Annotated in this window: 47 protein-coding genes and 1 other RNA gene (2 of these 48 cut by a window edge); 25 read left to right on the top strand and 23 right to left on the bottom strand. The window is 41.0% G+C overall.

The genetic code is table 11. The features are described from left to right. The 3 genes from DS2_RS02305 to DS2_RS02295 form a co-directional block, all read right to left on the bottom strand. Positions 1 to 124, bottom strand: the 5' end (the start) of a protein-coding gene (locus DS2_RS02305) for an ABC transporter ATP-binding protein (protein ID WP_035012996.1). It extends 728 nt beyond the left edge of the window; only the first 124 of its 852 coding nucleotides appear in the window; its start codon is at positions 122 to 124; its stop codon lies beyond the left edge, outside the window. 80 nt (positions 125 to 204) lie between these two features. Further along, complete coding sequence (locus tag DS2_RS02300; protein ID WP_235188527.1) at positions 205 to 1116, bottom strand: ABC transporter permease; 912 nt, start codon at positions 1114 to 1116, stop codon at positions 205 to 207. 159 nt (positions 1117 to 1275) lie between these two features. Then, positions 1276 to 2664, bottom strand: a complete 1389-nt coding sequence (locus DS2_RS02295) for a CmpA/NrtA family ABC transporter substrate-binding protein (protein WP_035012994.1) — start codon at positions 2662 to 2664, stop codon at positions 1276 to 1278. A 400-nt stretch (positions 2665 to 3064) separates the two neighbouring features. Here DS2_RS02295 and DS2_RS02290 point away from each other — a divergent pair, with 400 nt between their 5' ends. The 10 genes from DS2_RS02290 to DS2_RS02245 all read left to right on the top strand — a co-directional run bounded on the left by DS2_RS02290 (position 3065) and on the right by DS2_RS02245 (position 18010). After that, the gene (locus DS2_RS02290; protein ID WP_035012993.1) at positions 3065 to 5266 is read left to right on the top strand and encodes a YHYH protein; all 2202 of its coding nucleotides are present in this window, start codon (positions 3065 to 3067) and stop codon (positions 5264 to 5266) included. A gap of 497 nt (positions 5267 to 5763) precedes the next feature. Next, positions 5764 to 7176 carry a sigma-54-dependent transcriptional regulator gene (locus DS2_RS02285; protein WP_035012992.1) on the top strand — a complete coding sequence of 471 codons (1413 nt, stop codon included), beginning with the start codon at positions 5764 to 5766 and terminating at the stop codon, positions 7174 to 7176. Beyond that, positions 7173 to 8510: a sensor histidine kinase gene (locus tag DS2_RS02280; protein WP_035012991.1), complete on the top strand. Its 1338-nt coding sequence runs from the start codon at positions 7173 to 7175 to the stop codon at positions 8508 to 8510. Before DS2_RS02285 ends, DS2_RS02280 begins: the two co-directional genes overlap by 4 nt. 198 nt (positions 8511 to 8708) lie before the next feature. Further along, positions 8709 to 9962 (top strand): efflux RND transporter periplasmic adaptor subunit, encoded by a 1254-nt coding sequence (locus DS2_RS02275; RefSeq protein ID WP_035012990.1) that lies wholly within the window; start codon positions 8709 to 8711, stop codon positions 9960 to 9962. Positions 9963 to 9974: 12 nt separating this feature from the next. After that, positions 9975 to 10676, top strand: coding sequence for an ABC transporter ATP-binding protein (locus DS2_RS02270; RefSeq protein WP_035012989.1), 702 nt, complete (start codon positions 9975 to 9977; stop codon positions 10674 to 10676). A gap of 20 nt (positions 10677 to 10696) precedes the next feature. Next, entirely contained in the window at positions 10697 to 13216 is a 2520-nt protein-coding gene (locus tag DS2_RS02265; protein ID WP_035012988.1) for an ABC transporter permease, read from the top strand. A gap of 41 nt (positions 13217 to 13257) precedes the next feature. Continuing rightward, positions 13258 to 14739: a TolC family protein gene (locus DS2_RS02260; protein WP_035012987.1), complete on the top strand. Its 1482-nt coding sequence runs from the start codon at positions 13258 to 13260 to the stop codon at positions 14737 to 14739. A 196-nt stretch (positions 14740 to 14935) separates the two neighbouring features. Further along, entirely contained in the window at positions 14936 to 15973 is a 1038-nt protein-coding gene (gene galE / locus DS2_RS02255) for a UDP-glucose 4-epimerase GalE (RefSeq protein ID WP_035012986.1), read from the top strand. 29 nt (positions 15974 to 16002) lie between these two features. Continuing rightward, a complete protein-coding gene (locus tag DS2_RS02250) occupies positions 16003 to 17010 on the top strand; it encodes an NAD-dependent epimerase (RefSeq protein WP_035012984.1) in 1008 nt (335 codons plus the stop codon). Between the two features lie 151 nt (positions 17011 to 17161). Beyond that, positions 17162 to 18010: a DUF481 domain-containing protein gene (locus DS2_RS02245; protein ID WP_035012983.1), complete on the top strand. Its 849-nt coding sequence runs from the start codon at positions 17162 to 17164 to the stop codon at positions 18008 to 18010. A 66-nt stretch (positions 18011 to 18076) separates the two neighbouring features. On the opposite strand, the gene DS2_RS02240 is transcribed toward DS2_RS02245, so the two are convergent. From DS2_RS02240 to DS2_RS02220, 5 genes are read right to left on the bottom strand one after another with little or no spacing between them, the layout of a single operon-like run. Further along, complete coding sequence (locus DS2_RS02240; protein ID WP_035012982.1) at positions 18077 to 18661, bottom strand: cytochrome c3 family protein; 585 nt, start codon at positions 18659 to 18661, stop codon at positions 18077 to 18079. Between the two features lie 11 nt (positions 18662 to 18672). Further along, entirely contained in the window at positions 18673 to 19122 is a 450-nt protein-coding gene (locus DS2_RS02235; protein ID WP_035013048.1) for a nitrate reductase cytochrome c-type subunit, read from the bottom strand. A gap of 22 nt (positions 19123 to 19144) precedes the next feature. Then, on the bottom strand, positions 19145 to 21640 hold the full coding sequence (napA, locus tag DS2_RS02230) for a nitrate reductase catalytic subunit NapA (protein ID WP_035012981.1): 2496 nt from the start codon (positions 21638 to 21640) through the stop codon (positions 19145 to 19147). 10 nt (positions 21641 to 21650) lie between these two features. Then, complete coding sequence (locus DS2_RS02225; RefSeq protein WP_035012980.1) at positions 21651 to 21926, bottom strand: chaperone NapD; 276 nt, start codon at positions 21924 to 21926, stop codon at positions 21651 to 21653. A 9-nt stretch (positions 21927 to 21935) separates the two neighbouring features. Further along, a complete protein-coding gene (locus tag DS2_RS02220; protein WP_268745610.1) occupies positions 21936 to 22088 on the bottom strand; it encodes a periplasmic nitrate reductase, NapE protein in 153 nt (50 codons plus the stop codon). A gap of 343 nt (positions 22089 to 22431) precedes the next feature. Here DS2_RS02220 and DS2_RS02215 point away from each other — a divergent pair, with 343 nt between their 5' ends. Continuing rightward, positions 22432 to 23037 (top strand): ANTAR domain-containing response regulator, encoded by a 606-nt coding sequence (locus DS2_RS02215; RefSeq protein WP_035012978.1) that lies wholly within the window; start codon positions 22432 to 22434, stop codon positions 23035 to 23037. Between the two features lie 109 nt (positions 23038 to 23146). Next, positions 23147 to 25303, top strand: coding sequence for a di-heme-cytochrome C peroxidase (locus DS2_RS02210; protein ID WP_035012977.1), 2157 nt, complete (start codon positions 23147 to 23149; stop codon positions 25301 to 25303). A gap of 315 nt (positions 25304 to 25618) precedes the next feature. On the opposite strand, the gene aroA is transcribed toward DS2_RS02210, so the two are convergent. Continuing rightward, the gene (gene aroA / locus DS2_RS02205) at positions 25619 to 26905 is read right to left on the bottom strand and encodes a 3-phosphoshikimate 1-carboxyvinyltransferase (protein WP_035012976.1); all 1287 of its coding nucleotides are present in this window, start codon (positions 26903 to 26905) and stop codon (positions 25619 to 25621) included. A gap of 203 nt (positions 26906 to 27108) precedes the next feature. On the opposite strand from aroA, the gene ffs reads away from it, so the two are divergent. Both ffs and DS2_RS02200 read left to right on the top strand, forming a co-directional pair. Next, positions 27109 to 27205, top strand: an RNA gene (gene ffs, locus DS2_RS20145) — signal recognition particle sRNA small type. 113 nt (positions 27206 to 27318) lie between these two features. Then, positions 27319 to 28671: an alginate export family protein gene (locus tag DS2_RS02200; RefSeq protein WP_051479535.1), complete on the top strand. Its 1353-nt coding sequence runs from the start codon at positions 27319 to 27321 to the stop codon at positions 28669 to 28671. Between the two features lie 332 nt (positions 28672 to 29003). Here the strand turns inward: DS2_RS02200 and DS2_RS02195 are convergent, their stop codons facing one another. The 3 genes from DS2_RS02195 to lldD all read right to left on the bottom strand — a co-directional run bounded on the left by DS2_RS02195 (position 29004) and on the right by lldD (position 33462). Next, positions 29004 to 29777 carry an IclR family transcriptional regulator gene (locus DS2_RS02195; RefSeq protein WP_035012975.1) on the bottom strand — a complete coding sequence of 258 codons (774 nt, stop codon included), beginning with the start codon at positions 29775 to 29777 and terminating at the stop codon, positions 29004 to 29006. A gap of 125 nt (positions 29778 to 29902) precedes the next feature. Continuing rightward, positions 29903 to 32032, bottom strand: a complete 2130-nt coding sequence (locus DS2_RS02190; protein WP_051479534.1) for an EAL domain-containing protein — start codon at positions 32030 to 32032, stop codon at positions 29903 to 29905. Positions 32033 to 32331: 299 nt separating this feature from the next. Further along, the gene (gene lldD / locus DS2_RS02185; protein WP_035012974.1) at positions 32332 to 33462 is read right to left on the bottom strand and encodes an FMN-dependent L-lactate dehydrogenase LldD; all 1131 of its coding nucleotides are present in this window, start codon (positions 33460 to 33462) and stop codon (positions 32332 to 32334) included. Between the two features lie 107 nt (positions 33463 to 33569). On the opposite strand from lldD, the gene DS2_RS02180 reads away from it, so the two are divergent. Continuing rightward, positions 33570 to 34490 (top strand): LysR family transcriptional regulator, encoded by a 921-nt coding sequence (locus DS2_RS02180; protein WP_035012973.1) that lies wholly within the window; start codon positions 33570 to 33572, stop codon positions 34488 to 34490. Here the strand turns inward: DS2_RS02180 and DS2_RS02175 are convergent. The 4 genes from DS2_RS02175 to DS2_RS02165 form a co-directional block, all read right to left on the bottom strand. Beyond that, positions 34487 to 35191, bottom strand: a complete 705-nt coding sequence (locus DS2_RS02175; RefSeq protein WP_035012972.1) for an SDR family NAD(P)-dependent oxidoreductase — start codon at positions 35189 to 35191, stop codon at positions 34487 to 34489. The genes DS2_RS02180 and DS2_RS02175 overlap by 4 nt on opposite strands. A gap of 24 nt (positions 35192 to 35215) precedes the next feature. Beyond that, a complete protein-coding gene (locus DS2_RS02170; protein WP_051479533.1) occupies positions 35216 to 36802 on the bottom strand; it encodes a cryptochrome/photolyase family protein in 1587 nt (528 codons plus the stop codon). Continuing rightward, positions 36799 to 36948, bottom strand: coding sequence for a DUF2256 domain-containing protein (locus DS2_RS20140; RefSeq protein WP_081754154.1), 150 nt, complete (start codon positions 36946 to 36948; stop codon positions 36799 to 36801). Before DS2_RS20140 ends, DS2_RS02170 begins: the two co-directional genes overlap by 4 nt. Positions 36949 to 37090: 142 nt before the next feature. Then, entirely contained in the window at positions 37091 to 37408 is a 318-nt protein-coding gene (locus DS2_RS02165; protein ID WP_326979538.1) for a Dabb family protein, read from the bottom strand. Between the two features lie 268 nt (positions 37409 to 37676). Between DS2_RS02165 and DS2_RS02160 the strand changes: the two genes are divergently transcribed. Further along, entirely contained in the window at positions 37677 to 38357 is a 681-nt protein-coding gene (locus tag DS2_RS02160; protein ID WP_035012971.1) for a cation transporter, read from the top strand. Here DS2_RS02160 and astD read toward each other — a convergent pair. Both astD and astA read right to left on the bottom strand, forming a co-directional pair. Then, positions 38354 to 39844, bottom strand: a complete 1491-nt coding sequence (astD, locus tag DS2_RS02155) for a succinylglutamate-semialdehyde dehydrogenase (protein WP_035012970.1) — start codon at positions 39842 to 39844, stop codon at positions 38354 to 38356. The genes DS2_RS02160 and astD overlap by 4 nt on opposite strands. 38 nt (positions 39845 to 39882) lie before the next feature. Next, a complete protein-coding gene (gene astA / locus DS2_RS02150; RefSeq protein ID WP_035012969.1) occupies positions 39883 to 40929 on the bottom strand; it encodes an arginine N-succinyltransferase in 1047 nt (348 codons plus the stop codon). A gap of 346 nt (positions 40930 to 41275) precedes the next feature. Here astA and rsgA point away from each other — a divergent pair, with 346 nt between their 5' ends. After that, on the top strand, positions 41276 to 42319 hold the full coding sequence (rsgA, locus tag DS2_RS02145; RefSeq protein ID WP_035012968.1) for a ribosome small subunit-dependent GTPase A: 1044 nt from the start codon (positions 41276 to 41278) through the stop codon (positions 42317 to 42319). A 42-nt stretch (positions 42320 to 42361) separates the two neighbouring features. On the opposite strand, the gene DS2_RS02140 is transcribed toward rsgA, so the two are convergent. Beyond that, a complete protein-coding gene (locus DS2_RS02140) occupies positions 42362 to 42652 on the bottom strand; it encodes a DUF2845 domain-containing protein (protein ID WP_035012967.1) in 291 nt (96 codons plus the stop codon). Between the two features lie 258 nt (positions 42653 to 42910). On the opposite strand from DS2_RS02140, the gene nrdD reads away from it, so the two are divergent. After that, positions 42911 to 44761 carry an anaerobic ribonucleoside-triphosphate reductase gene (nrdD, locus tag DS2_RS02135; RefSeq protein ID WP_035012966.1) on the top strand — a complete coding sequence of 617 codons (1851 nt, stop codon included), beginning with the start codon at positions 42911 to 42913 and terminating at the stop codon, positions 44759 to 44761. Here nrdD and DS2_RS02130 read toward each other — a convergent pair. Further along, complete coding sequence (locus DS2_RS02130; protein ID WP_235188524.1) at positions 44712 to 45413, bottom strand: VIT1/CCC1 transporter family protein; 702 nt, start codon at positions 45411 to 45413, stop codon at positions 44712 to 44714. The genes nrdD and DS2_RS02130 overlap by 50 nt on opposite strands. Positions 45414 to 45543: 130 nt before the next feature. Beyond that, positions 45544 to 46182 carry a pyridoxamine 5'-phosphate oxidase gene (gene pdxH / locus DS2_RS02125; RefSeq protein ID WP_035012965.1) on the bottom strand — a complete coding sequence of 213 codons (639 nt, stop codon included), beginning with the start codon at positions 46180 to 46182 and terminating at the stop codon, positions 45544 to 45546. Between the two features lie 71 nt (positions 46183 to 46253). Between pdxH and nrdG the strand changes: the two genes are divergently transcribed. Next, positions 46254 to 46808 carry an anaerobic ribonucleoside-triphosphate reductase activating protein gene (nrdG, locus tag DS2_RS02120; protein ID WP_235188523.1) on the top strand — a complete coding sequence of 185 codons (555 nt, stop codon included), beginning with the start codon at positions 46254 to 46256 and terminating at the stop codon, positions 46806 to 46808. Positions 46809 to 47038: 230 nt separating this feature from the next. Here nrdG and DS2_RS02115 read toward each other — a convergent pair whose 3' ends face one another. Together DS2_RS02115 and DS2_RS02110 are read right to left on the bottom strand one after the other, a co-directional pair. After that, positions 47039 to 48259 carry an aspartate aminotransferase family protein gene (locus DS2_RS02115; protein WP_035012963.1) on the bottom strand — a complete coding sequence of 407 codons (1221 nt, stop codon included), beginning with the start codon at positions 48257 to 48259 and terminating at the stop codon, positions 47039 to 47041. A gap of 300 nt (positions 48260 to 48559) precedes the next feature. Continuing rightward, positions 48560 to 49615 carry an SMP-30/gluconolactonase/LRE family protein gene (locus tag DS2_RS02110; RefSeq protein WP_200870109.1) on the bottom strand — a complete coding sequence of 352 codons (1056 nt, stop codon included), beginning with the start codon at positions 49613 to 49615 and terminating at the stop codon, positions 48560 to 48562. Positions 49616 to 49800: 185 nt separating this feature from the next. On the opposite strand from DS2_RS02110, the gene mfd reads away from it, so the two are divergent. The 6 genes in view from mfd to DS2_RS02080 are tightly spaced (at most 24 nt apart) and all read left to right on the top strand, a layout consistent with a single transcriptional unit that may run on beyond the window. Beyond that, positions 49801 to 53274, top strand: coding sequence for a transcription-repair coupling factor (gene mfd / locus DS2_RS02105; RefSeq protein ID WP_035012962.1), 3474 nt, complete (start codon positions 49801 to 49803; stop codon positions 53272 to 53274). Positions 53275 to 53282: 8 nt separating this feature from the next. Then, the gene (locus DS2_RS02100) at positions 53283 to 54731 is read left to right on the top strand and encodes a CsiV family protein (RefSeq protein WP_081754152.1); all 1449 of its coding nucleotides are present in this window, start codon (positions 53283 to 53285) and stop codon (positions 54729 to 54731) included. Between the two features lie 24 nt (positions 54732 to 54755). Continuing rightward, the gene (locus DS2_RS02095; RefSeq protein ID WP_081754151.1) at positions 54756 to 55868 is read left to right on the top strand and encodes an AI-2E family transporter; all 1113 of its coding nucleotides are present in this window, start codon (positions 54756 to 54758) and stop codon (positions 55866 to 55868) included. Continuing rightward, positions 55865 to 56872, top strand: coding sequence for an amidoligase family protein (locus DS2_RS02090; RefSeq protein WP_035012958.1), 1008 nt, complete (start codon positions 55865 to 55867; stop codon positions 56870 to 56872). Before DS2_RS02095 ends, DS2_RS02090 begins: the two co-directional genes overlap by 4 nt. Beyond that, on the top strand, positions 56824 to 57510 hold the full coding sequence (locus DS2_RS02085; protein ID WP_035012957.1) for a gamma-glutamyl-gamma-aminobutyrate hydrolase family protein: 687 nt from the start codon (positions 56824 to 56826) through the stop codon (positions 57508 to 57510). Before DS2_RS02090 ends, DS2_RS02085 begins: the two co-directional genes overlap by 49 nt. A 15-nt stretch (positions 57511 to 57525) precedes the next feature. Beyond that, positions 57526 to 57671, top strand: partial view of a YqaA family protein gene (locus tag DS2_RS02080; protein WP_035012955.1) — the beginning only. 292 nt of this gene lie beyond the right edge of the window; 146 of the gene's 438 nt are visible here — the first part of the coding sequence; it begins with the start codon at positions 57526 to 57528; its stop codon lies off the right edge, out of view.

Genomic DNA, 57671 nt, shown 5'->3' with positions numbered 1-57671 from the left:
AAACGAATTCACCTTTGGCTATTTTAAGGTCAACTTCTTGTAGCGCACAAAATGGTCCTTTTGGTGTAGGAAATTCTATACCAACTTTTGTTAGTTCTAAGTGTTTTGCATCTAGGTTATTCATTGTTCTTGCTCCAAAATCTGTTTCTTTAAAATTCAATATTTGTGTTGTTAGTGTTTATCTGAGAACCGCGTTTCTAATGTTTATCTAAGAACTGCGTTCTTATCCCAACTAACAAACTTTTGAACCATCAACATAATGCGGTCGAGCAAGAAGCCAATGACACCAATCACTAATACCGCAACCATAATTCGAGCTAACGAATCAGAGCTACCATTTTGGAATTCATCCCAAACAAACTTGCCTAAACCTGGATTTTGCGCCAGCATTTCTGCTGCAATCAATACCATCCAGCCTATACCAAGTGATAAACGTAAACCCGTGAAGATCATAGGAATAGATGAAGGTAAAACAATTTTAAACACATGGTCTAACTTGTTTAAGCGTAATACTCGGCTAACGTTAACTAAATCAGAGCTGATGTTTGATACACCAACAGCTGTGTTAATCAGAGTTGGCCATAAACAACATAAAGTAACTGTAAACGCTGAAGTTAAAAACGATTTTGAAAACATTGGGTCGTCAGTTACATAAACTGCACTCACCACCATAGTTACAAGCGGCAACCATGCTAATGGTGATACAGGTTTAAAAATCTGGATTAACGGGTTTATTGCTGCATAAGCTTTTTCACTTAAACCACACAAGATACCAATTGGTACAGCTATTAAAGATGCTATTAAGAAACCAATCATAACCGTATATAAACTGGTCCATATTTGGTCGAAGAAAGTTGGTTTGCCTGTATAAGGGCGAATTTTTGCCTCGTAACTAGGATCCACTTTCATACGCGCTTCGTTTCTTTTTTGTTGGCGCTCGTAGAATTTTTCAGCTTTTTCACGTTCAGTAAAGTGCTCGCTGACTAGTGTGGTAGTCTGTTCATACACTTGTGCAGGGCCAGGGAATTGACCCAATGAGGTATCAATATTTTTTGCTGTGGCACTCCACAATAGTAAAAATACAATCAAACCGATAAAAGGCAACAACATCGCCATGACGATTTGTTTGCTTTTTTCATTGCCAAAACTGCTAATGGTCTTTTTTAGCTCTAGCACGCTTACTTTATTCATGGTTGCTTCTTTCATAATGTCTCCTACTAACTACGCTGTTTGTTTGGCGGCGACAGCTCTGCCACCGCCTGTTCTAGAGAGCGATTAAAGTTTAGTGTCGCCTTTCAAACCAATTTTGAATTTCTCAAGGTATGCATTTGGTTTAGTACCGTCGTACACAACTTTGTCGATAAATTCTTTTTGTGGTGGTTTAAAGCCAGTTTCAGTTTTGAAGTTAGGGAAGTCTTTCGCATCAGCTTTGCCTTCTTTAATCAATGCTTGAGCTGCAATTGAATAAATGTCAGGACGGTATACTTTCTTCGCAATATCCAAGTACCAGCTATCAGGCTTAGCTTCTTCGATTTGACCCCAACGACGCATTTGCGTTAAGTACCAAACAGCATCTGAGTAGTAAGGATAAGTTGCGTTGTAACGGAAGAATACGTTGAAATCAGGTACATCACGTTTGTCACCTTTTTCGTATTCAAAAGTACCTGTCATAGAGTTAGCTATAACGTCGTAATCCGCACCAACATATTGGCTCTTAGATAAAATTTTCACAGCTTCAGGGCGGTTAGCATTGTTGTTTGCATCTAACCACATTGCTGCACGAATCATAGCTTTAACTACACGTACATGGGTGTTAGGGTATTTCTCAGCCCAGGTTTTTGATACGCCAAATACTTTTTCAGGGTTGTCTTTCCAAATCTCGTAGTCAGTGATAACTGGTACACCAATACCTTTAAATACGGCTTGTTGGTTCCATGGCTCACCTACACAGTACCCATAAATTGTACCGGCTTCTAATGTCGCTGGCATTTGTGGTGGTGGGGTTACACTTAATAGTGCTTCAGCTTGAATGTTGCCGCTCGTGTCACCTTTATGTGGTGCATAATAACCTGGGTGGATACCACCCGCAGCTAACCAGTAACGTAACTCGTAGTTATGAGTAGACACTGGGAATACCATACCCATGTTGAATGGCTTACCTTCTGCGCGGTACTTGTCAACAACGGGTTTTAAGTAGTCAGCTTTAATTGGATGAACTGGTTTGCCATTCTCGTGTGGAATGTTTTTCTTCATCTGTTTCCAGATATCATTTGATACCGTAATACCGTTACCATTTAAGTCCATGCTAAAGGCCGTAATGATATCTGCTTTAGTACCAAAGCCTATAGTTGCACCTAAAGGCTGGCCTGCCAACATATGTGCACCGTCTAACTGCCCGTCAATTACGCGGTCTAATAAAACTTTCCAGTTTGCTTGAGCTTCTAAAGTTACATACAAACCTTCGTCTTCGAAGTAACCCTTCTCATAAGCAATAGCTAAAGGCGCCATATCGGTTAATTTAATAAAACCAAATTTTAATTCTTCTTTCTCTGGCCAACCGACATCAGCAGCATTTGTTTGTGCAGTGAATAAAGTTGCAGCAATCGACACCGATGCCGCTAAAGTTTTGATACTTGCTTTAATAACAGACGTATTAAATTTCATGTATATCTCCAAAATTTCCCAAAAAAAACCCACTCCTGCTTAGCCTTTAAAAAAGCTTTGCGGGAGTGGGCTTCATCGCCTAATCAAATTGTTTGCCAGCTAACCTGCACTTCTTTGTGATTGGTTTGCTGTGCGTTGTCTTAGTAAATACAATTGCTGTGCCAGAATTAAATAAACCTTAAATAACAAAGACTTAATAAAAACAGGTATTTAAAAGATTAACTTACACGCTCACCTATCCCCAAAATAGTGCGCAAATACATGCTATTTTTACCAAATTAAACAAAATAGTTCGTTTGCCTTGCAACCCTTTTGCGAATGTATTCGTTATAGATTAATTAATGCACTAGAGTCTAACGGCCCACCAGAGAATAAACACAGCAAACCTAAGAGGCGATATATGAAGAATAATTGGCTATTAATTACAGCTCTAACGGCTGCACTGCAACTCACAGCATGTGGTGGACAAGATACCAAAGTAAATATAGATGCTGGCACAAGCGACGAGCAGCCCAAAGATGAAGAAACTGTCAACGAAACGCAACAGAACATTTTACTGATAATTTCAGACGATCAAGGTTTGGATGCCTCTGCACAATATAGCTATTCAACAGATTTACCCAATACCCCAACACTCAACTCACTAGCAAATAAGGGCTTAACCTTTGATAATGCTTGGGTGACACCAGCTTGTACCACTACTCGTGCAGCTATTATCACGGGCAAACATGGGCATAAATCAGGTGTCACCTACGTACCCGCGCCTCTTTCTAGTGCACACACTAGCATTCAAAAATACTTAGCAAACTCTGAGGCATCTAAAAACTATGTCTCAGGTGTTTTTGGCAAGTGGCATATCGGTGGTGGCAATCCTGATGCTAACCACCCAAATGATATGGGGGTAAATTATTACGCTGGTAATTTATCTAACCCTGGTGATTACTATAACTGGACACTCACCATAAACGGTGTACAGTCACAATCAACTGAATACCATACAAGTAAAATTACCGATTTAGCCATAGACTGGATATCAGGGCAAACGAACCCTTGGTTTGCTTGGGTTGCATATTCAGCACCGCACTCACCTTTTCATTTGCCACCCGCGAATTTACATAGCCGTACAGATTTAACCGGCAATCAAGATGATATCAACAATAATAAACGCGATTATTTTCTTGCCGCAATTGAAGCTATGGACAGTGAAATTGGTCGTTTAATAAATTCTATGGATGAACAAACCAAAGCCAATACCACCATTATATTTGTTGGTGACAATGGTTCACCAAAAGCGGTAATTGACCAAGACTATTTTAGAGTAAGCCATGCCAAAGGCACCTTATATCAAGGTGGTATTGCAGTGCCGCTAATCGTTTCTGGTGCAGCGGTCACGCGCCAAGGTGAACGAGAAGATGCATTAATAGAAGGCGTAGATTTGTTTGCCACCATATCAGAACTTGCAGGCAATACAGCTACACAAATAAATGACAGTACAAGTTTTGCGGCTTTATTAAGCCATAATGATGCAGTGCAAGATGCCTATGCTTTTTCAGAATTTGAATCTGACAACGTTACTGGTTGGACTGTGCGAAATCAAACGCACAAATTGGTGCAATTTGAAGATAGCAGTCAACAGCTCTACAGTCTTACAGATAACTTTAATGAAACGAACAACCTCATTGATAACCCGAGTGCCGATGACCAAGCAGCATTAGCTCAGTTGCAAAATTACGCCAATGAGTTGTTAGGTGATGATGGCTCTGTGATTGATATCACGGATGCAATTTTAACTAGAAAAACCGCTAACTGCGCTGACTATGTAGCAGGGTACACGTCAAATGTCACTGACATTAATAACAATAAAAACTTTGTTGGTGATTTAACCATAACAGTGTCGGGCGATAGCTGTATTTTTGCCACCAATGCAATTCCAAACCACGATTTCAACGATGGCGGTACTAGTTTTCCAAATGACGTATCAGAACAAAACGATCAATTCAGCGTGACTGCATCACCAGCTTTCGCAACTCAAACCACAGCATTAAGTTTACGGATTGATAACGCTATTTTGTTAAACGGCGTTAAAGTCGACCTACTCGCTGCCGGTTGTTATGGCATAGGTAATGGCAAAGTTGGCTGTAATGATGACAATCAACCTTGGCGCTATGACCCTATGCATCCAGCCAACGGTTTTAGAGTAGATAGCCACAATGCGCATGCCCAACCTGATGGCACTTATCACTACCATGGTTCGCCATTTGCTTTGTTTGATGATAAAGGAGATGTCGCCTCACCTGTTATTGGGTTTGCCGCCGACGGTTTTCCGATATTTGGTTCTTATTTTGACGACAATGGGATAATTCGCAAAGCTTTATCGAGTTATCAATTAAAACAAGGTAGCCGTCCAAGTGGTGATGGTAACCCTGGTGGCAATTATGACGGTGCGTTTAGAGATGATTATGAGTTTGTACAAGGTAGTGGTGATTTAGATGAGTGTAATGGTATGACAGTTAATGGCGTATACGGCTATTACATTACCGACAATTACCCATATGTGCTCGCCTGTTTTAAAGGCACACCTGATCAGAGTTTTAATAAGTAGCAAAAGTCGCTGCTAGTTTAGTGCATCATGTCCAAGATAGTATATGGAGAATTGCTCGCAAAAACGCTGCAAGTACATCCTTGTAGCGCTCGCACAAAACGTCCCTGTTTTGTGAAGTTTTGTTCGCAACCCATCCATACACTATCTTTCAGCGCTTGATCGCTATGGACATTGGCAGCCATTCACAATATTAGCAGCAGTTCCTTTCCTATAAGCACTAGAGCGATAACTAGGAGCAAAATTTCTTTTTCAGGGGCGAATCAGAACCGAAGCACCGCTTCGCAGTCTGATGAGGTGGAGCCAAGGAGGGCGACAGGGCCTGCCCTTCAAGGATGAATAGTCGGCTCAAGGTTTGTTTGAACCTAGAATGGCGGTTATGCGATAGTTATGCTCTAGTGCTTTGACCATATTGCACGTAACGTCAACGAGTTGCGCTTAAAACACCTCTGCTTTATGCTTAGCGCCCACAAAGGATAAACACCAGCGTACTCAAGCAAATGGCCAATAAAAAATTAAACATCTTAGTTGCTGACGACCAAACGGACATTCTGCGTTCTGCCGAAATTTTGTTTAAATCTGAAGGGTTTAACGTGGTCTGTTGCACAAAGCCAACACAAGTTTTAGCGCAAATAGCTGATCACGACTTTGACCTATTGCTAGTTGATTTAAACTATCAATCAGACACAACCTCTGGAAAAGAAGGCTTAACATTAATCAAAAACATCCGCCAACAAAATGCGCATGTGCCAATTATCGTAATGACAGCTTGGGCATCTGTTGATATAGCAGTAAACGCAATGAAATTGGGTGCAAACGACTTTATTACTAAACCTTGGGACGTAGAGCGTTTATTAAGTATTATCGCTACTCAAGTTGAGCTGGCTCAAACAAAGTTAAAGCAACAAAAATTAGAAAGTGAAAACCGAATTTTACGTAGTGAGCATAATTCAGAACTCGTATGCCAATCTGCCGCCATGCAGCAAATTATTGAGACCTTCAAACGCATTGCACACTCAGATACCAATGTATTGATTACTGGAGAAAACGGCACAGGAAAAACACAGCTGGCGCATATGTGCCATCAACTATCGAGTCGGCATAATCAACCATTTATCTCAATTAACATGGGCGCGTTGGCTGAATCTGTATTCGAAAGCGAAATGTTCGGCCACCAAAAAGGTGCATTTACTGGAGCTGATAACCAACGCATTGGCCGTTTTGAATTAGCTGATGGTGGCACTTTATTTTTAGACGAGATAGCCAACATTAACGAAAAGCAACAAGCAGCTTTATTACGGTTATTGGAAACTGGAGAGTTCGAGCGTGTAGGATCTTCAAAAACACTTAAAGCAGACGTGCGCGTAATTTGTGCAACCAATGCAAATTTACAACAAAAAGTCGATGAAGGTACTTTTAGACAAGATTTATTCTATCGTATAAACACAGTGCCCATCGTAGTACCGCCACTGATAGCTCGACGTGAAGATATTGTTAAACTTGCCGAACACTTTATTCAAAAGTACTCAAACAAATATCAGCGTAAAGATATATCCTTAACACAAAGTAGCAAACAAGCGTTACTAATGTACTCATGGCCAGGGAATGTCCGCGAGCTGCAACACTGTATTGAGCGCGCAATTTTGTTAAGTTCAGAAAAACAAATACAACCAGAAAACTTAGGCTTAACAGCCGACACATATAGTGCTTTAACTACAGCAACAACATCCCCCCAAACAAACACAAATATAGTCAATTATGAGGGCAAAACCTTAGCTGAAATTGAATATCAGATGTTAGATCAAGCTTTGATAAAATATGTGCGTAAGCCTGACGAAGCAGCAAAATCTTTGGGGATTAGCCGCAGCGCCTTTTACCGTAAACTAGCAAAATACGGCTTTGATCTAACATGAATAACAAAACAACCAATCTAAATTTGTGGCAACTAGCAGGGTTTAAGCGTAGTTGGTTATTGGCACTATTTAGCTCACTGCCCGCTTTTATCGCACTAGGTACTTTATTATACGCCGGTAATTACGATATGTTGGAAAGCACAACCATATTCGCGCTGGTATTCTTTCCTTGGTTATTAATTATTACCGCTTACTATTTCAGTGCATTACGTCCGTGGCAGTCGGTGGCAAGTATCTTGATGTCGTTTCGGGAACAAGATTATAGCTTGCGTGCAAAAGTGACGGATAAAGATGATGTAATCAACATAGTGCTGAACGAACTTAATTTTATTTCTGAACAATTAAATACAAACCGCCTCAATGCTGCACAAGCAGAGAAATTATTGGCCAGAGTATTGTCAGAAGTAGATGTAGCTGTACTTGCTTTTGATCAACATGATCAACTGGTTGTTTGCAACCGCTACGCGGCAAATCTTTACAATAAATCGATAAAACAACTGATAGGCTGTGACCAAAACACACTACAACTTAACTTCGCAAAATTAACCGCGCATGCCAGCAGCCAAGAAATTGCCTTTCCACGCAAAAAAAGTCGCTGGTTAGTTAAACACTCAAGCTACCGTCAACAAGGTTTACCTTATCAATTAATATTACTCGCTGACATTGGCAACAACCTAAGAGAGGAAGAACTTGAAGCATGGCGAAAATTAATTCGAATTCTATCCCACGAAATCAATAATGCGTTAACGCCGCTGAAAACCACAGTTGGCAGTATGAATCGCACATTAGCTAAACCAGAGCTTTATGATGGATGGCAAAATGACTTTTCAGAAGGATTAGACATTATCGACAACCGCATCAACAATTTAAATAGGCTGGTTAACAGTTATACTCAACTGGCGAAACAACCAGAACCAATTAAACAAGCAGTTGATATTCAAGCATTGCTCCAACGAATTTGTGCAATTTACCAAACGCAGGGCGTAGAGCTTATCAGCCCAACAAACATACAACTGAACATTGATGAATGCCAAATTGAGCAAGTGCTGGTAAATTTAATTAAAAATGCCATAGAAGCGAACGTCAGCAACCAACCAATTGTTGTTTCGGCCAATGAAGAGCTAAATAAACTCAGCATACAAGTTGATGATCATGGTATTGGTATTGAAAACCCTAACAACATCTTTGTCCCCTACTTCACCACCAAATCATCAGGCAACGGCATAGGTTTAGTATTGTCTAGGCAAATAGTCGAAGCTCATGGTGGTAGCCTAACGCTAGAAAATCATCAAAATACAAGTGGCTGTCGAGCTAAGATAACATTACCGATCTAGAGCGAAAATGGGATGCAAAATCCCATTTTCGCAACTATTCAAGTCCCAATATCGACACCATCCACGCCACAGCAAAACTCAAATTCCATCACTAATAAAAATAAACAAACAAAATCAACCACATAAATTACACTTGAAAAACTGGCATGATGCTTTCAATGCAAGTCTCAAATTTTCAATATTAATTCAAATGCAAACATGGATATAGCAAGGCCAGATCTAGCCAAAAAACACAAAAATAAAACACTAATCGTGGCAATTGCTGGTTTAGTTGCACTGTTAAGCATTGTTAGTTTTCTCTTGTTTTATAGACCAGGTCCATATCAGGTTGATAAAGATCTCGTTTTTATTGGCGAAGTAAAGCAAGGAGAAATGTTGCAACAAATTGGTGGCGTTGGCGTGCTTGAAGCTGCTGAGATTCGCTGGGTATCCGCAGCCACGTCAGGCAGAGTTGAGCGAGTCTTTGTACTAGCTGGCGCGCCTGTGGAACCTGACACAATAATAGTAGAGTTAAGCAATCCCGAACTTATGCAGCAAAAGCAAAATGCACAATTGCAGGTTGAAACCGACCAAGCCAATTTTACTGTTCGCAAAGCTCGTTTAGAGAGCAGTTTGTTACAGAATCAATCAGATCTTACTCGGCTTGAATCAGATTACCAACAAGCTAAATTAAATGCTGAAATTGACAAACAACTACTTGAGCAAGGGTTAGAATCCATTCAAACCAGTCAACGCTCTAGCCTACGCGCCAAACAATTAGCCACTCAACTTGAACTTGAAAAACAACGTTTTGAATTTGCTAAAACCTCAACCCAAGCCGAGATAACAGCGGAGCAAACTCGATTGGCGCAATCAAAAGCTCGGTTAAAATTATTAACATCCCAAGTTGAAGGCTTAGCTGTAAAAGCGGGATACTCAGGATTATTGCAAAAACAAAATTTAAAAGAAGGGGAACGGGTTACCCTTGGGCAAAGTTTAGCGCAAGTGGTTAACCCGAATAGCTTAAAAGCCAGAATACTCATTTCTGAACATCAAGCACAATTATTATCCATTGGCTTGCACGCTCAAATAGATACCTCAAACGGCACAACTTATGGGCAGGTAGCGCGAATTGACCCAAATGTTGAAGCTGGCAATGTCATTGTTGACGTAACCATAACCCATGACTTACCAGCTGGTGCTCGCCCAAATTCAACCATAGAAGCAAGCATTGAAATCAGCCGAATTGACAACACCACTTATGTCAGCCGCCCCATTTTTTCGGAAGCCAACACTCAAGTAGAGGTATTTAAACTGGCAGCCGACAGCAATATTGCCGAGCGAGTAAAAGTATCTTACGGGCGCACTTCAATCGATAAAATTGAAATTATTGAAGGCCTGACAGCTGGTGACCGAATTATCCTGTCGGATACCTCCGAATGGGCCAAACATCAAAAAATAGTCATTAATTAAGGACACATTACAATGAAACAAGACGTTATCCGCATGAAAGGTATCAAAAAAGTTTACCTAACTAACGAATTAGAAACTCACGCGTTGACCAATATTAATTTAACCATTCAACAAGGTGAGTTTGTTTCTATTGCAGGCCCGTCAGGCTGCGGAAAATCAACCTTATTGTCGATTATGGGACTATTAGATAACCCAACGGACGGTGAATACTGGTTAGCTGAACAAGATGTATCGAAATTAACTCAACAACAACAAACATCAATCCGCAATAAAGCAGTCGGTTTTATTTTCCAAAGTTTTAATCTAATTGCAGATATGAATGTTTTTGAAAACGTCGAGTTACCGCTGGTGTACAGCGGCATGGCAAAAAACGAGCGCAAACAACGTGTACTTGAAGTACTTGAGCAAGTACAAATGTCGCATCGCATTAAACATTTACCCAATCAACTGTCTGGCGGACAACAACAGCGCGTTGCTATAGCGCGCGCACTTGCAGGCAAACCCCAAATATTGTTAGCAGATGAACCAACTGGCAATTTGGACTCACACAACGGTGAAAAAGCCATGGAATTACTCGCCGAATTACACGCGCAAGGCACCACTATTTGCATGGTGACACACGATGATAGATACAACAGTTACGCGACCCGCATTATTAACTTATTTGACGGCAGCATAGTAGAAGAAAAAGCAAAATTAGCCGACATTGCATAAGCAAACAAGGATGACAACAAATGAATATTTTCGCTAACTTAAAATTTGCACTGCGCTTATTTTACCGCGACATAGGCTCCAGCACTTTAGGTATAGTGGTGCTGGCGATTGGCTTAGCAATGGCCATAACCATGTATACCCTAGCCAAAAACTATTTATGGAATAGTCCTGAATTAAGAGAAGGACAACCCATTGTTTCTTTTAGTTGGGCACCGAGTAGAGAAGGTAGAAGAGGTTCTAGCATATTCAATTATGCTGATTTTGAGGTGTTAGAAAAAAACAGCCAAAGCTTTGAATATTTAACTACTTATAAATTTGTTAAACAGGCTTTTTTTGTTGACGGAGATAATGCAGAGGTATCTAGCGTTTTAGGTGCTTGGGTGCACGATAATTTTTTTGAATTATTCAATGTAAAACCAATATTAGGCAGGTTACCCACACCAGATGATGCATTAGCAAGCACTCCAGCAACCATAGTAATTAATGAAGAATTGTGGCACGACAAGTTTAATTCAGACCCACAGGTTATTGGTAAAACCGTACTGCTAAACGGTAAACAAGCTATTGTAATAGGTGTATTACCTGCCGCATTTAAGTTTCCAGGGAATCAATTATTTTGGGAACCTTATCACTGGCAATCACAAAAGCAATACGGCAGAAAAAAAGGGGCGCTTAAACAATGGGTTGCAGGGGTTTTAAAACCAAATGTGAGCATGGTTCAGGCGGAGCTTGAGCTGGTAAACCTAGTTGAAACCATAAAAACTTTTTATCCTAAAGATAGCAAATGGCTTACGCATATTCGGCTAGAAGAATATGGCTCTGGTGATAACCAAAGTGAATCCTTTAAAGCCATTTTGTATGCATTAATCATCGGTTCATTTATTGTTTTGATTGTCGCTTGCGCGAATGTGTCAAATTTATTATTGGCTAAATCGAGTAAACGCCAGTTCGAGCTTGCCATGCGCCATGTTCTCGGTGCAAGCCGCTTAGAGATTGCGTTACAAGTTTTGCTCGACGCCCTGTTAATAGCATTTTTCGCCACACTATTCGCTTTATTATTGGCCAGTTGGTCTTGCAGAGGCATATGGCATTTATTTGAAACTCATTACACTAATATGCCTTATTGGTGGAATATGGATATAGATGGCAAAGTATTACTGTTTGCGCTATTTATGTTGTTGTTTACTTTGGTTGCGTCAGCCATATCACCTATATTAAAAACCACGCGCCGCTATAACGCCGAAATGTTAAAAGACAATGCAAGAACCACCAGCAATTTGGCAGTTGGCCAAACAGGTAAATGGTTAGTTGGTGTGCAAATTACCCTTACCACCGCCCTGTTATGTTGTGCTGGTACTTTTGTAATAACCCTACAAGAGCAGCTTGATCGCCAGCTCAAATATGATCCGGCTTCTATTCTTGTTAACCGGTATTTTGCAACATCTCGAGAGTTTGTATCAAACGAAGCTGTTGTTAAGTTTTATCAAACAATGAAGCAAAAGTTAGCTCTGCTACCTGGTGTAGAAGATGTGGTTTTTTCATCAGGTTTTACTGACTACAAAACGGATAGCCGAACAATTGAAATTGAAAGCAAACCGCAAAATAAAGAAGATAAACCTATAGTTGTACCAACTGAAATTGTCACGTTAGACTACTTTGATTTCTTTGAACAACCACAGCTACAAGGGCGATTTTTTTCTAATATTGATACAGAGCAAGCCGCACATGTAACTGTGGTAAATCAAAGTTTTGTTGAAGCTTATTTTCCCAATGAAAACCCGATTGGCAAAAGAATTAGAATTAAAGGGCCAGGTGAAGCATGGGAAGAGCAAAATAAAAGAAGGGAAACACCTTGGACTCAATGGCTCACTATAATTGGCGTTACACCTAACATTAACAGTGAAAAAAATTTGAATGAGGCCAAAAAATTAGGAGATTTTAACCGTTATATACGCGTATACATTCCTCATACCCAGTGGCCAGCGCGCAATATGTATTTAATGCTACGTGGACAAGGTGAAGTGAAACATTATGCTAAACATGTTGCTAAAACCTTTGCAGACACCTCAAAGTCTACTGCGTCTTATTCCGCTTACCGCACACTACAAGACTTATTTGATGCTAGAGACATTTTCAGTAAACTCATCAGTCAATTTGTGACAGGTTTTGCCATATTTACGCTGCTAATGGCTACCATAGGTTTATACGGGTTAGCGGCATTGACCACAGAGCAGCAATCCCGAGAGTTTGGTATTCGCCGTGCTTTAGGCGCAAAACGCCGCAATATTATAACCCTAGTCAGCAAAACCATGCGCCTACAAGTGGCTATCGGTTTGATACTTGGCGTGAGTATAGGCTTTGCCCTAACCAATATATTGCTTAGCAGTGTTGGCCTATCAAATTCTGAGATATTTTCTGAGCTGTGGTTTGTGTTTCCTGTTGCAGCTTGCATTGTATTATTGGTTTTAATTAGTGCAATTTTTCCACCTTCGTGGCGGGCAGCCAACCTCTCCCCCAACCAAACCTTACGTCAGGCCTAACTATATATGCCAGACAGTTAGCTGTCTGGCTTCTTTTATCTATGAAAAATTCATCATTTACAACTCAAAAGTTATTGTTAGCAATTATGCTATGGTTAACCACAGCAGCAGCGTCAGCGCAAACAAATTTTCAGCAAACGTCGCCTCTACTAGAGCTAGATGTTCATCAAGCTATTTTATTAGGGGTTGCTAAAAACTATGGGATAAAAATAAATCGGCTGAATCCACAGTTTACCGCACTAAACATTGCTATTGAGCAAGGTGATTTCGAACCTAATGTTTTTGCCAGCTACCAACAAAGTCAAAGCGAACGTTTTAATTCATTAACACAAAACAATCGTTACGCAAGCACTACCTCATCGGTTGGTTTACAAGGCATTGCGCCTTGGGGTACACGTTATAAACTTGCGATAGAAGCCAATAAAAACGAATTAAATAATTCGGCCAATTTCAGCAGTGTCATAGAGGTGACTCAACCCTTGTTGAAAAATTTTGGACTTGAGCCTAACTACAGTAATGTTGTTTTAGCGCAAAAACGTACAGAAATAGAGCGAATGCGCTTTAGCCAACAACTCATGTCGCTTGTACAGCAAATCGTTAATGCTTACACCAGCTTATATGCGGCTCAACTCAATTTAGAAGTTGCTCAAGCAAACCGAATGCTGGCAGAAAAAACCCTAGAAGCAGAACAAAAACGTGTAGTTATTGGCAAAAGTGCCGATTCTGCAACGCTGCGACCTGAGGTCAGTTTGGCAAATCGTGAAGATGCTGTGCTAATTGCTGAGCAAGAGTTAAGGTTTAAGCAGAACACGCTAAAGTCGTTAATTGCTGATAGCAGCGCTGGGCTGTTGTCACTAGAACTGCACGCTGTCGGTTTACCGGAAGCTGAACAATTGAATCCGAATGTTGCACAAGACTTTCAAGAAGCTCTGAATAATCGGCCCGAATATTTAGAAGCAAAGCTAACTGTCAGCCAACAAAAAATTAGAGTGAAGCGAGATCAACAGCAACATAATCCCAACTTAGATTTAGTTGTTCGTTACCAGAAAATTGGCATAGCTGAACAAAATGACTTCGGTGCAGCTTTTGAAAGCTATCAAAGTACTGGATTAAATTCAGGGTACATTGGAATTAACTTTTCCATGCCACTCTCGATGCAAAGCAGTAAGAGTCGTTTGTCACAAAGTAATATAGCCTTGCAGCAAGATGAACTTAAACTAGAGCAGACAGCACAAAATATTTTGCTTGCGCTTGACACAGCCGCATATGCGCTAGCTGGTAATTGGCGACGTTTACAAGCAGCAGAGCAAGCAGTGGCGTTAACTCAAGCTTCACTGGATGCGGAAGAGAAAAAGATGTCAGTGGGTAGAAGCAACAGCTTTTACATATTGGATATGCAAAGCCGATTAGCCAATGCTCAGCGCAGAAAAGTAGATGCTTTAACAAGCTATTACATTTCATTAGTTAACTACCATAAACAAAAAGGCACTATTTTATCTCACTACCAAGTGGCCGTTAACTAAAGCTAACCAGCAATAAAAATATTAAAGCTAGTGAACCGATGGGCTGCGAGCAAGCTGAACAAAAAACCAACAGGGAAAACGTTTTACTTAATTAGCAAAAACAGCTAAGATCGCATCGCTATCTGCAAATAAATTCGTTACACTGGACAAAATCCAGTGGAAATTAAAAAAGACTAACGGAAAACGGTACTAGACTATGAGCTCTACAATCTTAGTAACTGGTGGCGCGGGTTACATCGGCAGCCACATCGGCAGCCACACTGTATTAGAACTATTAAACCAAGACGACCAAGTAATTGTGGTTGACAACCTAGCCAACGCATCAGAAGAAGCACTTGCTCGCGTAAAAGACATTACAGGCAAAGACCTCACTTTCTACCAAGCAGATATCCTAGACACAGCTGCATTAGATGAAATATTCGCCAAGCACCAAATTGATGCGGTTATTCATTTTGCAGGCTTAAAAGCTGTAGGTGAAAGTACTCAAATTCCACTAACCTACTACCACAACAATGTAACAGGCACGATTAACCTTTGCCAAGTAATGGCAAAACACGGGGTTAAATCAATAGTATTTAGCTCATCGGCAACTGTATATGGCGATCCACAAGCATTACCATTAGTTGAAAGCATGCCAACTGGTATACCAACTAATGCTTATGGTCATTCAAAATTAATGATTGAAGAAATTTTGCGTGATTTATCTGAATCAGACCCAGAATGGCGTATCGTGTTATTACGCTACTTCAACCCAATTGGTGCGCATGAATCAGGCCGCATCGGCGAAGATCCTAACGGCATTCCAAACAACCTAATGCCATTTATCACCCAAGTAGCAGTAGGCCGTCGTGAACAACTAGCTGTTTTTGGTAACGATTACGATACACACGATGGTACAGGCGTACGTGACTATATCCACGTTGTTGATTTAGCGTTAGGCCACTTGCGTGCGTTAGAAAAAATTCAAAAAGATTCAGGTGTTTTCACGTATAATCTGGGTACAGGAACAGGCTACTCAGTATTAGATATGGTAAAAGCGTTTGAAAAAGCGTCAGATAAAACCATAAAATACCAACTAGTAGACCGTCGTCCAGGTGATGTAGCAGCATGTTATGCAGATGCAACAGCCGCAAAATCAGACCTTAATTGGGAAGCAAAATTTGGTTTAGACCGTATGTGCCAAGACAGCTGGCGCTGGCAAAGCCAAAACCCAAATGGGTATAAAAATAGTTAGAGCAAACGCTCAAAGGTAAAGGATAAAACGTGAAATACTTAGTCACTGGTGCAGCCGGTTTTATCGGTTTTTTTACGGCACAAAGGTTATTAAAAGCAGGTCATCAAGTAGTTGGTATAGATAATTTAAATAGCTACTACCAAGTACAATTGAAAGAAGACAGGCTAAAAGAGTTAGAACCTTTTGAACATTTTAGTTTTGTTAAAATGGACCTAGCTGACCGTGACGGTATGGCGCAATTATTCGAAGAACACGGCTTTGATGTGGTTATTCACTTGGCCGCTCAAGCTGGTGTTCGCTATTCTTTAGAGAATCCATTTGCATATGCAGATTCAAACCTTATTGGCCACTTATCTATTTTAGAAGGCTGTCGCCATAACAAGGTAAAACATTTGGTTTATGCATCTTCAAGTTCAGTGTATGGCTTAAACAGCAAAATGCCATTTGCAACTGAAGACTCAGTTGACCATCCAGTTTCGTTATATGCAGCTACCAAAAAAGCCAATGAGTTGATGAGTCATACTTATTCTCATCTCTATCAAATTCCAACATCGGGATTACGCTTCTTTACTGTATATGGTCCTTGGGGTCGCCCTGATATGGCCTTGTTTAAATTTACCAAAGCCATTATTAATGGCGAGCCAATCGACATATACAACAATGGCGATTTAGCCCGTGATTTCACCTACATTGACGATATAGTAGAGGGCATTTTACGCGTAGCCAGTAAAATACCGGAAGCAAATTCAGAATGGACACCAGAACAAGGCTCAGCAAAAGATAGCTCGGCACCTTATCGGGTTTACAACATAGGTAATGGCTCCCCTGTACAGTTAATGGACTTTGTTAAAGCCATTGAAAAAGCCATTGGTATTGAAGCTAAGAAGAATTTTATGCCGATGCAACCAGGTGATGTATATAAGACTTGGGCTGACACTGAAGATTTAGAAAAAGTCACTGGCCACAAACCACAAGTATCAGTGGAAAAAGGTGTCGAAAAGTTTGTTGCTTGGTATCGAAAATATTACCAAGTCTAAACAGATAAATCGTCATGCTAGTTTATTATTGAACTTTTTTTCTAAACGACTAGAATGGCGCGTTTATTGCCGAAGCTAAAGTACAGATCAAGGAGTGGAGTTTTCAATTAGTTTGGGTAAGCATTATTAATCGGTAAATTGGCTTAATTGAATGAAATATATCCAGGTATCAACATCTATCTTAGCAATTGGTTTTGCGCTAGCGACTAACTCTGTAGCAGCTAGTAAAAAAACAGACGACAAGTTCGGTAAATTTGTTGCTTCAGTAGAGCTCGGTTATATTATGACCTCTGGTAATACAGAGTCGACTTCAATAATTGTCAAAACAGACATCGGCAACGAAACAGAATCTTTTCGTAATCAATTTTCTTTTGATTCATTATTTAAAGAAGATGAGATTGAAATAGTCAAAAATGGCGAAAAACGAACCATCAAAAAAACATCCAAAGAGCAATATGCAGCATCTGCGCAAACTAACTACAAAGTGAATGACGAAGGTGATGCAATATTAGCGTTTGCTTCGTACGAGACAAATCGATTTTCAGCCTTCCACTATCAAGCGTCTATCGCGACTGGTTACAACACACGAGTGCTTGATTCGTCAACCGGTTTTTTAGATCTATCCCTAGGCCCAGGTTACAGTTTTGATTCGTTAATCGTTAAAGTCAACGAACAAAATCAACAAGTTGATGGTAGTGGCAATGTTATAACCGATAATAATGGAAATCCCATAACCGGTGATGAAGAGAACCGAAACCAACTGATTTGGCGTGCTGCGGCGACCTATCAGCGTAAAATAACTGACCAAATAAAATTTAAATCTGCGTACTCTATAGAGGACGGTGATTTCAATAGAAAGTCAGAATTTGAAGCAAGTATAACTATGCAAGTAAATGGCTCTTTGGCGGTTAAAGCATCAGTAAAAAACAAGAAAAATTCCAGCTCTGGTGTATTGAGCAACGACAAACAAAATCGTATCACGCTCGTTTATAATTTTTAAAAATTCTCTATGTAGAAAAAACAAGCGGCTTAGCCGCTTGTTTTAAAGTTCCTAAATCCCGCTAGTTTACCAACCAGGAACACCATGCATATCCGGCAATTGGTGGGCTATCCCTTTGTGGCAATCAATGCAGGTTTTTTCGCCTGACGCCAGCGCAGTACTATGCATTTCCACCGCTCTCGGGTTTTGCAAGGTGAAGTCCATTGAATCAAAATCATGACAGTTTCGACACTCTAATGAATCATTTGCTTTTAATCGTGCCCATTCATTTTCAGCTAACTGACGGCGTTTTTCATTAAACTTCTCTCGTGTGTTAATTGTGCCAAAAATTTTCCCCCACACCTCTTTAGACGCAGCCATCTTACGTGCAATTTTGTCTGTCCACTCATGTGGAACATGACAGTCAGGACAAGTTGCACGTACGCCAGAACGATTAGTATAGTGAATGGTCGTTTTGAGTTCCTCATACACGTTGTTTTCCATTTCATGACAACCAATACAAAACTCTTCGGTATTGGTTGCTTCAAGTGCAGTGTTAAATCCACCCCAAAATATCACACCCGCTAAAAAGCCGCCTAAGGTTAAAAACCCTAGGCTGTAGTGAACACTTGGTTTTTTAAAGGTTTGCCAAACTAACTTTAGCCACTTCATATAAACCTTCCTTACTGATTGCTCAGTTTCATCAAATGTTTAGAATCGGTAAAAGTATTTTCTATTACAGGTTCTACATCTGACTGGGTAACATGACACTGATTACAAAAATAACGTCGAGGTGAAATCTCTGCTAAAAAGTTGCCATCACGATCCATAAAGTGTGTGACTGAAACCATAGGCGCTTGGCTTTCTTCTACCCTGTCACGACTGTGGCAAGACATACACTTATTCACCCGCGTATTGACCTCATAACCACGAGTATTATGCGGAATAACCGGTGGTTGCATTGGGTAGTTACGCTTTTGTTTAACATCATTTTTTATAACTTTTGGAATCGCAGGGGCTGCAACATCATCTGTCACTTCCGCTTTTAATATTGGATTAAAAGCGTCATTCGCTTGAACACTCGCGACAACAATGGCACATACTAAGGCACTGGCGATACGGATAGTTTTCATTAACTTATTCATAGTGACTCTCCTAAACTTTCTCTATTTTCACAGCACACTTTTTAAAGTCGGTCTGTTTTGAAATAGGATCAGTTGCATCCAGCGTCACTTTATTAATCAAACGACCAGCGTCAAACCAAGGCACAAACACCAAACCTTCTGGTGGTTGATTGCGTCCACGTGTTTCCACTCGAATGCGAATTGAACCTCGACGAGAAATCAAATTCACTTCATCACCTCGGCGTAAACCGCGCTTTTTCGCATCATCAGGATGCATATAGCACAGTGCATAAGGCACAGCTCTATGTAACTCTGGAACTCTATTGGTCATTGAGCCACTGTGCCAGTGTTCTAAAACACGCCCAGTAGATAACCACAAGTCGTATTCATCATCTGGTGCTTCAGCAGGCGGCTCGTATGGCAAGGCAAAAATAATTGCTTTACCGTCTGGTTTACCATAAAACTCAAAACCTTTACCCGCTTTTACATATGGGTCTGCACCTTCGCGATAGCGCCACAAAGTTTCTTTACCGTCAACTACAGGCCAACGTAACCCGCGCACTTCGTGGTATCTGTCGTACGGTGCCAAATCGTGACCATGATCACGCCCAAAAGCAGCGTATTCTTCAAACAAACCTTTTTGAATGTAAAAACCAAAATGGCGCGCTTCATCATTTAGGCGCTCTGCAGGTACTTCACGCAAGCTATACTTGTCAACATTGCCGTTTTTAAACAATACATCAAATAAAGTTAATTCATTTGCATGTGGCATTTGGCTTGCCAGTTCGGCGGGCCAAAAGTCGGTTAGTTTTAAATAGCGGCTAAATTCAACCATTTGCCATAAATCAGATTGTGCTGAACCAGGTGCTTTAACTTGCTGATACCAAGCTTGTGTACGACGCTCTGCATTACCATACGCCCCCTCTTTTTCAACCCACATTGCCGCTGGTAGAATTAAGTCAGCACATTGAGCGGTCACAGTTGGATACGCATCAGAGACAATCACAAAAGCTTCGGGATTGCGATAACCGGGATAGCCTTCTTCGTTAATATTGGCCGCAGCTTGCATGTTGTTATTACACTGCACCCAATAAACTTTTAATTTACCGTCTTTTAATGCGCGGTTGTGTTCTACTGCATGTAAACCAGGTTTTGCTGGCACAGTGCCTTTAGGTAACTTCCAAATTTTTTCAGCGTACGCTCGATGTTTAGGATTTTTAACCACCATGTCTGCTGGTAACCTGTGGCTAAAAGTACCTACTTCGCGTGCCGTACCACAGGCTGATGGCTGGCCAGTTAATGAAAATGGGCTGTTGCCTGGCGTCGATATTTTGCCCGTTAGCAGGTGAATGTTATAAATTAGGTTGTTGCACCAAACACCACGAGTATGCTGGTTAAAGCCCATGGTCCAGAATGAAGTCACTTTGGTTGTAGGATCTGCATACAACTCAGCCAATGCATTTAGGTCTTTGACACTCACGCCTGATAACTCGCTTACTTTTTCGGCGGTGTATTCGCTCACAAATGCTTTGAAAGTTTTAAAGTCAATGTCTTTGGCTGCACCCGCTTTGTCGGCATTTTTGGCGCTTTGCTGCAAAGGATGGTCAGCGCGTAACCCATACCCTATATCGGTTTCGCCTTGCTTGAAGCGAGTATGCTTTTTAACAAACTCCCAATCAACTTTATCATTCTCAATTATGTAATTAGCAATAAAGTTCAAAATAGCCAAGTCAGTCTGCGGGGTGAATATCATTGGCATATCAGCCAAATCATAACTACGATGTTTGTAAGTGGACAATACCGCAACTTTGACATGTGGATGGCTTAATCGTCGGTCGGTTAATCGCGTCCATAAAATTGGATGCATTTCCGCCATGTTAGAACCCCAAAGCACAAAGGCATCAGCCGCTTCAATATCGTCATAACAACCCATGGGTTCGTCAATGCCAAAGGTGCGCATAAAGCCGCCAACCGCTGAAGCCATACAGTGGCGTGCATTAGGATCAATATTGTTAGAGCGGAAACCAGCTTTCATTAGTTTAACCGCGGTATAGCCTTCCATAACAGTCCATTGACCAGAACCAAACATACCAACAGATTCAGGACCATGGTTTTTAATCGCGCTGGTATATTTATCAGCCATGACTTCAAAAGCTTGCTGCCAAGAAATAGCGGTAAACTCACCGTTCTTATCATAGCGGCCATTAGTCATACGCAACATTGGCTGTGTTAATCTATCTTTGCCATACATAATTTTCGACAAAAAGTAGCCTTTAACGCAGTTTAAACCTCGGTTTACCGGTGACTTAATATCACCATGTGTTGCCACCACTTTGCCGTCTTTAGTTGCGACATTAATACTACAACCAGTACCACAAAATCGGCATGGTGCTTTATCCCAATGCAGTTTTGTTGCTGAAGAATCAGTAATTAAATTACTGGCATAACCTGTCAATGGCACACCAGCGACCCCTGCCGCGGCTTGAGCGGCGCTTGCTTTTACAAAGTCTCGCCTAGAAAGTTTCATAATATCCCCACTAACTTTGTTCGTTTAATTCGTTGTTTAAATCGTTGTCTAAATATTCGTGATACACAGGCACAGCGTGCAGTAAACCCGTTAATTGCTGAAATTGCTCCGCAGAATTAGCCATCGATTTTGCGCTTGGTGCTTCTAACGTCACGACAAGCTGACCGACATCATCTTGCCCGTGCAGTTCACAGTGTTCGATTTGATTTAATTCAGAGATGGCTCGGTCGACTAAGTCAGGCTGGACTCGAATAATAAAGCTGGCGATATGCCATTCGGTATTCATGAGGGTTCCTTAAAATACTCGTGGAGCGAATAACAGTTGATATATCCAAATAGAGAATCCATAAGCACCAACTAGCGCGATACTTAAAAGCGGAAACAACACCACGGTTATAAAAAGAAAGACTTTCAGCTCTCGCTTTTTTTCAGTTTGCATTTGCGTCACCTTCGTTGATGAGTCTAGAAAATTAAGGTGGACAGTTTGCGTCTGAGCTCAACATCACTGAACTCTCTGTTCACCATAACTGCAATACTAAAGCAACAATAAGCAAAGTTTTTTGCGCTAGATCAATAAACGCCATAGTGAGTAAAAATGCTATTTTTAGGCGCGAGCATGCGCATTTTCGGTGCAAATATTTTGTATTCTGCCAATCAATAACGCAGGTATAGCAACCAACAAAAACAAATTTAATATATACTTATCAATTACTTAGGGTCAATCACACAATTTGGTCTACATATTGCTTTGTTGAGAATGTTCTTCCTCAACAAAGCAGTTTTAGAAAACTATGCAAAGTAAGTATGAATCGCACCGTAGCATCGGATTGAGAGCTTTGTTACTCGTAGAATCCGAAGATTTTGATCGTGATTTAAAAAATGCTCTACTAACCTGTGGGTATGACGTCTACCCGGCATTAACTTCAAGCCATATCTTAAAGATGGTGGATAATGTTGATCCGAGCGTTATTGTATTAGACGTCGATAGGTTAACCACAGACAACATACATAGCCTGCATATTTTAAATCAGATAGACCCTCGGCCTATGGTGATTTTTACCGAGTTTTCCGATGAGGAAATGATCGACCGCGTGCTCAAATCCAGAATTAACGCGTATATCGTTGGTGATAAACTTCCCCACCATGTTGGACCAACAGTGCAAATAGCCATTGCGCGATTTAAAGAAGTTCAGTCGCTTAAAGATGAGCTCTCAGAAACAAAACGAAAATTAGAAGGACGCAAATGGATTGACAAAGCAAAAGGACTACTGATGAATACTAAAGGTCTGACTGAAGACCAAGCGTATCAAACACTGCGAAAAATGGCGATGGACAACTCACAGCGTATCGATGAAGTTGCAAAAAATGTAATTTCGTTTATGCAAGCTGTTGGATAAAAATCCGTTTCTGTTAAAGTATCCACCACAAAAAATACAATTATAATTAACAAACACATACGGATTTGTGTAGCAGAACTGTCCGTATGCGGTTAAAAGGAAAATACGGATGATACTTAACGGAAAAATAAAAATAATAACTAAATTAGGTTTAGTGTTTTTTAGTTTGCTAATCCTAATAAGTGGTTTAGGTGTTTACTGGAAACACCAAAGTCGTTACAGCGACAATAGCCCTTATCGCGGCGCACAATATATTCAAAACAGCCAGTTTATGGACGGTTTTGATAAAATTTACCCAAGCCCACAATTCCCCAATTCTGAAATCAACGGAAAATGGCAAGGCTGGAATGCCAGCCAAAGCATGTGGTACTACAATACCACCCAAGGTTCTGATTTACTGCCGTACGACTTCTTTTTATTTTTAGAACAGCATAACTCAAGCGAGCTTTTTCGCAGCGAAAAAAATATCGACCGCTTTCGTTACATAGTGCAAAAACCAACTGAAGCTAATCCTGACGGACTGCCACTTGGTTTTGTCAAAGATGAATATTTAGGCAAGACATATTTGGGTTTAACCTGTGCAGCTTGCCATACTAGCCAAGTGGTCTATAACAACACAGCTATTCGGATTGATGGCGGCCCAGCTATGGCCAATATGGATATGTTTATGCGCGAGCTAGAAGCAGCCCTATCCGAGACATTGCAAGACAAACGCAAAAAACGTAGATTTATCAACAATGTTTTGAATCACAATTTACAACAAGGCATTCTGGGACAGGTCAACTACGAAGACGAACAAAACATTGAAGCCGACTTACACAAATATATGCTGCAAGTTTCTTTGTATAACTATATCAACCACAGTCCCACCGAATATGGCTACGCCCGATTAGATGCATTTGGCCGTATTTTTAATCGAGTACTGCAACATACCCTGAATAAAAAGCAGCTCCAACAATCCATTGCCGATACATTTGACGGTCAAACTGCAACCAAGTTACTAAAAGATCTAAACAATGGTTTAATTGCCAATGATCAACTACCTCGGGTATTTGACCGCTTGGTAGGCCAATTTAACCTCGACCCTGACTCAGCAGACTTAGTTGCAAACATGGCGCAACTAAAACAACTAAAAGAAAAACTATTTAACGCACCCGATGCACCTGTCAGCTATCCGTTTTTGTGGGACATTGCCCAGCACGATTATGTACAATGGAACGGCATTGCCGCCAATGCTGGGGTTGGCGCTGTTGGCCGAAATACCGGCGAAGTCATGGGAGTATTTGCAACACTAGACTGGTACGAATCTAAAAGTGCCAACCTCTCAACATTTTTAGGTGACCAACCAAAAAACGACAATGGCAAATATACCCATTTTAAATCCTCGGTTGATTTTACCAACTTACGCCTAATCGAATCGCAATTAAGAGATTTAACCAGCCCAATCTGGCCAGAAGAAGTATTAGGCAGAATAAAATGGGCGGATGTCAAAGCGGGCCAATTACTATTTGAACAACATTGTGCAAACTGTCACTTACCGATTGAATCTACCAACCCTAGGCGCAAAGTTATCGCCCAAATGTCAAAGCTAGAAGAAATTCAAACCGATGACAAGATGGCAACCAACAGTGTTAGCTACACAGGTCAAACTGGCATTTTGCAGGGGATTTATTTGGGCACAGATGTGGGTGATATCTTGCTACAAGAACAAGCACCTGTCGCTGCTATTTTAACAGCCGCCACCCGCAATGTCGTTGCGACACCCGATCCAGACAAAGGCTGGTTAACGAACTGGTTTGATTGGTTATATAACCTAGCCGTTACCTTTTTCGACAATGACATAAAACAATCGATAAAACGTGGTAACTACAACCCTGATACAACCGCTAACCCGTGGGCGTCTTTATTGGCTTATAAAGCTCGACCTATGAATGGTGTATGGGCAACCGCCCCATACTTACACAATGGCTCGGTACCGACTTTGTACGACTTACTACTACCTAAATGCAATGCCCAGCAACAACAAGCAGGCGAAAAGTGTCGCCCCGAAAAGTTTGTTGTCGGAAGCCGGCTGTTCGACCCTGTAAAAGTAGGCTTTATCAGCGAAGGCTATGATGGCTTTGTATTTGATACTTCAAAAGTAGGTAACAGCAATGCAGGCCACGAATATGGGACTAAAGATATTCAATTGCCAAATGGTCAGGTTTTACCAGCATTGACAGACAAACAGAGATGGCAAATTGTTGAATATATGAAGTCGATTTAGTTGCTTTAATTTAATTGGCTACAAGCCAGCTGAAGCATGATTTTCTAAAAACGCTATACACCTTCCATGGTCGCTCTCACAAGGCTTCCCTGCCTTGTGAAGTTTTAGAAAATCAGCATTCAGTTAGGCTTTTATCGAGCATTTTTATTGCGAAGAAAGGGCAGCAATATAGGTGTCAGGAATGGTGGTAGCGGGTGTTTTTCGCAAAACTTCCAATCGGTAGGGACACCGTTTGAGAGCGGGCCATGGATGGCCTTGCAGCGATTTTGCGAAAAATATCGCTACCAGCATGACACCCAGCGCCCGAGCTTAAATCTAGTGACTTACAACCGACTCAAATAATTCAAAATAATTCGGGAAAGTTTTCGCAGTACACTTAGGATCATTAATGATCATAGGGTTTTTACCCATAGCCGCTAAACTAAAACACATCGCCATACGGTGATCGTTATAAGTATCAATTGCCGCAGTTTGCACCTCAGCTGGTGGAGTTACAATAATATAATCTTCACCCTCTTCTACCGTAGCACCAACTTTACGCAATTCAATCGCCATAGCAGACAAACGGTCCGTTTCTTTAACACGCCAGTTGTAAATATTTCGAATAGCCGTAGTACCTTCAGCAAATAAAGCGGCAGTAGCAATAGTCATAGCTGCATCTGGGATATGGTTTAAGTCAACATCCACCGCACGTAAAGGACCATTTTTGGTCACAGAAATGTACTCTTCACCCCACTCAACAATAGCGCCCATTTGCTCTAAAACTTCAGCGAAACGCGCATCACCTTGCACACTCTTAGTCCCCACACCATTGACTTTAACCGTACCACCTTTAATCGCTGCCGCGGCCAAAAAGTATGAAGCAGAAGACGCATCACCTTCGACTAAAATACGACCTGGAGACTGATAAGTTTGACCCGCTTTGACTTTAAATACTTGATAGTTTTGGTTTTCAACTTCCACACCAAACTGCTTCATTAAACTCAAAGTAATTTCAATGTAAGGTTTAGAAACTAACTCATCAATCACGACAATTTCTAAATCTTGTTGGGCCAAAGGCGCAGCCATTAATAATGCAGTTAAGAACTGGCTAGAAATACTACCTTTAATTTCAACGCGGCCGCCTTTTAATCCAGTCGCATTAATTTTTAATGGTGGAAAATCAGTATCTTTTAAATATTCAATATCAGCACCAACTTGACGCAACGCATCAACTAAATGACCGATAGGACGCTCGAACATTCGCGGCTCGCCAGTCAATACAAACTCGCCTTGGCCCAAACATAAGGCTGCGGCCAATGGGCGCATTGCCGTACCAGCATTGCCTAAAAATAACTCAGCACTGCCAGCAAAATTAATTGGACCCGCTAACCCTGTTACTTTACATTCAGTTTTGTCTGCAGATAACTCATAACTTACACCCAATTGTTTAAGTGCAGTTAACATGTGGCGAATATCGTCACTGTCCAACAAGTTAGTAATATGCGTTTCGCCTTTTGCTAACGCTGCCAATAATAAAATTCGGTTCGACAAACTCTTAGAACCTGGAATGGTCACTTCACCGTCAACTGCGGTAATAGGTGCAACTGTTAAGCTTTCCATCAACTCTGCTCTTATCTAATAAACTTATAAAACTGTCAAGATTATACCCAGTATTCAGCATGAATGCGATTTAACCCTGAACTAAAAACCATGAATTTGTTGAATAAAACAGCATTCAAACGACAAAAAGCTAAAATTGGCCGACAAGGCTTGCGAAACCCTGACGAATGTGGATAATGCACAGCGTCTCATTATGGTAACCTTGTTGGTTCCCTCGCAATGATAGTTCGTGAACCTGGTCAGGACCGGAAGGTAGCAGCCACAGCGGATGACTCATGTGCCGAGGTGTCGCTGGCAAGGTTGCCACCCAAATTTTCACAAATCTGTCATTAAAGCTCGCGCTTCTGTAGATAACATTTCCCCTATCTTAAATTAACTAAACTAGCCTAAAGAATGTTCTAGTGGGAATCAGAATGTATCGTTATATCCTTGTATTGCTCTGCCTAGCCGTAAACCTAGCTTATGCCAATAACTTATCTGTAAACGGTGAACTTCGAGCTCGTTACGAAAGTTTAACAGGTCAATTCAGAACAGAAAAATCTGGTAGTGACCAACTTTTACTATTTAGAAGTTTACTGCATGCTAAACACCAGACTCAAAGCATGACATTTGGCATAGAGCTACAAGACAGCAGAACCTATTTAGGGGATGAAAATACACCACTGTCCAGCAGTTTTACTAACGTGAGCGATTTACTACAAGCTTACATAAAATTTAATAACCTTGCAGAATTTATCCCCAGCAGTCAAAAATCTGAATTGGTTATCGGTAGGCAAACTCTAACCGTGGGCTCCAAACGCCACATCCAAAGAGTCGGGTATGCTAACGTAATAAAAAGCTTTACCGGCATTTATAGCAAAACAACCTTTAACAACAAAGATGAACTACACGCGTTTTATTTGGTGCCAGTAAAACCATTGCCTAACGACTCTAACCAAGTTCGCAACAATCATCACAAACTAGATAAAGAACAATGGCAACGCCGACTTTGGGGTTTGTCATATCGTTGGGCCGACATTTTAAATAATCCAAATCAATCTATTGCGGCAGAGGCTTTTGTATATGGGTTAGATGAAAAAGACACCATTAGCAACCCAACAAACAATCGTCATTACACGACAATCAGCGCACGACTTTTTAGAAAATGGGCACCAAATATATGGAACTTCGATATAGAAGCGGCATATAGGTACGGAAGTCGACACGCAACCAGCAACCCCAACGACAACATCGACCTAAAAGTAAATGCGGATATGTTGTTATTCAGAGTTGGTTATACTTTTGAGCATAGTTTAAACCCAAATATAGCCTTTCAACATTACCATGCAAGTGGCGACAACAATCCTGATGATAGCCAGTTCGAGCAATATGAATCATTGTTTGGTGGCCGACGTACAGACTTAAATCATACCTCTATCCATGGGCCTTTGGCACCTGTTAATTTATCCGCAACGGGGATTAGATTAGAACTACGGCCAAAAGCAAATTGGGATGCTAGAATTCACTACTCTGCTGCATACTTACAATCTAAAACTGATATATTTAAAACCGCAAAATATCGAGATGAAACAGGCCAAAGTGGTGACTTTTTGGGCCATGCGATTGACGCTCGCGTTCAATATTGGTTGGGTAAAAAAGAATGGATTTTTGAAGTTGGTGCTTCATTGTTTACCCCTGGCGAGTATTTAAAAAACATGCGCACCGCCCAAGCGCTGCCAAATGAAACTACTCGCTTTGGATATCTTCAGCTAACCTACAAATTTTAGTTTGCTAGTTGAAGACAAAAGCTGAAATAAACACAACTCTAACGCCCTAAGCTAATTTCAGCTCAGGGCAGTTAGTTTTCATCCAAAGCAAATTATAAATCAAAGTATCAAACTCTTTTTTGGCCAAAGGTTTGTTGTACATATAACCTTGGCTAATTGCAGCCAAAAGGTTTTAATACAGCTTCATGCTCTTGAGTTTCAATTCCATCTCCGACTAAATACAGCTGCAATGAGCGGCCTAAATCGGAAATAGTTTTTACAGTGTCCATACTCTGCTTATCGTCCAACATATCTCGAATATAGTATTCAGTAACCTAACTAAATATTTCTCGTTAAAAAGTTTTCACTATACCTAAAGTAATTGCTTTAGATATCTTCTCTGAAGCTGATTGTAATAACTCAATGCACTTTTTAACCGAAACCTCTTCAGGTCTACGTTGAATATGCGGAACAGATAAGGTTGCGATTGCTGTATCTCCATCTAAAATAGGCGCAGATAAATCCGTCACACCTTCAACAAATGAACTTGGCCCTTTCCAATAGCCTTGTTTAGCTATTTTTTTACTATCAGCAATAAAGCTTTTAATTTCATCTTCGCTGTTTTCTTTGCTAAACATATCTAACCAGCGTTCTTTAATTACTGATTCTTGGTAAGCAAATAAAACTCTGCCTGAAGCTGTTTCAATAAGTGGTTTTCTATAACCCACTCGCACTGAATAAGATAAAACGCTTGGCGCTTCTGAACGCGAAATAACGACTAATTGTTCATTCGACTGTACCGCAATATGGCAAGACATGGTCGTTTCAAGGCAAAGATTACGCATAATAGGCGCAGAAAATTCCAATAACTCTTTGATTGGCTCTTGCTCTGTGCCTAATTGCAATAGTTTTCGAGAAATTCGGTAACCTTCCGCTTCTTCGTCCTTTTCGATGTAACCGCGCTCTTCTAAAACGAGTAACATACGGTATATTTCAGCACTTGAACGGCCCAAGCGTTCTGCGACGCTGACTTTATTGAGTACAGAATTATCTTTTGACAATAACTCTAAAATATCCAAGCCCTTTTCTAGGGCCGGAGCAGAATATTTTTTGCTGTTGCTCTCCATTTGTAGTTAGCCTCATGATTCAAATAATTTTTATTAGATTAGAGTTATATTACCTGAGATCAATTGATATATAAAAGGCTAATTTAATATACTTTATATCTTAGACCGTTTAGCGCAACCAGCAGCTAAGAAATTAACGCGCCCTGTATGACCAACCTATCAAAGTCGGCTTTGTGTAAAGGCTTGTGGTACAAATACCCTTGCCCCATTTGGCAGCCAAACGATTTTAAAATTTGTTCATGTTCAGCAGTTTCTATTCCCTCACCAACTAGTTTCAATTGCATTGAATGACCTAAATCAGAAATTGTCCTAACGATGTCCATGCTTTGCTTGTCATCCAACATTTCGCGCACAAAAGATTGGTCAATTTTAAGTACATCAACAGGTAGACGTTTTAGGTAAGATAAGCTTGAGTAGCCAGTACCAAAATCATCGATCGCAATAAAGATGCCCGTCAATGATAAATCTCTTAAAATTCCCTCAACTAGGTCAACATCCTGCATCAGTAAGCTCTCTGTCACTTCTAACTCTAACAATGATGTTTTTAGATTAGTATCCTCCAATACAGCAAACACCTGGTCAAAATACCCCTCACTACAAAATTGTAATGCTGACACATTGACGCATACGCGAATAGGCTTGCCTTGGTCATACCAATCTTTTGCGGCAAAACAGCTTTTCCGCAATATTTGCTCGCCTAATTTTGTGATCAACCCAAGCTCCTCAGCCAAACTGATAAATTTGGGTGGTGGAATATAATCGCCATCTTTACCTTTCAGTCTTGCCAATGCTTCAGCTGCAATAACTTGCTGACTGGCCAGATCAATTTGCGGTTGAAACACAACCTCAATGCTGTTTTTATCAATCGCTTCACGCAATACTTGTTCTAGCTCCATGCGTTCGTTTAAATCGTTTTCTAAACCTTGCGAGAAAAAGCATGATTGCTGCTTGCCTTGCTGTTTAGCCCTGTACATCGCGACGTCAGCATTGCGCATCATATGCCCTTCTGTTTCAGCATCAGTCGGGTTTACACTAATCCCAACACTGACAGACAAACTATATTCTTGATTGTCGATTACAAATGGCTTTTGGATGATTTCTTGAATATCAGCAGCAATAAGGTTTAGTTGGCGCACTTCTTTAACATTAGGAACGAGCAATACAAATTCATCTCCACCAATTCTGGCAAGAGTGCAATTTGCGTCCATTACAAATTCGAGTCTTTTTGCAACTTGTTTAATCAGCATATCGCCAATATGATGGCCTAAACTATCATTTAAGTATTTAAAATTGTCGATATCTACCAGCATTAATGCTGTTTTAAGGCGGTTTTGTTGCGAAACTTTGATAGCTTGTTCCAATCTATCATGTAATAAAATACGATTAGGTAGACCTGTTAATTGGTCATTGTTGGCCAAATGATTCATTTTTACCGCCATCGCGATCGATTCGCTAATGTCGTGAAAAACCACAATTGAACCTGTGATATTGCCGTGAGCATCGACAATTGGGGCTGCGGAGTCTTCCACACGGTAAATGTTACCTGTATGGCTATATAACTGGCAATTCAAAGCCATGCCAACAACCCTTTGTTCATACAGGGCAACCACAGCGGGATTAATTGATTTGTGATGTGTCGTCGCATCTTTTAAGTTCATCACATTTTCAATATGCTGGCCGATAGCTTCTGCTTCTGTCATACCTGTCATATGCTGAGCAATTGGGTTTAAAAAAGTGACGATTCCGTGTGCGTCTGTCGCTATCACACCATCGCCTATTGAATTTAGCGTTGCCCTAAAATGCTCTTTCTCACTAAATAACGCACGTTGGGCAACCTCGAGATCTTCAGCATAGTGACGCAACGCCAGCTGATTCGCCACTCGCAATTTACATACCTTGCGATTAATTGGCTTGGTAATAAAGTCGATACCACCCGAGTCCAGAGAAAAAAACTCAATGTCTGGGTTGTCATGTGCTGTTACAAATATCACCGCTATATTGGCAGTATGTGGATTGTCTTTAAGTTTTTTGCACAGCTCGACCCCATTGTAGTCGCCCATTTCAATATCCATTAAAACGAGATCTGGTTGCAGATCAGTGATCAGGCCGACGGCCTCTGCAGGGTCAGTGGTATATGTCACATGACCTAATTCTTGTACCGCATTTTCAAGAATCAACACACTGGTAATTTCATCATCAACTATCACGATATTTGCAGCTCGTGATGTGGTCATATTTTGGCGGCTTACTAACATAAGCACCCCCGTGTCGATTTAAACGTATTGGGCTATACTAACCCAAATACCAGTTGAAGCTGAGTACTGGGTCACAGATTGATTTGTATTAATCTTTTACTGGCTGAAATTAAAAATATCAATTAAATATCAATTAGTTAGATAGAAACCATTCCACTTACTCGGTTTATTTCAAGATATTACCCAGTATTCTTTGAGATATCTCTCACAAGTGGAACGCTAAGTATAGACGGGAATTAAAATTTAGCCGTTTGCCCAGCAAAAATTTAGTGGGCAAACAACAAAATTCAGCAAGGAGGTTAAATGAGAGAATCTCGGTTTAATGCTTGAATATTTTTTGCACCGGTAAGCGTCATCGCAACTCGCATTTCTTTTTCATACAGGTCGATTAAATTTTCAACACCATTTTGACCATCAGCGGCCAGTGCATAAATAAACGAACGACCAAGTAAAGTTAAGTCTGCACCCAAAGCTAACATGCGCACAACATCAAGCCCTGAACGAATACCCGAATCAACCATAAGTTTGATGTCTCCTTTAACCGCATCGGCAATCAAAGGTAAAGCTTTGGCTGATGACATCACGCCATCGAGTTGCCGGCCACCGTGATTAGAAACAATGATTCCATCGGCACCAAATTTAACCGCGTCTTTGGCATCATCGACATCTAAAATACCTTTGATAACCATTGGGCCGTCCCAAAAGTCACGGATCCACTCTAGGTCTTTCCACGAGATAGATGGATCAAAGTTAGCACCTAACCAACCAATATAATCCTCTAACTTAGTCGGGGTACCACGATATGTTGATATGTTGCCAAGATCATGCGGTTTACCAAATAAACCTACATCAAACGCCCATTGAGGATGAGTCATGGCTTGCAGAATTCGTCGAGCTGCGGCAAATTGCCCACTCATGCCCGAATGCATATCACGATAGCGAGCGCCTGGCACTGGCATATCCACAGTGAATACCAGGGTAGTCACGCCTGCTGCCTTTGCACGTTCCAATACATTACGCATAAAACCGCGGTCTTTTAATACATAGAGTTGAAACCACATAGGTCGATTTATCGCAGGAGTTACCTCTTCAATTGGACAAACAGACACAGTTGACATGGTAAAAGGTAATCCCTTGTTGTCAGCTGCTTTTGCGGCTTGAACTTCACCTCGACGAGCATACATGCCTGTTAATCCTACCGGGGCTAAAGCAATCGGTAAATTGAGTTTTTCACCAAATATTTCTGTGCTTAAATCTAGCTTAGACATATTGTTTAAAACGCGCTGCTTTAATGCAATGTCGGCTAAATCATCGCAGTTTTTCTGTAATGTATGCTCTCGATACGAGCCACCATCAATATAATGAAATAAAAAAGGTGGTAGCTTAGATTCTGCGGCTTTGCGGTAATCACTAGGTGATGAAATAATCATTCAGCTGGTCCTATTACAAACTGTTTAAAATAAAATCTAATTTATCCCTTTATCTTTTACCAATAAATAGAAATAATGAAAAAGTCTATTTCCAAAAATAACACAATATGCAAGCTGACGATTTAATCTTATTCTCTCAAGTGGTAGAGCTTGGTAGCTTTAGCAAAGCGGCCGAGCAAAACAATTTAACCAATTCTGTGGTAAGCAAACGTATTGCCCGCTTAGAAGCCGACTTAGGTGTACAGCTTTTGTACAGAACCACTCGCAAACTCACAGTTACTGAGGCTGGCAGCATTTTAGCTGTCAGAGCCAAAACGGTTAGTCAAGCCACAACAGAGGCACTAAACTCGGTCACTGGCATTGGTGAAGAAGTGACTGGCCATATAAAAATGTCGGTACCAACCATCTCTGGTGAGTTGTTGCTAGCCCAAGCTGTGTCTGAGTTTTGCGCTCAAAACTCCAAACTGTCGATACACATGTCGATGGATAATCATTTTGTTGATTTAATTAATGATAGGTATGACTTGGCTATTCGCACAGGCAAACTTGAAGACTCTAGCCTAATAGCTAAACATATTATCGATTCACAATGGGTTGTATGTACTTCTCGACAGTACATAAAACAGTATGGTGCGCCCAAAACACCACAACAATTGCAGCAGCATAATTGTTTAAGGTATAGCTACCAAACAACTGGAGCCAGTGAATGGGAGTTTAAGTCTGATAATGGTCATTATTTTGTTCATGTTGACGGTGCATTTTCAACCAATAATGCCAGCGCATTACGTAAAGCTGTCATGGCTGGACACGGTATTGCTTATGTACCTAGGTGTTTAGTTTACCCTGATCTTTCAAATGGTAAACTCATCGAACTATTCCCCAATTTGGTCGGCAAAACCTTGGGCGTTTATGCAGTCTACCCATTTACCAAACACCAACCTACTAAAATAAAACGTCTGGTCGAACATATAAGTCAAGCTTATTTGAATATGTCGCACTATTTTATTGCAGAGCAACTTCAAAGCTAAGGTAATATTTGCTGGCCATCCCAAGCAAGGCACTTACCACTGTCGTGTGGGGTTTGCTGCTGCAACACTTGCCAAAGTTTTTCCACTGAGAATTGCGCTGAAAATAATTTTTCTGGCGCGACATTTTTTTGAAAAGGCTTAGAAAGTACACTGTCTACTGTACCCGGGTGCAATCCTAATACCATTGCATGCTTGTGTGTGCGGGCCATTTCAATTGACGCTGTTTTAACGAGCATATTGAGCGCTGCTTTAGACGCCCTATACGCATACCAACCACCCAACCTATTGTCAGAAATACTGCCGACTCGAGCAGACAAAACGGCAAAGATGGAAGGTTGGTGTTTATTGAGCTTAGGTAAAAAATGTTTAGCGATCAGAGCAGGCGTTACCGTGTTTGCCTGAAAAATCTGGGTTAAGCTTTCAGCCGAGAGGTTTTTAAGCGATTTTTCTGGGGAAATATCCTCAGTGTGCAATATACCTGTCGCGACGACAACTAAATCTATCGAGCCATTTTGTGCAGCGATTTCGGCTGCATTCGCAATAGATTGTTCACTTTCATAATCAACTCTATATTGAGCGCTTTGCCTTGAAAATGGATAGACCTGGGCTGCTGGATAATGCGTCTTGAATAGTTGAACAAACGCCTGACCTAATGCACCAGAGGCACCAAATACAACAATGTTTTTTGGGGTTAATGACATGACATCCACCTATGAATACAGTAATTAAATATCATTTAAATCGGTTAACAAAGCCTGCGCTCGAGCAATAATTTGCTGGCGTTTATCCTCTGCAGTTTTATGCCAATTTGCGTAAACCATTTTATTGCGCGGGTTTGAACTAAAGTTTTGTTGATGGGTTAACATAAAATGCCAATATAAGGCGTTGAGTGGGCAGGCATTTTCACCAATAGATTCTTTAACTTGGTAATGACAACTTTTGCAGTAGTCAGTCATTTTATTAATATAGTTACCACTAGCTGCATACGCTTTTGAACCCACTATGCCGCCGTCAGCAAACTGGCTCATACCACGAGTATTGGGCAGTTCAACCCACTCAATGGCATCAATATAAATCCCTAGATACCAAGCATCAACTTGGTCAGGGTGAATACCAGCGATTAAACAAAAGTTACCTGTCACCATCAGCCTTTGAATATGATGCGCGTATGCGTATTCTAATGATTGCTCAATTGCATGGCGCATGCAGTTCATTTTGGTTTGCCCGTGCCAAAACCACTCGGGTAATTGATTATTCGCCTGAAGAAAATTCATATTTTGGTAGCTCGGCATATTTGCCCAATAAACACCTCGGACAAATTCACGCCAGCCTAAAATTTGACGAATAAACCCCTCTATTTGTGCAATACTAATATCTGCGTGGTTATAAGCTGCCAGCGCCTTGTCTATGACCAAGCGTGGGCTGAGCATTTTAGTATTTAACGCAAAAGATAAGCGAGAGTGATACAAACTCCACTGTTTTTTATCAATTAAAGTGTCAGCTTGGCAGGTCATCGCATCTTGAAAATAGCCAAACTTAGGCAAACACTGTTGGCAAAAATATTCCAGCAACTCGAGTGCTTGCTGGCGGTTTACCGGCCACAATAGTTGTTCTTGCGCCTGACCTAAGGTTTTAATTTCATGACGCTTTAGCCTAGCGAGAATATCTGCGACAGGGTTGGCAAACATCAGTGGCTGCGGTATATCAGCTAAATCTCGCGCTTTTAACTTATTGCGGTTGTTAGCATCAAAATTCCATTTGCCGCCAACGGGCTCGTCTCCTTCCATTAAGATTGCAAATCGTTTACGCATCTTGCGATAGAAAGCTTCCATGCGGTGCGATTTGCCCGCAGTAAAATAGCGGCCTAATTCGTCATCTGCTAGAAAAAAATGTTCTGTTTGTGCGCAACTTGTTACACAAGGCAACTGTTTTGCTATCTGCTGTAACTGTTGCCTTAACCTAAATTCGTCAGGCAATTGATACTCAAATTTGTCCGATTGATAGTGGTTAACTAAATCAGTAATTAGTTGATTTAAGTTCGTGAAATGGCGGGTTTGATCTAAGGTTAAATATAAAACCTTATGCCCAGCCTTATTCAAAGCACTGGCTAAATTTTCCATCGCGGCGAAAAAGGCACAAACCTTTTGCACATGATGAACCACATATTCTGTTTCCTGCTTGAGCTCAGCAATAACATACAGTACAGAATGATCTTTTTGTTTGTACCAAGAGTGATTCGCGTTTAGTTGGTCACCTAATACTAACCGCACTGTTTTTGTGCTGTTGTCGGCAGGCAGATTTAAGCGACTCATGCCCTAGCCTCAATACGACAACGTTTAGAACAATACTTCACTACCAACCAGTTATTCGCCCACTTTTTTCGCCAGGTAAACTCTTGTAAACAGACAGGGCAAATTTTAATGGGCAGGAATTGTTTGTTACCTTTAAAACCATTCATTTAATACTCACTCGTTCATAAAAAAAGCCTGCTTATCAAGCAGGCTAAAAGCAGAACCACAATCCATGTTGTGTAGCTATGCACTAACTACACAAAGTAATACGTTAGAATGGTTATTTTGGATTGGTCAAAATAACAATTGTTAAACAGCAACCGAATCGTACACTTCTACTTTTTGCCAAAGGTGGCTGTAGTTTTCAACAAATGCTTGGTGAATAGGATGTGATTGATAGGCTTTTTCGTCTTCGACGTTTTCAAACATCAATAATTCAGACACTTGGTAACTGTTAACCACAACATCACGCTGTTTTGTGCTTGCAGGTACGCCAATATGAATGGCTTTCACCTGTTCAATTTGACCAAGCGTTTTTAGCCCTTCAATCAGCTTGTTTTTATCTTGCTGCGACTGTGGATTTTTCAGCCAAAAAAACACAGTATGCGAAATTTCAGGGAGTGTCATTTGATTTTCCTTTGTGCAACTGGCTAGCGATGTTGCAACAACCGCCGTCGCGGCACTGGTTTGAATGAATTGTCTACGTGTTGGCATAAGGTATTTAAACGAATAAAAGATAAAGGCCAAAGATAGCACCCAAATGTAAACATTCTCAACACCCAAGATAAAAAATCATACCAACTATAACAAGCTTTATAACCCTATTTTTAACCGCTTTAAAGGCATACAAATGCAGCGTATACTTAAACCGATTAGAGAATTAGAGGGGACGCAGATGTCAGGCTGTTGCGCAACTGAAGTGAAGAACAAAAAAGAACGAAAGTTATTGTGGATTGTATTGGTGTTAAACGCCACTATGTTTTTTGTCGAATTTATTGCCGGCTGGATTGCTAACTCCACCTCACTGATGGCCGATTCGCTTGATATGCTTGCCGACGCAGTCGTGTATACACTGAGCTTATACGCTGTCGGTAAAAGCATGCAACAAAAAGCGCGCTCGGCTTTGGTTAACGGTTACTTGCAGTTAAGTTTAGGTGTATTTGTGTTAGCGCATATTGTTTGGAAGATTTATACTCAAGCAACGCCCGATGAATTTATTATGACTTGGATAGCAGCGCTGGCGCTGGCGGTAAATTTAACCTGCTTTATAATTTTATATCAGTTTAGACAAGGCGACGTAAACTTGCGCGCTAGCTGGATTTGTTCACGCAATGATATATTAGCCAACTGTGGTGTAATAGTAGCTGCATTACTGGTGCCCATTGTAAACTCAGCTTGGCCTGATTGGTTTATTGCCGCGGTGATCGCTTTGATTGTAATTCAATCTGCGGGCAAAGTGATTAAAGAGGCAAATGCGCAACTGGTGGGTACGGGTAACAAAAAACCAGTCTGCACCACTGACAATACTGCGGTTGGCACCCATCAACACGACAGTTGTTGTGATGAAAAACATTAACTAAGGTTAATTTGTTTGTACCCTTGTGGTAATTGTGCAGGTAAAACTAATTGTTTTGCCTGCATACTCGCGACTGGATACGCACAATAATCTGCTGCATAAAACGCACTAGGCCGAGCGTTACCACTTAAGCCAACACCGCCAAATGGCGCACTACCGCTGGCCCCTGTCGTTGGTAAATTCCAGTTAACGATTCCCGCCCGACTCAATTGCAAAAACAACTTAAACTTACGTGAATCATTAGATAATAAACCCGCAGACAAACCGTAGCGAGTTTGATTAGCCAACTGAATTGCATGGTCAAAATCTTGGTAAAATTGCACCTTTAACAGTGGGCCAAAGTCTTCTTCATCTGGCATATCAGCAGATGACACTTGACTCACATCTAATAAACCAGGCGACAACAATCCCGTTTCAGGCTCAATATGTTGCATAGTTAATAACTGTTTAGCGCCAGCATTGACTAAATTTTGCTGCGACATTAATAACTGGTTTGCCGCATTTACCGATACAACAGAGCCATAAAACCCTGCTGGTTTAGCATCATAATGTGCAACTTTTAGCTGTTTGAGTTGCGCGACCAAGGCATCAATCAATTGCTGGCTAAAAGCATTGTCGGAAGGCAGTAACAAGCGTCGCGCACATGTGCACCTTTGCCCCGCAGTGATATAAGCAGATTGTATAATGTGATAAACCGCTGCATTAATATCTACATCAGAATCAACCACCAAAGGATTATTGCCGCCCATTTCTAAAGCTAACACCTTGTACGGATAGTCTAAACAAGCACGCTGAATGGCAATACCGGTTTGTGAACTGCCAGTAAAAAATACCCCAACAACATCTGGGTGCTGAACTAAAGTTTGGCTGGTAGATTTATCCCCTTGAACTAAATTAATCACACCTGCAGGTAAACCCGCTTTAATCCATAATCGCAGCATTAAATCAGCCGTTTTGGGTGCTTGCTCGCTGGGTTTAAAAACTATGGTATTACCCGCCAAAAGTGCTGGCACTATATGACCATTAGGTAAATGCGCAGGAAAATTAAACGGCCCCAGCACAGCACACACGCCTCGAGCTTTGTGGGTTAAGCTGGCTTGATTTGCTCCAATTTGCTGACGCGAATTGCCTGTTCGCTGGTGATAAGCTCTGCGAGATATTTCGATTTTACCGATAACCGCCGCGACTTCGGTTTCAGCCTCCCAAATGGGTTTACCTGTTTCGGATGAAATTGTATGCGCGAGAATGGTTTTATACTCGCCAACTAACGTGGCGAATTGACGGCAAATATTCAACCGCTGTTTAAATTGGGTTTGCATCCAGGAACGCAGTTGCTGTTGCGCTGCGGCCACAGCTTGGTCGACTTGCTCGGCACTGGCAGCAGCGCCATACCAAACCTGCTGCCCTTTGGTAGGGTCGGTTTTCTCAAACGCTCTACCCTCACCAACAACCCATTGATGCTTGATACACTGAACTTTATTTTGCATACCACCTCCGCGATACTCAGAGTGTTACATAACCAACCTTAACTCTGGATAACCAAAATTCTAACTGAGTCATCTTGCGCAACATTTAACGCCTTAGCTTGTTTTGTCGTTAGCATTAAACGATTTGCAATATCGTCTATCCAGCACTCTATTTTGGCTGCTCTAAATTCAGAAACCTTGGTATTGCAAACCAGTGCCGATTTGAGCGGGACAGATTCATCATTATTGCGCGTACAAATAGCCACTGATAATTTCTGGCTGGCTTTTACACAGGCTATTTGTTTGAGCTCGGCTTCAACTGTTGGCCCTGCGTCAAAAATATCTACGTAACCTGTGTAACTAAAACCTTCGCGTTTTAGCATAGCTAACGCAGGCTCTGTATTGGGATGAACCTGTCCAATGGCTTTGCGAGCATGTTTGTCCAACAAACATATATAAATTGGAAAACGCGGCATTAATTCGGCGATAAAACTTTTTTTACCTATGCCAGTTAAATAGTCTGCTGTCGGAAAATCGAGCTGAAAAAAATGTTTTTCTAACCAATGCCAAAATGGAGAATGCCCGTTGTCGTCAGTTACCCCGCGCATTTCGGCAAATATTCTAGTGTTAAACCTATGCCTATTTTCAGCAATAAATAAAAACCTAAACTTAGATAAAATAATGCCAAGGCCAGAGCCGCGAGCTTGATCAGTTAAATACAAACTACCAATTTCGGTTGCTCCGGTGTAGTCATTACACAAAGTTAACACCTCTTGTGGATTGTAAATCCCTAAAGTTGGTGAGCTGTGTACAACCTTACTAATACGGTAGTGGTAAAATGCATCGTTTAACCCAACTGCAGAAGTTATCCCACTCGTACCCAATATTTGTTTGCTTGCTAGGTCTTCTAACACAAACAAATAGCTTTGGTTTTGTTGGCCAAAATGATAGTCAGCAGCCAGTGCCATTGCCGCAACACTGTCTTCAATTCGTTGCATAAGCACTAACTGGTCATCGGGTAATGAGGTGAAACCATGCCCAGATGCCCGTGCAACTTTAACCAGCGAGTCTAAGTCTGCGGTACAAATAGGCCGAATAACCTGCATAACCACCTCCAACATAAAAGCTACTCATTCAATAATAGTTCAGTTTATGTTTAGTAGCTCATACCAGACAGGTTAAATTAAACTTATTCTGTATTATTCAAGCTATAGTGTTTATCAGTAAACAGGAAAGGTTTAAACTGAACTGGTTTATTAATACACAACTAAACTACCAAGGAGAAATTAATGATTGTAATTCACACCCACCCGGTAAAAGCTCAGAACTAAAGCACCTACACTTGTTCAAAGCTAGCTAATTGCCCGGTGAAATCAACAACCGGGAGTCATGATATTCATCACTCCTATGTTCTTGCATAACAGCAAATGCTGTTTTGGTTAGAGACACAGAATGAATACAAATATTTCTTTACAACAACTAGGTTGGCAATCTTTTTATCAACAACAACTTTCATTAGAAGATTTTGAAGAACTGCAGTGTGGACGAATTGTTGCTCATCATAGAAGTGAATATATTGTTCAACTTGAACAGCAACAAATAAAATTACCGATCACAGCGAACTTACCGACAATGACTGTCGGAGATTGGCTGCTGCTAAGCGCTGAGTATAGTTTCAGTAGGTTATTAGAAAGAAAATCGCTTATCAGCCGTAAAGCTGCGGGCACTAAGGTTAATGAGCAATTTATTGCAGCGAATATTGATAGTTTGTTTATTGTTAGTTCACTGAATCAAGATTTTAGTTTAAGCCGCATAGAGCGTTACTTGGCACTCGCGCATCAAGCACAAATCACCCCAGTTATCATCTTAACTAAAATGGATTTATGTGACGATGCAACACCGTTGATCGCTCAAGTTCAAGCTCTAGAGCCTTATTTAGCAGTAGAAGCAGTCAACGGACTAGATGAAAACAGCTGTGCCGCTTTGCGTGCATACTGCCGTTCAGGTAATACAGTTTCTGTTGTCGGATCTTCTGGTGTTGGTAAATCGACCTTGATTAACACCTTATTGGGTGAATCAACTCAAGCAACTGCAGGTATTCGTGAAGATGATGCAAAAGGTCGACACACGACAACGGCTCGTTCAATTCATTTTATGCCATCGGGTGCTATTTTGCTCGACACCCCAGGGATGCGTGAATTGCAGTTGCCGGCCTGTGAAAGCGGGGTCAAACAAACCTTTGCTGATATTGAAGCTTTAGCCTATCAGTGTCGGTTTAGCGACTGCCAGCATGAAAATGAGCCTGGATGTGCTGTGATTAAAGCAATAAATCAAGGTGATTTAGATACCAGGCGCTTGGATAACTATCGAAAGTTATTACGCGAACAAGCACATAATGCAGATAGTTTGCAGCAAAAACGCGCTAAAGATAAAGCCCTGAGTAAAATGTATCGACAGGTACAAACTGGTACCCGCCAGCAGAAAAAAGGTTTTTAAATTCTATTGCGGGGGCTGTTAAAGCCCCGCAATATTAACCACTTAGTTGGTTAATTTAATTTCTTCTAACTGCCCTGCTTTAAAAGAAAAAATTAACTTAGCATGTGCCGGATATCGCTTCGCGTTGTACACCAACAATTCTTTTTTCTTTTGGTTATTTCCGGAAACAACCTCTGTATGCAGAGGCTCGCCGCATTTAGCTATAACATCCCATTTTGAATCCCCAATGCGAACAAAATCTTGCCCGCACCCGTGTGCTCTGATTGTTTTCGCTTGAGTTTGCAGTGCAGCAAACAAAATAATTGATAGCAATGCAAATTTTCCAAAAGCCATATTATCTCCCTGAATATTGTTTAACCTAGCTTCAAACTTAGCATATGTTGTTACTAGAGTAATCATAACTGCTGAAAAATTGTACTCGAACTATAAACGGGCCCTCGCATGCCAATAAAACCCTAAATTTCATACGAGAATTGATTAATAAAGTTTTGTTTGATTGGGGTCAACTGGCCGCGTATTTCAAATTGCAGTAACACAAGATATGGATAAATTAGCTATAAAAATCACAACATATAGAAAAAGAGAGTAATAATGCGACATATACCCACCCAGCTAGTGCAAGAGAAAGTTAGTTTTATTGAGAATTATTTAGCCGCAGGTAACGCAGCAGATGGTTCTAAATACGATGCCAACGCAAATGTATCGGTTAAAAATATTGCTACACTCGAAAATGAGCTACATAAAGACATAAATATAGCGGTTAACCGCGAGCTGTTGTGCCATAGCATTAAACAACATTTTGACCAAGCAACAGCAGAGCAATACATACAAGATTTAGATGAGCATTTAATTTACACGCACGATGAAAGCTCACTTAAACCTTATTGTGTTAGTTTAAATTTGTACCCGTTGCTGCTAAATGGTTTAACTGAATTAGGGGGTGAGTCAAAAGCACCACAACATTTAGCATCCTTTTGTGGTACTTTTATCAACTTAGTGTTTGCAGTGAGCGCACAATTCGCAGGCGCAGTCGCTACCGTTGAGTTTTTAACTTACTTTGATTATTTTGCGCGACGTGATTATGGCGACCACTACTTAACTAGCCACCCGCATATCATTCAAGAGCATTTGCAACATGTAGTCTACAGTTTAAATCAACCGGCCGCAGCCCGTGGATATCAGTCAGTCTTTTGGAACATTAGTTTGTTTTCTGAAAATTTTGGTCAAGCTATGTTTGAAAATTTTGTTTTTCCGCACGATGAAAACAAAAGCTATCAAACACAAGAGCACTGCCCAAACTGGTCAAGCATTCAAGCACTACAGGCATTTTTTATGGACTGGTTTAATAACGAGCGTAACAAAGCCATATTAACCTACCCTGTTGTAACAGCCGCATTACTAACCAACGATGGCGAAATAGCCGATAAAGAATTCGCCGCTTTTTGCGCCGAGCAAAATGCCAAAGGAAACAGCTTTTTTGTCTATATGTCGGATAACCCTGACTCGCTCGCTTCTTGTTGCCGCTTACGCAATGAAATTAATCACAATACCTTTTCATATTCACTAGGTGCAGGTGGTGTCGCAACTGGCTCAATTAATGTCATCACCATCAACATTAATCAGCTCATTCAACGAAAGTTAGATTTACCCAGTGTGGTTGAACGTGTACATAAATACCAAGTAGCCTATCGAAAACTGATTGAACAATATTTAACCCATGGCCTATTGCCTGTTTACGATGCGGGTTTTATCCAACTAGATAAACAGTTTTTAACCATAGGCATTAACGGCATGGTTGAAGCGGCCGAATCTTTAGGATTAACCGCCAGCAATAATGCTAACTATATTGAGTTTGTGCAAAAGCAGCTAAAAATTATTTACCAAGCCAATCGCCAAGCTTCAACTCATTGGGGTTATAAATTTAATACCGAGTTTGTGCCAGCAGAAAACCTTGGGGTTAAAAACTCAAAATGGGATAAAAAAGCGGGTTTGTCAGTTAATCGAGATTGTTACAACTCGTATTTTTATGCAGTGGAAGATAACAGCATAAATATTGCCGATAAGTTTATTTTGCACGGCAAAAAGCTTAATCAATTCTTAGATGGTGGCAGTGCGCTACATCTCAATCTTGAAGAGTATCCAGACCAAGCACAATACTACCGAATTTACCAAATGGCCGCCCACACGGGCTGTAATTATTGGACCACCAATATCAAAATAACCATTTGTAATGCTTGTAACCACATAGACAAACGAACCCATCACAATTGCCCTAAATGCCATTCCAACAATGTCGATTGGGCAACGCGAGTAATAGGTTATTTAAAACGTGTGTCGAGTTTTAGTAGCCCAAGACAACAAGAGCATGCGCTTAGGCATTATCATAAGCAGCCTAAACGACGACCTCAAAAAGCTGACCGACAGCTGCAGTGCACCCCATAGCAATTGCGCCCCAAAAAGCAACGCGCAGCGCGCCTATTTTAATAGGTGCGCCACCAACATACGCAGCGAGCATACCAAGTAAGGCTAAAAATATCACTGAGCTGATAGCGACACTGATTGTTAACCAAGACAAGGGGACCAGCCATGCCATTAGTAATGGCAAAAATGCTCCAAGCGAAAAGGTAGTGGCTGAATAAGCAGCGGCTGAAAAAGGTTGGGCGCTAGAGATTTCTGATATGCCAATATCATCACGCGCATGCGCACCGAGTGCATCGTGTTTCATTAATTGCCGCGCAACTTTTTTTGCAAGTTCAAACTCAACGCCGCGCTCTTGATATATTTTCGCAAGCTCTAATACTTCAAGCTCATAGTTGTCTTCTAAAGATTGTTTTTCAATTGCTAAATCAGCACGCTCAATATCTGATTGCGAACTAACCGAAACATATTCACCCGCCGCCATAGACAAAGCTCCAGCAACTAAGCCAGCGACACCCGCAAGCATAATACTTTCAATACTAGAGCCTGCAGCGGCAACACCAATGATCAAACTGGCGGTTGAAACAATACCGTCATTGGCGCCCATAACCGCCGCGCGCAACCAGCCCGACCTATGCGACCTATGTTCTTCTTCGTGTGGAATGTAGTTCGTCATTCATCTTCCATTTTTTGCTTAAAAATCAAAGCTAACTCGTCTGCATGAACTGTATATGACTCTAAATTTTTCAATAGCTCTTGCTCGCATCAACTATATAACAGTTATAGCAGATAAAAATTATCCTCGACTACAAAATGCGCTCGCGCTGCCAGCCATCCGAGTCTTTTTTAAAGTAAATAATGCGGTCGTGCAATCTACCTTTGCCACCTTGCCAAAACTCAAAATGCTGAGGTTTAACTATGTAACCACCCCAACTTTCGGGCATAGGTACTTGTTTGTTTTTAAATTTTTGTTTGAGCACCTCAAATTGATACAACAAAGCTTGTTTGGTGGTAAATCTGCCAGCATCAACCGATGCCAACCAAGAGCTTATTTGGCTTTCGCGTGGTCGCCCCATGTGATAATTTTTAGCAACCTCTGCAGCTAATGGCTCGGCAATACCTTGTATTTTTACTTGCCTGTCTAACGTCAACCAATTAAACAACAAACACACCTTATGATTGTGTTTAATCTCAAGTGCTTTTTGGCTGGCAAGGCTAGTGAAAAACACCAAACCGTCAGGCTCAATATTTTTTAACAATACATTACGCGCATTTGGCTGGCCATCCGTATTAACGGTAGATAGCACCATTGCAGTGGCATCTTGCATACCCTGTTCAACGGCATATTTTAGCCAATGTTCAAATTGATCAAGCGGCTCTGTCAGCATATCCGCTTCGTTTAGTTCGCCGTTTGTATACTCCCGACGATATTCAAATAGATTCATCACCCCACTCCTATTTTACGACTGGTATGTCCAACCTAACCCTCAGATTAAACATTGTAAAACTCACAATCATGCAGTTTATTGATGTAACACAAAGCTTTTATCGCCAGCGCGATTTAATCTTAGTATTACCAATACTTAAATTGTGCATTGTTATGTTTAACTACGTTACCCCACCAGAGATGGTTTTTCAGGAAGTGCCAAAGGAAATTGCTTTATGTTTTACCATAACAGGCTGCCCACTTAATTGCCCAGGTTGCCATAGCAAAGACACGCACGACCCTACTGCAGGCTCACCACTTACCCTTGGAGTTTATAAACAGTGGCTGATTGACTACAAACAGTTTATTAGCTGCGTGTTATTTTTTGGCGGCGAATGGGAACAAAAATATCTGATAAAACTGCTGAAACTGGCTCACAAATTGGAACTAAAAACCTGTTTATATACTGGCAAAAATAACCTGCCTAATACTGTGTTAGAACATTTAGACTATGTTAAATATGGCCCGTGGATTGCGAATTTAGGTGGCTTGGAAAGTGAACAAACTAATCAACAACTTTGGAATTTGCATACGGGTGAGTTGTTGAATCCTTTAATTAGGGCAACACGGCAGTTGGACGACTGAGTTTGAGATATATCTTGGTAGAGGTGATAGTGTGACGGTAGCGTTGGAGTAAATCGGCTACCAACCGAGCATAATTTTCGCAAAAATGCTGTAAATACAATCCTTGTACGCTCGCAAACGTCATCCCAGACGTTTGAAGTTTTGCTCTAAATTATCGCTCGCTTGTTTGCCGATTATCGGGCGTTGGGAGTAACGCCGATTATGCTTAAAAACTTGCGTTGCAACCAAAACTAATCGCCAGCGACTACCCGCGCAACCGCTTTATCAAAACGTTTAAATCCTTCTTCAATGTCTTGTTCTTCAACAATTAAAGACGGCGCAAAACGCACAACATTAGGCCCTGCTACCAAACACATAAATCCTTGTTCAATCGAGGCTGCAATAAATTCTTTTGCTCGCCCTTCATGTGCTTGGTTCATTACCGCACCTAACAATAGCCCTTCACCGCGAATTTCTGAAAATACTTGGTATTTATCGTTAATTTGTTCAAGCTTTTGACGGAACATAGCCTCGCGCTTTTTAATACCAGCTAAAACCTCTGTGGTATTAATAATATCAAACGCTGCTTCTGCTACCGCACAAGCTAAGGGGTTTCCACCATAAGTCGTGCCATGTGTGCCAAATTTTAAATGTTCGGCAATATGGTTTTTAGTTAAAATCGCACCAATTGGAAAGCCCCCACCTAATGATTTAGCGGTTGAGACAATATCTGGCTCCACACCATATAGCTCATACATATACAAATAACCTGTACGGCCAAAGCCTGTTTGTACTTCATCTAAAACCATTAAGGCATTGTGTTTATCACATAAGGCACGTACACCTTGCATAAACTCAGGTGTAGCTGGCATTACACCGCCCTCACCTTGCATCGGCTCTAAAATAACGGCACAGGTTTTATCGGAAATAAGTGCTTCAAGCGAGGCCAAGTCATTGTATACAGCATGATCAATAGCACCAGGCTTAGGGCCAAAACCATCAGAATAAATCTCTTGCCCACCAGCGGTCACGGTAAAGAAAGTACGGCCATGGAAAGATTGTTTAAACGAGATAATTTGATTTTTCTCTTCTGAGTAAACATCTACTGCATAACGACGTGCCAGTTTTAATGCAGCCTCGTTGGCCTCTGCTCCTGAATTACAGAAAAAGACTTTATCGGCAAAAGTAGCATCCACTAACTTAGTAGCTAAGCGCAAAGCTGGCTCATTAGTCCAAACATTACTGACATGCCACAATTTCTGTCCTTGCTCTTGTAAAGCTTGTACCAAAGCAGGATGACAATGACCCAAACAGTTCACCGCTATACCACCAGCAAAGTCTATATATTCTCGACCATCTTGATCCCATACATGTGAACCATCACCACGTACAGGTACCATATTTTGTGGGGCATAATTGGGTAACATCACTTCGTCAAAAGTAGCGCGATTGACCTGAAGCTGATCAGTCATTGAAATTCTCCATTGAATAAATTTCTTATAAGTATAGTGGCAATAATATTCGCCACAACCGTAAATTCATCGAATTATAATTAAATTTTGTTTGCCGTTAACTCAGCTTTAGTAACAATGAACAGCTGGCAAAAAAACGACTGTTGGACATTACTCAGCATTAAGCGAAGCGTTGGAAATAATATACGAGATAACAACGACAAGTTAAAGATAATTATTCTACAGTAATGAATTTTTATTCAATAGTACAAACCCCACTAGCAGCGGGGTTTGTAGGCGTTAAAATTTAGATTAAAGCTATCAAAGCTCAATATACGAAACTGTATACGGCTTACCATGGCCTGAATTTACAATACCTTTGCCTTTCATTAAATCGAAATTGGAAACAACCAATTTTCCTTGATAAACAATTAAATCAGCTGGTTGATCTATCTCGCCGTTTGCACCATTGTTATCAGGATATTTAGCTAACAAAGTAACTTTTTGATTGGTATCAATTTTGTAGATCTCATTTTGTAAAAAACCAGCGAGGTATAAATTACCCTCAGCATCAATATTAATACCATCAGGGCCGACAGAGTTTGGGAGCTGGGCATATATTCGATCATCAACCACAACGCCATTTGCATCTAATGTTAATTTGTGAATAACCGCATCACCCAAATTGCCTACATACAAAGCACCTGCTTTATCAAAAACTAGCCCATCAATACCAAATTGGCGATCTGGATTTTTAGTTTGAGTTGAATAAATAAGATGCTTAGATGTACCATCACTTGCCACATTGATGTTGCGGTCAGTCTCTTTAAAGCGATAAACCCCACTGGTTAAATGTTTGGTTTTTGCTTTTGGTAGTTGTAGCTGGGTTAAGTAGACAAAACCATTGTGATACCGCACACCATTTGGCGAGGTCATACCTTGTGCAACCACTTCGCTCGTCGCAATTTTGCCCTGCTGGTTAAAAGTTAAACGAATTAAACGACCTTGATGTTTGCCTGCATTATCGGCAACAAATAATGAACCGTCTGGCGCATAGGCAATGCCCATAGGGCGAGCTGGTCGCTTGCCTGCTGGTACTAAGCCAATTTCGCTAACCTCGCCTGTTGCAGACAAACTCAACAACATACCTGGTTGTTTGTTTGCGTAATTCACGCACGACAAAGTTAAACTGCCATCAGGCGCAATATCAAATGCATCTGGCGTTGGACAAGAATCTGGCAACTGTGCAAATAGTTTAGCAGGCTGCAAATTGGATGGCTTAACTTGTGCTATATCCTCCGATGTTGCACCACAACCTAACAAAGTTAATGCAGCAGCTGCTGGTACAATAAACGCTGCAATTGTGTTTTTTAACATAAGAATTCCTTAAATATTGTGTATATGTAATAAAATTAACACATATTACATAATTAAACATCATATGTTAATGGAATTATAGTTACCGAACTGTTAAAACCTTAAAAGCAAATCACCTTTGCCCCTTCACCTCTTCCTGATATTTGATTAAACTTGCCGCAACCTAAAACGATTAGTTCAAGTGAATGACTTTCTGCCAAATTACCAAACCTGCATTACCAAAAAATAGTTCAGACCATATTCAATGGGGCAATTTAAAAGGCAGCAGTGCTGCGTTTGCTATTAGCCAGTTGAGCCAACAACAAAAATCGCCTGTATTAGTGGTGACGCCCGACACTGCGTCTGCGTTAAAAATGCATGCAGAAATTGATTCGCTATTAAAAGAACACAAACAAAACGCACACTTTTTCCCAGATTGGGAAACCCTAGCCTACGACACCTTTTCTCCGCATCAAGACATTATTTCGCAGCGTTTACACACTTTGCATAATTTACAGCAGCGCAGCGGTGTTTATATTGTGTCTATTAATACGCTAATGATGCGTATGGCGCCGGTTGATTTTATTGGTCAATACAGCCTGATATTAAACCAAGGTGATAAGTTAGATATCGACTCTATGCGTGGTCGATTAGTGCAATCGGGTTATCGTTTGGTTGACCAAGTTATGGAGCATGGCGAATTTAGTATTCGCGGTTCATTGCTCGACCTTTACCCTATGGGCAGCAATCAGCCGTATCGCATCGACTTTTTTGATGATGAAGTCGACTCAATTCGTATATTTGACCCAGAAACCCAGCGCAGTGGCGATACCATCAAAACGGTTGATTTGTTACCCGCGCACGAGTTTCCAACTGACGATGCAGGTATAGAAAAATTCCGCCAAAACTGGCGCGCGCAATTTGAGCCAAGCACAGACAAAGAGTCGATTTATTATCAAGTCAGTAAAAAAATCATGCCGGCAGGCATTGAGTATTATTTACCGCTATTTTTTGAGCAAACTAGTAGCTTGTTTGAGCATTTGCCAGCACAAACGACTATTTTATTTACCGACAAAATACAAGGTGCCGCAACGCATTTTATCGACGAAGTTAACAAAAGGTATGAAAACCGTCGCTTTGATAAATCGCGCCCACTATTAGAGCCAAAACAACTATTTTTATCGGTTGACCAATTATTTTCTGGCTTAAAACAATTTGCTCGCATTGAATTCACCAGCCAAAATTTAGATGAAAAATCGGGTCGTTTTAACTTTTTAATTGAAGCAATTGACGATATTGCAGTAGATGCAAAACTGGCAAAACCGTACGAAAAACTAAACCAATACCTAAGCCAAAATGCAGCTCGCACCTTATATGTGGTTGAATCGCAAGGTCGTCGTGAAACCTTATTAGAGTTACTCAAACAAAATAAAATAAAACCAACTACTTATCAGTCGGTCAGTAACTTCTTAAAAAATACCGCGGAAGCAGGTATTGTGGTAGCCGACTTAGAGCACAGTTTTTTAGCTGAAATCAATGGCAAAAAAATCGCATTTATTACCGAGTCCGAATTACTCGGCAATAAAGTCAGCCAACGGCGTCGTCGCTCAAGTGCACGTGGGCAAACAGGTAGTACAGACTCGGTTGTAAAAAACCTTGCCGAGTTATCCGTCGGTCAGCCAGTTGTGCATTTAGATCACGGTGTTGGTCGTTATTTGGGTTTGCAAACTATTGATGCGGCAGGTGTACCAACCGAGTTTGTCACCATAGAGTATGCCGACTCTAAACTTTATGTGCCTGTCTCATCATTACATATGTTAGCGCGTTACACAGGTGGTGATGTTGAACACGCACCATTGAATAAACTCAGCAGTGACGCTTGGGAAAAAGCCAAACGTAAAGCGTTAGAAAAAGTCCGCGACGTTGCCGCAGAGCTGTTAGATATATATGCGCGCCGCAATGCTAAACCAGGTTATGAATTTAAAATTGATGCAGAGCAATATCGCCAATTCTCAGCAGGCTTTCCATTTGAAGAAACTCAAGATCAGTTAGATGCCATTCAAAATGTACTAGCTGATATGCAACAACCTATTGCTATGGATAGACTAGTCTGTGGTGATGTTGGTTTTGGTAAAACTGAAGTCGCCATGCGTGCGGCGTTTGTCGCAGTTAACGAAGGCAAACAGGTTGCAGTATTAGTGCCAACTACCCTACTGGCACAGCAACATTATGAAAACTTTAAAGACAGATTTGCCGACTGGCCTGTACAAGTTGAAGTATTGTCACGCTTTAAAAGTGCTAAACAACAAAATGAAGCGTTAGCGCAATTAAAAGACGGTAAAGTCGACATTATTATCGGCACGCACAAGTTGTTATCCAAAGATGTTCAATTTGCTGACTTAGGTTTATTGATTGTTGATGAAGAGCATAGATTCGGTGTTAAACAAAAAGAACTAATCAAATCGCGCCGCGCTGATGTAGATATTCTAACGCTGACTGCCACGCCAATACCGCGCACGCTCAATATGGCAATGAGTGGCATGCGTGACTTATCTATTATCGCCACGCCGCCGAAAAAACGTTTATCGGTTAAAACCTTTGTTCGCCAGTCAGATGATAATTTGGTTAAAGAGGCTATTTCACGTGAAATTATGCGTGGTGGTCAGGTGTACTTTTTACACAACTCGGTGGAAACAATTGAAAAAACCGCACAAAACGTGCGTGAATTATTGCCTGAAGCAAATGTGATTGTCGCACATGGGCAAATGCGTGAACGTGAACTTGAACAAGTTATGTCAGATTTTTACCACCAAAGGTATAACGTGTTGGTCTGTACCACAATTATCGAAACTGGTATCGACATTCCAAGTGCTAACACCATTATTATCGACCGCGCAGACAACTTTGGCCTAGCGCAATTGCACCAATTACGTGGCCGTGTTGGTCGTTCACATCATCAAGCTTATGCCTATTTAATGACCCCACATGTCAAACGCATGACCAAAGACGCACTTAAACGTTTAGAAGCGATTGAGCAGCTAGAAGATTTAGGCGCTGGTTTCGCCCTTGCAACTCACGATTTAGAAATTCGTGGTGCTGGTGAATTGTTGGGCGATGATCAAAGCGGGCAAATTACTTCTATTGGCTTCTCTTTATACATGGAGATGTTAGAGCAAGCGGTACAAGCGCTTAAAGATGGCAAAGAACCATCGCTTGATTCAGTATTACAAAACCAAACTGAAATCGAGCTGCGCATTCCAGCCTTGTTACCAGATGATTATATAACCGACGTTAATATGCGATTGTCGTTATATAAACGCCTAGCAGGTTGCCAAAACAATGAAGAATTAGACGACTTCCAAATTGAGTTAATTGACCGCTTTGGGTTATTGCCAGATGCTGCGAAAAACTTAATTAAAGTGAACCAATTAAAACTACTGGCGGCCAAAGCAGGCATCAAGAAAATTGATGTTGGGCCAAAAGGCGGCTTATTAGAATTTAGCCAAAATACCCAAGTAAGTCCCGCCTTTATTATTGGTTTAATTCAAGCGCAACCAAAAGTGTATTCTATGTCAGGTGCAGAGAAATTAAGGTTTAATATTGAAACTGAAGATACCCGCGACCGCATCAAGCTGGTAGAATCTATGTTAAACGAATTTGCGCAACAATCGAAAGGCTAACCGTAAATATGGACAGGCAGTCTAAACTAAAACATCTTCCTTTGAGCCTAATGTTTGCTGGCTTTGGTCTACTGTGTAATGTCCCAGCTGCGCTCGGGCAAGACCGCTGGTTTGAAATTGAATTATTAATTTTTGCCCACAACCCGTCAGACGAAAATATTAGCGAAGAATATCAACCACAAATCAAGCCGATTCTGGTTAATAATGCGCGTGATTTAATAAGCCCAGTATTCCAGCCAGACCCGCAAAAGCTCCGCCAGTTATTGCCAGAATGTGCTGATGCCAAACCTTATCTGCCCGCATTGCAGCTACCGGCAACAGCTGACTATCAAGGCCCAGCAGAGTCGTTTGCATCCAACGAAAATGCTAATTATTACGCTGGAATTTCACAAAATGGTGCTAGTTTTTCTGACGACACAGTATTTACACCGTCACAAAACCAAACGGAAGAAAGTACAACAGGCACTGACACAGCTGAAGGTGAATTAGCAATAGAGCAAACAGAGCAGCCTAGCGTGCCGACTTTTGCTTTAATAATTGAGCGCCCTGTTGATATTCAACAACTGACCTTTCCAACCGATTCGCCAAGCTGGTTATACCCAATGCATTGCTTGCAGCCTAGTGCGAGTGTATTAAACCCAGACAAAGAGATTTTAGACCAAGCTGACTACAGCACCTTTATTTCTCAACTGCCAAGCCGAGTCACCCAACTAGATTCAGGTCATCAGCCGCAACCATATTTGCTGGATTCTGACAGTTTGGCGTTTACCGAAGTTGCAACTAAGTTTAGATGGCGCAAAGATATACGAACTTTAATGCATATGGCATGGCGTCAACCAGTAAGATCTGAAAGCCGAGAGATTCCTTGGCGAATATACGCGGGTAACAATTACTCCAAAGAATACGATTATTATGGTGAACCCATCTTACCTCAAGAGCAACTAGAACAAGCACTTGAGCACAATCAAACTCAACCTGTAGTGATTGAACAAAATGACCCATCACTTAATTTATCGGTTGAACAATCACTTAACCATCAGTCTATCTTAAATAACATTCAACAGGTGTTAGATAAGGTTGAGTCTAATACTTGGTCTATCGAAAATGCGTTAAAAGATAAACAAGCAATTGAATGGCAACAGCAACAACAAATGGCTGGTACGCCAAAACAAACTTGGCAGCTCGATGGTTTATTTAAAATTTATTTGCGCCACTACTTGTTTATTGAAAGCGAATTTAATATCCGTAAAGTTGGACCACACCCAGAACTAGTGTTAGCCAACGATGCGATCAAAGCGACTGATAACCCTGCAGGCATGGATAGAGCTGACACCTTTTTATATCCCTATCATTTCAAACAAAACAAGCGCATTCGTTCAACTGAAATACACTACTTCGACCACCCCCACATGGGAATCGTCTTACAAGTTCGTCGCTATACACCACCCAAAAACTAATTTTTTCTAAGGGGTTGATCCGTTTTGGGTCATCCCCACGTATATAATAACCTATGCCCAAAGCCATCAAGCAAGGAGAAGGTTATTTTACAGCGGAACAAGTATTTAATCCCTTACCTATTTGTATTCACATTAGTCAGCGCACTAGCTTTGGCTAGAGATTTATTTTTGCCACTTGTCTTATCAAGTTTATTAGCTTTGTTACTATCCCCAACGGTAAAGTGGTTGTGTAACCTAGGTGTACCCAAGTTTTTAAGCAGTTTAACCATGACGCTGTTAACCGCACTTGCAATGTTTTCAAGTGTTTGGGTGACCATTCCTGCGTTTGCTAAATGGATGCAAACAGCTCCCGAAAAAATAGAAGCCGCACTGCACGCTGATAAACAAATTCAATCCACCATAGATAAACTCCAAGAAACGTCAGAAAAAGTAGACGAAATGGTGTCAGGTATTGTTGAAAACTCTGCCGAAACCAGCATAGTGATCGATAATCAATCAAATTGGGTTGACCAAATATTTAATGGTTTGCAAACAAGTTTTGGCATTCTGGTCATCGTGCTCACCCTAACATTATTCCTGCTCAACAATGGTGGCGAACTACTGCACAACATCACTAAACTTTCGAATAATCGCACTAACAGACGACGCGCAATTAAGTTGTTTAGAACCTTGCGTGTAGAGGTTGGCCGCTACCTCGCAACTGTGTTGGTGATAAATATGCTGTGTGGTTTATTAACCAGCTTAATTGTTTGGTATTTTGATTTACCTATGCCATGGGTTTGGTTAGTACTCGTAACGTTTTTACGTTTTATACCCTACATTGGTGTAGCAGTCATTTGCGGACTTATGTTTGTTATTGGTGTTAGTCAAATGCAATCCATTGTACCTGCGCTGATGCCGGTTGGTGCATTTTTACTGCTAACTAATATCACTGGGATGCTGATAGACCCATACATACATGGCATTCGTTTACGTATAAATCCTATCATCGTATTTGCTTCAGTACTCTTTTGGGCGTGGTTATGGGGCATTGCTGGCGCTATAGTTGCGGTCCCTATGTTAACTATATTGTCGGTGACCGCCAAAACCCTTGAGTGGCATTCAGTCAACCAAATTATGGAGGGACACAATAAATGAGTCATTCGTATTTAGTACCTACAAAAACGCACACTGATGACGGTGAACGCAGAGTCGGTTTTGAACTCGAGTTTGCAAGTGTGACCATTCCTGAAGTTGCCGATACAATCGCAGCAGTTTTTGACAGCCAAACAGAATATGTTACCGACACAGATTACAAAATAGCTGTAGACCATTTAGGCGAATTTACTGTTGAACTAGATTGGCGCTACGCTCAAATAAAGGCGAAACAGCGTGCCGAACAATCAGCTGATGTAAAAACAGAACTAGATAGTGCCAACGAAAAGATACAACAATGGATAACCGAATTGTCAGCTAATGTTGTTCCCGCAGAGGTGGTTTGTCCGCCAATTAAAATTAGCCAGCTAGCAGAGCTAGATAAAATGATTGATGCATTAAGACAGTTGGGTGCAAGTGGTACGCACGAGTCTGCTATTTATGCTTTTGGGGTACATATAAACCCAGAACTACCGGATTTATCTGCAACAACTATCTTGGCGTATCTTCAGGCCTATTGTATTGCACAAGACTGGCTGATAAAAAAACACCAAGTTGATTTAACCCGCAGGGTTATGCCTTATATTGAAAAATACAGTAAAAGCTACATTGAACATGTTTTAAATTATGCAGAGGATGTTTCTTATCAAGTATTGGTTGATGATTATTTAAAATTTAATCCAAGCCGAAACAGAGCACTCGATTTACTGCCACTGTTTAAACATATTGATGCCGAGCCAATCAATAGCAAACTGCCCAAAGAAAAAATAAACGCGCGACCAACGTTCCATTATCGACTGCCCAACTGTCAGATTAATGAGCCTGATTGGCAGCTATCACGTTGTTGGAATATCTGGAGTGTTATCGAATATATCGCTCACAACCCAGAGGTGCGCCAACAACTTGCTAAAGAATATCAGCAACAATCCGTTCTCGATTTGGCTTTAGGGAAAAATTCATGGTTTGCTCAACTCGATCAAATACATCAAGACCTGTTGTCGGCGTAACAGGCAATGCCAAGCGCGTATCTCCTTCATGGAACTGTATTCGCTTGTCTATTTTTTTAGCCGGCGGCCGTGCCAAGCGCATCAGTATTAAACGACAACGTAAACAGGATAATTTTGCAGCGTTTGTGATTAGTGGGGGTGATGATATCCATCCATCGTTATACGGTGGCGAAGTTATGGAGAAAGCAACTTACGACCGCAAACGTGACGAGCTAGAAATGCATTATATAAAGTATGCTTTGCAACATTCTAAACCTCTGCTTGGTATTTGCCGGGGTTTTCAACTGCTTAACGTAGTTTGTGGTGGCAGTTTATACCCAGACATTCGACCAATGCGACGAAAAACAACCAACCGAGCTATGATACTTGCAAGGAAACCCGTTCGGGTTTGCAAGCACTCAAAACTAGCAAGCATCTTGGGTAAAACTCGCATTAGGGTCAATAGCCTACATCATCAGGCAATTAATCAGTTAGGTGACAACTTGTCTGCTTGCGCATATGATGCTGACAATTTTATTCAAGCGATAGAGTCGACCAATAAACAGCCATTATTAGGCGTTCAGTGGCACCCAGAATACTTGTTGTATAAATCACGCCAACGTAGGCTGTTCCGCTGGCTAATAAAGTCGTGCCATTAAGGTTGCTGCATTTTTATGTTTAGCTATTTCACCCTATTTATAAGCTCGTTCCTAGCGGCAACCATATTGCCGTTTTATTCAGAGGTGTTTCTGTTTGCCATGGTCAACCAAGGTTTGCCAGGTTGGAGTTTGGTCCTAACGGCCTCTTTGGGAAATACTTT

The organism is Catenovulum agarivorans DS-2 (genome assembly GCF_000568405.1).
GTDB lineage: Bacteria > Pseudomonadota > Gammaproteobacteria > Enterobacterales > Alteromonadaceae > Catenovulum > Catenovulum agarivorans_A.
Note: the sequence above shows the minus strand (reverse complement) of the source record. Positions and strands in the feature narration are given on the sequence as shown.

Bases quoted from the DNA above. Each gene is read 5' to 3' on its own strand.
- DS2_RS02300 (WP_235188527.1), bottom strand. From the start codon at position 1,116: ATGGCGATGTTGTTGCCTTTTATCGGTTTGATTGTATTTTTACTATTG.
- DS2_RS02295 (WP_035012994.1), bottom strand. From the start codon at position 2,664: ATGAAATTTAATACGTCTGTTATTAAAGCAAGTATCAAAACTTTAGCG.
- DS2_RS02290 (WP_035012993.1), top strand. From the start codon at position 3,065: ATGAAGAATAATTGGCTATTAATTACAGCTCTAACGGCTGCACTGCAA.
- DS2_RS02285 (WP_035012992.1), top strand. From the start codon at position 5,764: ATGGCCAATAAAAAATTAAACATCTTAGTTGCTGACGACCAAACGGAC.
- DS2_RS02280 (WP_035012991.1), top strand. From the start codon at position 7,173: ATGAATAACAAAACAACCAATCTAAATTTGTGGCAACTAGCAGGGTTT.
- DS2_RS02275 (WP_035012990.1), top strand. From the start codon at position 8,709: ATGGATATAGCAAGGCCAGATCTAGCCAAAAAACACAAAAATAAAACA.
- DS2_RS02270 (WP_035012989.1), top strand. From the start codon at position 9,975: ATGAAACAAGACGTTATCCGCATGAAAGGTATCAAAAAAGTTTACCTA.
- DS2_RS02265 (WP_035012988.1), top strand. From the start codon at position 10,697: ATGAATATTTTCGCTAACTTAAAATTTGCACTGCGCTTATTTTACCGC.
- DS2_RS02260 (WP_035012987.1), top strand. From the start codon at position 13,258: ATGAAAAATTCATCATTTACAACTCAAAAGTTATTGTTAGCAATTATG.
- galE (WP_035012986.1), top strand. From the start codon at position 14,936: ATGAGCTCTACAATCTTAGTAACTGGTGGCGCGGGTTACATCGGCAGC.
- DS2_RS02245 (WP_035012983.1), top strand. From the start codon at position 17,162: ATGAAATATATCCAGGTATCAACATCTATCTTAGCAATTGGTTTTGCG.
- DS2_RS02240 (WP_035012982.1), bottom strand. From the start codon at position 18,661: ATGAAGTGGCTAAAGTTAGTTTGGCAAACCTTTAAAAAACCAAGTGTT.
- DS2_RS02235 (WP_035013048.1), bottom strand. From the start codon at position 19,122: ATGAAAACTATCCGTATCGCCAGTGCCTTAGTATGTGCCATTGTTGTC.
- napA (WP_035012981.1), bottom strand. From the start codon at position 21,640: ATGAAACTTTCTAGGCGAGACTTTGTAAAAGCAAGCGCCGCTCAAGCC.
- DS2_RS02225 (WP_035012980.1), bottom strand. From the start codon at position 21,926: ATGAATACCGAATGGCATATCGCCAGCTTTATTATTCGAGTCCAGCCT.
- DS2_RS02215 (WP_035012978.1), top strand. From the start codon at position 22,432: ATGCAAAGTAAGTATGAATCGCACCGTAGCATCGGATTGAGAGCTTTG.
- DS2_RS02210 (WP_035012977.1), top strand. From the start codon at position 23,147: ATGATACTTAACGGAAAAATAAAAATAATAACTAAATTAGGTTTAGTG.
- aroA (WP_035012976.1), bottom strand. From the start codon at position 26,905: ATGGAAAGCTTAACAGTTGCACCTATTACCGCAGTTGACGGTGAAGTG.
- DS2_RS02200 (WP_051479535.1), top strand. From the start codon at position 27,319: ATGTATCGTTATATCCTTGTATTGCTCTGCCTAGCCGTAAACCTAGCT.
- DS2_RS02195 (WP_035012975.1), bottom strand. From the start codon at position 29,777: ATGGAGAGCAACAGCAAAAAATATTCTGCTCCGGCCCTAGAAAAGGGC.
- DS2_RS02190 (WP_051479534.1), bottom strand. From the start codon at position 32,032: ATGTTAGTAAGCCGCCAAAATATGACCACATCACGAGCTGCAAATATC.
- lldD (WP_035012974.1), bottom strand. From the start codon at position 33,462: ATGATTATTTCATCACCTAGTGATTACCGCAAAGCCGCAGAATCTAAG.
- DS2_RS02180 (WP_035012973.1), top strand. From the start codon at position 33,570: ATGCAAGCTGACGATTTAATCTTATTCTCTCAAGTGGTAGAGCTTGGT.
- DS2_RS02175 (WP_035012972.1), bottom strand. From the start codon at position 35,191: ATGTCATTAACCCCAAAAAACATTGTTGTATTTGGTGCCTCTGGTGCA.
- DS2_RS02170 (WP_051479533.1), bottom strand. From the start codon at position 36,802: ATGAGTCGCTTAAATCTGCCTGCCGACAACAGCACAAAAACAGTGCGG.
- DS2_RS20140 (WP_081754154.1), bottom strand. From the start codon at position 36,948: ATGAATGGTTTTAAAGGTAACAAACAATTCCTGCCCATTAAAATTTGC.
- DS2_RS02165 (WP_326979538.1), bottom strand. From the start codon at position 37,408: ATGACACTCCCTGAAATTTCGCATACTGTGTTTTTTTGGCTGAAAAAT.
- DS2_RS02160 (WP_035012971.1), top strand. From the start codon at position 37,677: ATGTCAGGCTGTTGCGCAACTGAAGTGAAGAACAAAAAAGAACGAAAG.
- astD (WP_035012970.1), bottom strand. From the start codon at position 39,844: ATGCAAAATAAAGTTCAGTGTATCAAGCATCAATGGGTTGTTGGTGAG.
- astA (WP_035012969.1), bottom strand. From the start codon at position 40,929: ATGCAGGTTATTCGGCCTATTTGTACCGCAGACTTAGACTCGCTGGTT.
- rsgA (WP_035012968.1), top strand. From the start codon at position 41,276: ATGAATACAAATATTTCTTTACAACAACTAGGTTGGCAATCTTTTTAT.
- DS2_RS02140 (WP_035012967.1), bottom strand. From the start codon at position 42,652: ATGGCTTTTGGAAAATTTGCATTGCTATCAATTATTTTGTTTGCTGCA.
- nrdD (WP_035012966.1), top strand. From the start codon at position 42,911: ATGCGACATATACCCACCCAGCTAGTGCAAGAGAAAGTTAGTTTTATT.
- DS2_RS02130 (WP_235188524.1), bottom strand. From the start codon at position 45,413: ATGACGAACTACATTCCACACGAAGAAGAACATAGGTCGCATAGGTCG.
- pdxH (WP_035012965.1), bottom strand. From the start codon at position 46,182: ATGAATCTATTTGAATATCGTCGGGAGTATACAAACGGCGAACTAAAC.
- nrdG (WP_235188523.1), top strand. From the start codon at position 46,254: ATGCAGTTTATTGATGTAACACAAAGCTTTTATCGCCAGCGCGATTTA.
- DS2_RS02115 (WP_035012963.1), bottom strand. From the start codon at position 48,259: ATGACTGATCAGCTTCAGGTCAATCGCGCTACTTTTGACGAAGTGATG.
- DS2_RS02110 (WP_200870109.1), bottom strand. From the start codon at position 49,615: ATGTTAAAAAACACAATTGCAGCGTTTATTGTACCAGCAGCTGCTGCA.
- mfd (WP_035012962.1), top strand. From the start codon at position 49,801: ATGACTTTCTGCCAAATTACCAAACCTGCATTACCAAAAAATAGTTCA.
- DS2_RS02100 (WP_081754152.1), top strand. From the start codon at position 53,283: ATGGACAGGCAGTCTAAACTAAAACATCTTCCTTTGAGCCTAATGTTT.
- DS2_RS02090 (WP_035012958.1), top strand. From the start codon at position 55,865: ATGAGTCATTCGTATTTAGTACCTACAAAAACGCACACTGATGACGGT.
- DS2_RS02085 (WP_035012957.1), top strand. From the start codon at position 56,824: ATGGTTTGCTCAACTCGATCAAATACATCAAGACCTGTTGTCGGCGTA.